Raw genomic sequence first — 56,108 nt, 5'->3', positions numbered from 1 at the left:
ATGAGGCTTGCCTGCACCGGTTCATGGAACGGCACCATCGATGCGGCCAGCCGCAATGCCGGCAGCACAGGCACCGGCCGGCCCAGCGACATCGCCAGTTCGGCCGCTGCGGCGCACGCGGCGTGGAACTCGTCGTCGAGGGCCGCGAAGATCGGCAACGCGGTCGGCCCATGCGTGAATCCGTCGCCCGCACGGCCCTGCCACCGGCCGAGCGCTTCGACGTAGCGATCAAGCGCCGTTTCGTGACGATGCTCTGCCAGGGCCTCTTTCGCGGTCTCGACGAGCTCCCGGAAGGCGGCCAGGTCCAACCCGCCGGAAGGCGCCGCGAACAGGTAGGTGTTGCCACGGCGGTGCAGGTATGAGCCGGTGCTCCGGGAGGGGATCGCGGGTTCGAGCAGCCGCCGCAACGCGCCGACGTACTTGTGGATGAGGTTGAGCGCGCTGCTGGGAACGTCGTCGCCCCAGATCAGATCGATCAACTCGTTCGGGCTGACCGGCCTGCCCACCCGGGCCAGCAGCAAGGCCAGCAGATACGCCTGCTGCCGGGGACCGGTGTCCAGCTCGACACCGTCCCGCCACACCCGTAACGGGCCGAGGACCTGCAGACGCAGACCAACGCCACCGACCGGCCGCCCCTCGTCGTGGGGCTGGACCGGATGAACTGGCAAGGCCACGCCGACCCCCGGGAACATGACAGATCGTCCGCTGACCAGCCGTCGAACGCGGAGTTGCAGCGCGCACAAATGCGTACCGGTCCGAACCCTGCCCAGAAACCCACTGAACGTCGATCCGACCAGGCACGTACCCCAGCCCGCGGGCCGCGCATGCCCCGTCAGACCTGCGTCCGGGCCTGCTCGATGTGACGGATGATGGCGTGGGCGCCGTGGGCGCCGGCGAGGGCGTACGCCTCGTCGAGGGTGGCGAGCGCGTCGGCGCGGCGGTCCTGGGCGGCGGCGATGTAGGCCAGCCCGATCATGTTGGAGGCCACGCCCGGCAGCGCCCCGATCTCGCGGCGCAGGCGGGAGGACTCCTCCAGCAGCTCGCGTGCCTCGTCCAGCCGGCCGGCCCGGTGCGCCGCGATGCCCAGGTGCCGGAGCGCCTCGGACCAGGTCGGTTTGTCGCCGGTCCGCTCCGCCAGCAGGCGGGACCGCTCCAGGAGCGGCACCGCGACCTCGTCGTCGCGCCGGATGAACTGGTGCACGCAACCGACCCAGAACAGCGCCTCGGCCTCGCCGCGGGTGTCCCCCAGCGTCCGGTACAGCTCGAGCGCCCGCTCGAACAGCCGCAGCTCGGCAGGGTCCTCGACGGGCGCCGCACCGGTGTCGGCGTCGGCGCTCTGGTACCGCGCGTGCAGGATCAGGCCGCGCGCCAGCGCCGTGTCGGCCTCGACCGCGTCCAGTCCTCGTTCGGCATCGTCGAGCCCGCCCGGGTCGCCGCCGTACACCGCCCGCGCGTAGCTGTCCCTGGCCCGTTCGATCCGTTCGTCGCCGCTCATCGCCGCCCCCGTCGCCGTCGCCCCAGTCCTTCCGGCTCCGGCAGTCTCGACCTGTTCGGCAGCGCAGTCAACGGTTCAGATACGCGACGAAGCGCCACCCCACACTTCGACCGCCCGCGGGCATGTTCGACTGGCGGCCGCCCCTCAGTTGAACACGGCCGCGGCGGAACGAACGGCGGCCCGGACTGACCGGAGGACCGTTGCGCGCGGTGGAGATCGTCGAGTTTCCTCAGCGCAACGGTTCTGGAGGGGGCATAAGCGTGCGGTTCCCGGTCACGGTGATGTTGTCCGGTTCGGCGCACGAGCTGCACGCGGAGGTGCAGCCGGACGCGCGGGTCGAGGACCTGGCCCGGGCCCTGGCGGCGCACTTCGCGACGCCCGGCGAGGTCGGGGTGGCGACGGCCGCCGGCTCTCTCGACGCCGACGAGTCGCTGGTGGATGCGGGTGTACGAGCCGGCGCCGTCCTGCACGTCACCCTCGGCACCGGTCCGGGCACGGCCGCGCCGACGACCGGGCAGACCGGCGGCCGGCGGTTGCGGGTGGTCGCCGGGCCCGACGCCGGGGTGGTGTTCGCGCTGCCCGGCACGGGCACCGTCACGATCGGGCGGACCGCCGACAACGACGTGCAGCTGACCGGCACCGGGATCAGCCGCCGGCACGCCGCGCTGCGGGTCGGGCCCGGCGGGGTCGAGGTGTCCGACACCGGCTCGTCCAACGGCACCACCCTCGACGGGGCCAGGCTCACCGCCCCCGCCCGGCTCGTCCCCGGCGCGGTGCTGCGGATCGGCCGCGACGAGCTCGTCCTTGACCTTCTCCCGGCCGACGCCCCGGCGACCGGCGCGCCGGGCGCGGCGCAGCCCCTGCCGGACGGCACGCTGCGGGTGACCCGCCCGCACCGGTTCGTGCCGGCCGCGCCGGTGGTCACGGTCGACCTGCCGCGCCGCCCCGACGAGCGCCGCGGCGGGACCGCCGCCGTCGGTATCGGCGCCGCGGGCGGGCTCGTCCTCGGCGTGGTCGCGTTCCTCGTGTGGCACAACGCGATGTTCCTGCTGTTCTCCGGCGTGAGCACCGTGACGCTGCTGGCCACCGGCGCCTGGACGTGGTGGCGCGGGCGCAGCGACAGCCGGCGGGAGCAGCAGCGGTTCCGCAGCGCCAGCGACGACCGGCAGGCCGAGCTGACCGCGCTGCTCGCCGACGAGCGGCAGCGGCTGCTGGAGCAGTCGCCGGACGTCGCCGGCACCGTCCTGCTCGCCCAGCACCACGACGCGCGGCTGTGGCAGCGCCGCCCGGCCCACGACGACTTCCTGCGGCTGCGCATCGGCGTGGCCGACCAGCCGAGCCAGATCACGGTCCGCGACCCGTCCGCCTCCCCGGACGCGCCGCCGGTGCAGCAGCCGGTGCAGCCGCAGGTGCCGGTCCTCGCCGACCTCGGCACGGCCGGCACCGTCGGGATCGCCGGCCCGCGCGCGCAGGCCCGCGCCCTGGCCCGGTGGCTGCTGCTGCAGGCGGTCGTGCAGAGCGGCCCCGCCGACCTCAGCGTCGCCGTGCTGACCAGGGCCGGCGACGCAGCCGACGACTCGGGCGCCGCCGCCTCCTGGGACTGGGTGCGGTGGCTGCCGCACGCCCGCCCCGAGACCGGCCCGCTCGCCCGCGTCGGCGTGGACACCGCGACGCTGACCCACCAGGTGGAGACCCTGGCGGCGGTCGTCGCCGCCCGGCGCCGCCCCGACGCGCAGCCGCGCCGGTTCGGGCACAACTGGCTCGTCGTCGTCGACAACCTGCCCGAGTTCGACGTGCCGGGGCTCGCCGACGTCCTCGCCCACGGCCCGGACGCCGGCGTCTTCGTCATCGCGGTGGAGCAGCTGCCGTACCGCTGCCCGATCACCGTCGACTTCACCGACGCCGCACGGGTCCGGCTGCGCCGCATGCACCAGCCGGACCTCGACGGGGTCGTCGCCGACCAGGTCAGCGCCGTCGCCGCGGAGCGGGCCGGGCGGGCGCTCGCGCCGCTGCGCGACCCGGAGACCCAGCACGCCGGCGGTGGCATGCCGGCCGAGGTGGCGCTGCTCGACCTCGCCGGCACCGCCGACCTCGACGCCCGGTGGCGGCGCCGGCCACGGCAGACCCGGGTCGCGATCGGCCGCACCGGCGACGGGCCGCTCAACGTCGACATCGCCGCGCACGGGCCGCACCTGCTTGTCGCCGGCGCGACCGGCTGGGGCAAGTCCGCGTTCCTGCAGAGCCTCATCGGCGCGCTCGCCCTCGCCAACCGCCCCGACGAGCTCGGGTTCATCCTCGTGGACTTCAAGGGCGGGGCGGCGTTCGCGGCGTTCGCCGACCTGCCGCACACCGTCGGCAGCATCAGCAACCTCGACGGCCGGCAGGTGATGCGGGCGCTGGACTCGCTCGCCGGCGAGCTCGACCGGCGGCAGCGGTACCTCGCGGCGGCCGGGGTGGAGAAGCTGGAGCTGTACCAGCAGCGCGCCGACGCCGGCACCCTGCCGCCCGGCTGCCCGCCGCGGCTGCCGCGGCTGCTGGTCGTCATCGACGAGTTCGCGATGCTCAAGGAGCAGCTGCCGGCGGAGATCCTGACCCGTCTGGTGCACGTGGCGACCGTCGGCCGGTCCCTCGGCCTGCACCTCGTCATCGGCACGCAGACGCCGCGCGGGGTGGTGCCGGCGGAGATCCGGCCCAACATCAACCTGCAGGTGGCGCTGCACCTGCCGGCCGAGCACTCCCTCGACGTCATCGGCCGGCCCGACGCCAGCACCCTGACCGGGAAGGGCCAGGCGTACCTGCGCCGCGGCGAGGACACCGACCTGGTGCTGTTCCAGTCCGCGTTCCTCGGCGGCGGCACCCGCCGCGCGCCCGGCGAACGGGTCCGGCTGATCCGCTCGCCGTGGCCGCGCCTCGGATACCCGCCGGCCGACGCCGCCCGCAGCGCCGCCCGCGACGTGGACGTGCTCGTCGACGCGGTCCGCGCGGCAGCGGCCGCCGCCGGGGTGAGCGGCCCGGAGCGGCCGTGGCTGGACGAGCTGCCGGCGGCGCTGCCCTTGTCCTCGGTGCCCCTGTCCTCGCCGTCCGGCCTGGTCTTCGGGCGGGAGGACCAGCCGGAGCTGCGCGCCCAGCCCGCCGCCGCCTGGGACCTGCAGGAGGGCACCAACCTGCTCGTCGCGGGCCGCCCCCGGTCCGGCCGGAGCACCTTCCTGCGGACCGTGGCGGCAGCGGCACTTCGTACCGGCGAAACCCACATCTATGTGATGGACTGCGGCGGCACCCTGGGCGACCTCGCGGCCCTGCCGCACTGCGGGGCGGTCGTGGACGCCGGCCAGCTGGACCGCGGCGCGCGGCTGCTGGCCCGCCTCGATGCGCTGATCCGCGAGCGGGAACGCGGCGGCGACCCCCGCACGCTGCTGCTGGTCGACGACTGGGACACGTGGCTGCAGACGTTCGGCGAGGTCGACCACGGCACCCTGTACGACGCGCTGGTCCGCATCGCCCGCAAGGGCCCGGCCGTCGGCGTGCACGTCGCGGTCGCCGGCAGCGGCGCGCTGCTGACGTCGGGCCGGTTCCGGGCGCTGACCGAGTCGTCGCGGGACCTCCTCGCGCTGCCATTCGCGCCCGGGGACCACGCGCTGCTCGGCATCCCGGCGACCGCCGTGCCCGGCGACCAGCGCCCCGGGCAGGCGATCCGGCTCACCGGCCGGCACCGCATCGTCCAGGTCGCCGTCGCCGACCCCGGTGTCGCCGCCGCCGCGGTCACCACCCGCCCGTGGCGGGTCGACGAGCTGCCGGACCAGATCAGCGTCGCCTCGGCCGCGGCCCTGCCCCGTGACTCCTCCCCGTCCCGGATCCCGGCCGGCGTCGGCGGCGCCTCCCCGCCCTGGGTCCCGGCTGGCGCCGGCGGCGCCTCCCCGTCGTGGGTCCCGGCTGGCGCCGGCGGCGCCTCCCCGTCCTGGATCCCGGCCGGCGTCGGCGGCGACGACCTGCACCTGCTCGGCGTCGACCTGACCGCCGAAGGCCCCGGCTTCTACGTCACCGGCGAGCGGCGCAGCGGGCGCAGCACCGCGCTGCTCGGCATCGCCCTGGACCTGCTGTCACGCGGCACGCAGGTCGTGGTCCTCGCGCCGGTGCGGACCTCACCGTTGCACGCGCTGTCCGGTGTACCGGGGGTCGCCGCCATCCTGGGGGTCCGGCAGCCCTCCGTCCGCCAGGCGCAGCTGGCCCTCGCCGCCGCCGGCACCGCCGGGTGCGTCGTCCTCGTCGACGACGCCGAGCACCTGCTGCGCGGCGACGCCGGCGCGGTCCTGCGCGAGTTCCTCCTCGAAACGGACCCCGCGCACCTCGGGATGGTCGTCGCGGCCGCCGTCGACGACCTGGCCGCGCCGCCGCCGGGCAGCTTCGCCGCGGAGGCCGGCCGGTCCGGCGCGGGCCTGCTGCTGGGCCCGCGCCAGCCGCGCGCCCACCTGTTCAACACCATGGTGAAGATCCCGCAGGCGTACGTGACCGCCGACCCACCCGGCCGCGGCGTGCTGATCCGCCCGCGCGGCATGGCCCCCGTGCAGGTCCCCTACGCGACCGCCGACGACGCGGCGGCGCTGGTCGCGGCCCGCCCGCGGCGGGTGCCGCAGCTGCTGGGCATCACCGACGCCCTGGCCGGCCCGGCCCCCACGACCGTCCCCCGCCTCCGGTCGATCGTGGCGGAGCTCCTCGGCGCCGGCTTCGACGCCCTGGAGCCGGCCGCGGCCACCCAGGCCCTCGATCTGGCCGGCGCCGGCTTCACCGGCTCCCCCACCGAACTCCTCGCGAAGGTCCGCCCCTTCAGCTGACTCGATCGCTGGGACGGTCGTGAACGCCCTGTCGTTGCGGCAGGCCTGATGGTTTGATCTCACTTCAGCACACTCTCGAACTGTGCGCGTAGTCGAGCTCAGGGCAACCGTCACCATCACCGCGATCAACACGCCTTAGATGTGGCCTCGGCCTCCTCCAGCAGGTGGCGTCCGTCGGGATCACCGAGGCGTAGAAGTCGCTCACTTCTTCGGGTCGGCGGCAAGCTGGACGAAGAGGGCGTAGGCGGCGTCGACCTCGGCCGGGTCCTCGCCGGCGACGAGGTCGACGAGCAGGCCACGGGTCACGGCGACGCCCAGCCGCAGCGACGCCCGGTCGGTCTCGATGCCGAGGCGTTCGCCGGCCTTCTCCGCGTCGTCGAGCCAGCTCGCGGTGAGGCCGTCCGGTCCCGGTGCGCCGCCACGGGTGGTGAGTGCGAGCACCTCGAAGAAGAGCCGCACGAACGGGCGGACCTCGGGGCTCGACACGGCCTGCCAGACGCCGGTCATCAGCTCGGCCGGGGTCGCCGCGGTCTCGGCGAGGGCGGCCATCGTGGCGCGCTGCTGCGCCTCCATCGCGCCGACGACGGCCGCGAGCAGTCCCTCCCGGGAGCCGAAGTGGTACAGCAGCATCCGGTGGCTGGTGCCGACGCCGGTCGCGATCTCCCGCAGGCTGCGGTCGGCCAGCCCGTCGCGGGCCGCGAAGTCGAGGACGCGGGCGAGCAGATCGTCACGGGACTCAGACATGTACCAGATGGTACAGTCGCCGCATGCGCTACGAGGAATTCACCCAAATTGACGCGCCGGTCGACCTGATGTGGCGCCTGACCACCGAGGTCGAGGACTGGCCGAAGTTCCTGCCGACCGTGCAGCGGCTGGAGCGGCTCGACACCGGCGAGCTGCGGGTCGGCAGCACCGCCCGGATCAAGCAGCCGGCACAGAGCAGCGCGGTCTGGACCGTGACCCGGCTCGATCCGGAGCGCGAGTTCACCTGGGAGACCAGCCGGAAGGGACTGCGCCTGACCGGCCGCCACCTGCTGGAGCCGGCCGGTTCGGGCACCCGGATGGGGCTCGTCATCGAAACCGACGGCCCGCTGTCCGGCGTCATGGCGGTGCTCGGCGGGTTGATGCGGTCGTCGCTGCGCCAGGAGGCGGCGGGCTTCACGCGCCAGGCGGCCGCCGCCCGCTGAATCCCAATTGCGTGGCGACGTCCGGGGTCCTCACCCGAAGATGGCAGCCGTGGACCGTATCGAGGTGGTCATCGCCCATCACGAACGCGCGACGCTGCGCGTCGGTGACGTGTTCCTGAAGGTCGACACCGATCAGGCACGCACCGACGTCGAGGTCGAGGCGATGACCCTGGCGCCCGTCCCGACGCCGGAGATCCTGTGGCGCAGGCCGCCCGTGCTCGCGCTCGCCGCTCTCCCGGGGGTGCCGCTCGGCCGCCTCGGCGAGCCGTCGACCGCGTCGCCGGCAGCATGGGCCGCGGCCGGCGCCACCGTACGGGCGCTGCACGACGCGCCGCTGCCGCCCTGGCCCGGCCGCCCCGTCGACGCCATCGCCGCGGACCTCGACGCCGAGTGCACCTGGCTCATCGCGAACGACGTCCTCCCCGCCACCCTCGTCACCCGCAACCGCCGGATCGCCGAGACCGCGCTCCGCCCGTGGACACCCGCGTTCACCCACGGCGACCTGCACATCTCCCACGTCTTCGTCGACGGCGACGAGGTCACCGGCGTGCTCGACTGGTCCGAGGCGAGCCGCGGCGACCCCATGCGCGACCTCGCCAGCCTGACCCTCGGCCACGAGGAGCACCTCGCCGACGTCATCGCCGGCTACGGCCCCGCCGCCGACCCCGACGCGATCCGCGCCTGGTGGTCGCTGCGCAGCCTGCTCGCCGTCCGCTGGCTGGTCGAGCACGGCTTCGACCCGTCCACCCCGGGCTGCGAGTTCGACGTGCTGCGCGCCCGCATGTGACGCCCCTGCCTTTATCCGTACGCCACGTCAAGGAGGCCGAGCGCGCCACCGACCACATCATGAGGACTCCTACCAGCGCGAAGACCCCACCGATGATCCGGACGAAGACAACCCGGTCGTGCTCGTCCATCGGATGCGCCGGGCGCTGCGTTCCTATCCCTACTGAGCGAGCCGACTCGTCGGCACGCCGGGCGAAGGCCACGGCGAGCCCTCGGTAGTTCATGGCGAGCGCGCCGGCTGTAGCGGAGGCGTCGCCGCCGTCGCGTCTGGCTAAGCCGTGCGAACCTAGCCAAGCGTGACGGCGAAGCCGTCCATCTCGTCCCACAAGAGCGCGTCCCACAGCTCGACGGCGGCACGATGGAGCCCCCGGACGATCGACCAGTCCGCGTCCGTGAACGGTCCGCTCAGGATCAGCTCGATCCGGGTGTCGCACTGCAACAGCTCGGCGGGGCTGTCGGGCTCGATGAAGTGGGCCAGGTCTGCCGCTCGCAGGCCGGTCCTGACACTGAGCAGCACAGGCACACCGGCCGGCGGCGACGTCGGTCCTGCGAACACCTCGTAGTCGACGGTGCCGACACCGTCGTGAACGTGCACGGCCACCAGGTCCGGCTCGAGCCGGGACGCGGCCTCCAGCAGGGCGGGCGCGATGCGTTGCGCGACCGGCTCGCCCGACCGGGCGAACCATCCCATGAGATACGCCATGCTCCGATCCCCCGATCCACACCGAAGCCGCCGACCTGGCGCTGATCAGGACCATAGCGGCGCACGGCTACGAGCCGACCTTCGTCGGCGACGCGGAGTTGCCCGGTTCGGGCCGAAGCTCCGGATCGCAGCCTGAGCGATGTCACGGCGGCCGTTCCCGGACGATGCGTGGCGTGCTGAGATCCTGGTTGTCGATGAGAATGTCGGCGCGCTCGTGCGGAGCGCACGCGGCGTAGTAGATGCGCTGGGCGTCCATGTAGCGGCGGTTGCCCGGGTGGTCGGGGTCGGGGTCGGCACCGTCGCGGAGTGCCATGCGCTTCGCCGTAACTGCGAAATCCACATCCAGGAACACCGACATTTCCCACGTCGTGACGAGTTCGTCCCGATGGAGGAAGAGCCCGTCGACGATGAGCACGGTGCCGGCGGCAGCGGTCCGCAGCGCCGTCACGCGTTCGGTGTCGGTGACGACGTCGTGCACGGCCGTCCGGTAGCGGCGGTCTCCGCCGGCACCGAACCCGTCCAGCACGTCGCTGCGGAACCGTGCGTAGTCGAAGGCGTGCCGCCAGAAGCCTTCCGGCGAGTCGCGACCCAGTTGGTACCGGACAGCACGCGGGTGATGAAAGTCGTCGAGCGAGACCCGGGCAATCGGACGGCCGAGCGCACGGACCGCAGCGGCCAGCTCGTCGGCGAACGTCGTCTTGCCGGACGCGTCCGGCCCGTCGATCCCGACGCGGACGCAGGCGCCACCTTCCGGCACAGGCACCAGGGCGGCCACCCGCCGGACGACCCGGCGCCGCTCAACCGAGCTGATCACCCGACGAGCATCGCAGACAGGAGCATCCTCCGGCGACCAGTACCGCCATCAGGCGACGGCGTCGAGACCGGCTTCGTAGCCGTGCGGTGCTCGGGCTATGGCTTGGGGTAGGCGTCCACCAGACGTTGTGCCTCGGCTTGGAGCTGTGCACGGGTGAGGCCGCCGCCGAACCTCGACGCTGCGACCAGGTCCAGAAACTTCACGAACTCGGCTGCACCCGGCAGAGGCTGGTCGTAGTCGGGAAGTTGTTCGCCGCGGGACGTCCATTCCCGGCAGACTCGCGTGCTTTCGTTTTCACCCCGCCGATACGCATCCCGCCAGTCGCGCTCGTCGAAATCGAACAACGGCTCGACGGGCGCGAGCGGTTCGAGGCCAAGCGCCGCGACGAGAGCGTAGATTGCGGTCTCGTCCGTCGTCGTGCCCAGCGCGTCGAGGATGCGCTCGGCCGTCGTGTCAAGCCCGGCGGCGGCTGCCCATTCGAGCAGGTTGCCGGCCAGCGCGGCCTGGTCGTCGGGTGGCACGTCGACGCCTTCCGGCAGCCGCAGCGTGCAGAACTCGTGATGGTCGTAGCCGCACCGCCCCTCTGGCAGCTGCACGCCGCGGGCAATGAGCCCTTCGACGTCGGCGTCGGCTTCGTCGGCGAAGTGCGCCGTCCACGACCGACCGTCGGGCGTCGCGGCCGCGTACTGCAGGCACGAACTTTCCGAGACCCACACCGCCAACGCCGGCGCGCCAGTGGCCTCCGCCAGCGGAGCGGGTCCCGCCCCGACGGTCGGCCACTGATGCCCGAACGGCGACAGCAGCTCCAGCAACTGCCAGCCGTCATCCCTGCGGTACGGCCACAACACCCGCGTCCCGAACGCAGACTGGACCTCGGGCAGGTGCGGCAGCAACGTGTCACTCCGTGCGATGACCAACGTGCCGTAGAAGCCCATGCTCGTCCTCACTCTGTACAGCGATGGATACCGCGACTCGTCGTCGCGCAGGTCGTCCGTGGCTACGACGCCAGTGTTCGACGCAGCCGCTTCGTTGTGGCTACGGCTCCGGGTACGTCTTCAGCAGCCGGGCCGCCTCGGCGCGCAGCTCCGCTCGGGTGAGACCGCCACCGAACATCGAGTCGGCAACCAGGTCCAGGAACCGGATGAACTCGTCGGCGCCCGCCGGTGGCCGGCCGGGCAACGGCCGGAGGCGGCCGCGCTTGCGGGCGTTCCACTCCTGGATCACCCGCACGCTGGCGTCGTCGGCGCGCTGCCAGCACTCCCACCAGTCGAGGTCGTCGAGCTCGACGGCCGGGTACACCGTGTCCACCGGCACGAGCCCGAGCGCCCGCACCAGTCCGTCCACGGCCGACTCGTAGGTGTGAGTGCCGATCGCCTCGGCGATCCGTGGCACGCTGGTGTCGAGGCCGGCATCGGCGGCCCAGCCGGCCAGGTGGTCCGCCAGGCCGGCCAGGTCGTTCGCCGGCACGTCGACGCCGGCGGGCAGCGGCACCGTGGAGTCGTCGTGGTGGTCGAAGATGCAGCCCTTGTCGCTGTCCACGACGCGGGCGAAGTGCGCCAGCCACAGCCTGCCGTCGGGGGTCGCGCCACCGTACTGCAGGCAGTAGCTCTCCTTGACCTCCACCGCCAGCACCGGCGCGCCGGTGGCGACCGCCAGCGGCACGGGCCCGCCGTGGACGGCCGGCCACTCGTGGTGCATCGGCGTCTTGAGCCCGGCCAGCTGCCACTCATCCTGGTGCCGGCCGATGAGCATGCACCGGCTGCCGAACGCCGACCGCATGCCGGGCACGTGCGGCAGCAGCGCCGCCGACCGGGCCAGCACGTAGGTGCCGTAGAAGGCCACTCAGCGCCCCGAGGCCTGGCCGAAGTTGTCCGCGGTCACCCGCGGCACGTCCCGGGCCAGCTGGGCCGCGGCCTCCTCGGCGGCGTTGTCGCGCCACGGGCCAGTGCGCTCCTCCCGCTGCAAGGCACTCGCCACTGCCAGCTTCGCGGCGATTCGCTCCAGCCGTACATGATCGACTTCAGACACCGGCCCAGCTTAGGGACGTGCTGCGCGCTGCTCAACGGGCAAACGCACATCGGCAGTTCAGCGGGCCGGCCGCCGCATGACCTCAGCACGCGGCGTGACGGACGCGGTCGAACTCGCGCTCCCCTCGCCGGTATGAGCGTGCACGAGTGGTGCAGCCTCGAGTCCGGCGCTTGAACGGCCGGCGGCCGTTGAGCCGGCAGTAGGGTCACGCCTCTTCGGTTTCGCGCAGGTGCTCGGCGAGTTCGGGAACGGTCGTGAGCACGAGGGGGTCGACGCTCGCGCGGGTCAGGTCCGCCTCCTCGTCTCCCCGCTGGCCGTCAAGGATGGCGATGACGAACGTGGCCGGGAGCGAGCTGTGGATGCCGCCCAGGCGCGCGGTCGTGGTCATCGCCTTGCAGATCCGGGCCATGGCGGCGTCATGAGCTGTCCAGAGTGAGTCCAGCGCGGTGTCGCGTTCGGCATCATTGGTGGCGGGGGTCAGGTACTCCTCGGTGAGGCGCTGGTACCACGGCCGCATCGCATCGCTCGCGGCGTCCAGGACGTCCCACCGCCACTCCGGCGGCGTGAACCGCGTCGAGTATCCGTCGTTGTGGTGCACCGCCGTCTCCGTGTTGGCGGCCAGCGCGGGCGGGAGGATCACGGTGCCGTCGGCGTAGAAGAGGTGGAACGCCGCGGCGTACAACCGCTCGCCCGGACAGGCCGCGGCCAGACCGGCGAGGGCGTGGCATCCGCTGTCGTGCCACGCCGTCTCGAAAGCCTGCCAAACCACCGCCGCACGTTACCGCGTCGGTACCAACAGCGCGAGGCACGCGGGTCATCCGTACCGGCGGACACCTGTCACGATGTCGGCGGATCCGCCGGCCTGGCTCGCTGCGGGTGGATCGTCTCGTGCCGGGCGAGCATCGCTACGTATTCGGCGATCTTCCGGGCGCGTGTCTCGGCCCGCTTGACGGTATTGACCCGGCTGATGAGGGCGAAGCGGTTGGTCTTGGTGAGCACGTCGAACATCGCCTGCGCCGCTGGGTCGGCGGCGATCGCGGCGCGCAGGTCGGCCGGCACCTCCGCTTCCGACGACGGTGCATAGGCGGCCGTCCACCGCCCGTCGGCCTTCGCGGCGTCCACCGCGGCGCGGCCTGCGGGCAGCATCAGGCCGGCGGCCTCCAGCCGGGCCACGTTGGCGACATTGCGTTGGGACCAGACGCTGCGGGGCCGGCGCGGGGTGAACCGCCTCCAGGAACTCCCTTCGTCGCGCTTGCGGGCCTGCCCGTCGATCCAGCCGAAGCACAGTGCCTCATCGACCGCGTGCTGCCAGGTCAGCGTGGTGACGGAGCCGTCCTTCCTGGTCAGAGCAAGCCACACGCCAGGGGAGGCGGCATGGTTGTCCAGCAGCCACGCGCGCAGCGCCGCGCCGTCGGCCACGATCAACTCGTCCAGTTCGGTTCCTGCCACCATCACAGGCTAGTGGAGCGATCATGCTGGGTGGCGAGGTGCTGCACGTTTGTCCTGGGTACCTGACCCGGCTCGCCTGGCGCCGTCAGCGCAGCGCCGCCACCGCAGTCTCGATCACCGTGTCGGGCGGACTGACGACGTCGGGCACGACGCCGACGCCCTCCCAGTTCGTGCCAGTGACGCTGTCGACGACGTACGCCTCGGGCAGGAACGCCACAACCGTCGGCGCCAACCGGATCGGCGTGATGTGATCGGCGGCGCCGGGCGTGGTCTCCCCCACGACGACAACCCGGCCCCGCGCCTGCAGGTGGTACGCGAGCGCTTCACCGGACGAGAACGTGCCCGGGCCGACGAGGACCGCGACCGGCTGCCGCAGACTCGTGCCAGACGGAAGAGCGGGTGTCCACCACTGACGCCGCCGGTCCGGGTACACGACCTCGCACAACTGCATCGACGAATCGCCGAGCAACCGGCCGGCGATGTGCGCCACCGTTGCCGGGTCACCGCCCCCGTTGGCACGCAGGTCGAGCAGGATCCGGGCCGAGCCCTGAGCGAGAGCGAACGCGGCGTCCAGATACGGCTGGGCAAGGCCGACGGCGTCGAGGTCATCGACACTGATCAGGCAAGTGCCGTCCGCCAGCCGCCGCACCTGCGAAACACACGCGGCCCGAGCCCGGACCACCTCCGGGTCGGGATCCGGCCAGCCCGGCGACACGGTGTCAGGCCGGCCGGTACCGCCAGGCTCGAAGGTGAGCGTCAGGTGACGGGAGACCGTCCACGCACACCGTTCGATCGCCACACAGTCCGCGCCGGTGACCGGGGTTTCCACGGCCCCAAACCGTTCGGTGAGCACAGCGACGAGCGCATCGCGGCGCACGCCGGGTGGCATCAGCCGCGACAGCCAGCCGGTGAGCCGCTCAACGAGGTCACGCACCACCAGGGCATCGGACATTTTCGAACGATAGACCAGCGGGCCCGCGCCCAGCAGCCTCAACCGCTATGCCCGCAGCGAACCGGCATCGCACCCTACACAGCTCAGATCGAGCGGTGAACGGCACCGAGAGAACACATCGACCGACGCCAGATGATCGCGCGCATCCAAACGCTCCGCGACGAACTTCAGCACCCGCATCCCCCGCGCCTCTCCCCCGGAACGCCCGGACAGCGGCAGATGTGCGCACTTCGAGGTGGCCGAACGGCGCGGATTTGGACCTGCCGAACTGGAGCGCCGGTCGACTTCTCGTCTGGACCGCGTCCTCAGCTGCAGTCGCAGTCAGGTACCGCCGAGACCTTCGGGTGCAGTCGTCGGCATGAAGGGCGCTCGATCAAGCCAGCGGCAGGACCGGACGCAGCGGTGTTTCGCCGACGAGGTAGCCGTCGTAGACGACTTCGGCCAAGGTCGGGTCCCGGTAGGCGGTGGCAAGGCTTATCCAGGACAGGAACGCCCCGGCTCCACCGCACAGCGCACCGCCACCATCGCCGCCGCAGAGTACTGCCGGGTCCGTCGTGAATTCCGCCCGGTAGGGGTCGTCGCCTATGACGAGTCCGAAGAAGTTCGGTTGTTGAATCAGTGGCACATCGCCGTACGGCTCGCCGTCAGGATAGTCGTCGCCCCATCGGAAGAGCGTGGTCGCGCCCGCACCGCAGTCGAATTCCCACTCATCCGGCGTGGGCGGACGGAGACCCCGCCAGGCCAACCGCGCCACGACCGAGTCGTGATCGTCGGTACCGTCGTGGTCAGCGGTCAGCAGTGCGTCGGCGTCGACCGAACGGACAGCGACCAGCCGGGCGGGCAGCGTCGCCCGGCGCGGCGGCGACATCGCCTCGGCCAGAAACCGATGGATCGGCCCGGCACGGAGTACAGGTCGACGGCCACGGCGAAGTCGTCGAGCTGGCGAAGGGTGGGGACGAAACGGTCGGCATCGTAGCCGAGTTGCACCGTTCCGCCTGGTACCAACGCGTATCGGATTCCGTCGCGTTCAAACAACGCCACACGACCAGGCCGGCGTTCGTAGGTGTGTGTGGTGACACTGAGAAGCTCAGCGTCAACGTCGCGAGCGATGGCATTGGCTGTACGGCTGGCGGCGTCGTCGGACAGCGCCAGCCACGCATCCACAGTCAGGTCGGCGTGGCACACAGGGGCATTATGCATGCGACCACGCCGCGCATGTACTCGCAGATCACGGGCGGGAGCGTCAGTCAGCAGCGGCAACGAGCCCGCCGACACAGGTGCAACCGATGTTGGGCGGGCGGGGCCTTGCGTCGACGTCCGCCCATCGGCTACGAGCGCGTGCTGGCCCCCGCGGTCGTAAGGAGCGTGACGGCCGGACGGGGCACCGCGCACGACGAGCGGCATAGCGGATGCGGCCGATCCTGTCTGAGGCATGATCCGTCATGTGCGTGAACTGATGGACCTGACCGGCCGGTGGTGGGACTGGCGGGTGGACCTTTGGGACTCCTCGACGTTGCGGCTCGTCGCGGACAACGACCTGACCTACCACCACAATGTCGAGGTCTCGTTCATCGATGTTGCATGGGCCGCCACCGCCGACACGTTCCACCATCCGACGTTCCGGCCGGCGACACCCGCCGAGCACGAGTTCGCTCAACAGGTCACCAACGAGGCCGGACACGAGCTCTACGCCTGGGACGCAGAGACATCCGCCGGAACCGTACCGATGATGATCGTCGCCCAGTCCGTTCGCATCGTTGAAGGCCTCGTCCGTCACGTCTGAGCGCGACAGTACCGCCCGCCTCGCAGCATGAGCGTGCTCGTGATCGAGGCCTGCGGCCGCCCAACGTTCGAAAGTATGCGATCACCGAGCGCTGTGGCCTTGGGGTTGCCCACGGATCGTAGGCGCCCGCAAGGGAGGCGATGAATCGCTCAGGATGTAGGACGTTGGTCGCGATCGTGTTGGGCTTGGGGTTACCGGCGGCGACGGGTTCTCGGTGGTACTGCACGAGCTCACCCGAAGATCAGCGGCCATCCTGTCGGTTCGGTCATGCCGACATGCTGCCGCGCGGTGCCGATCTTGCGGCGAAGGTGTGGGTGTACGCGGCGCCATGAGCGGATGCCGTCTACAGTCCGGTGGATCTGATCATCGACTGTGCCAGGGGCCGGGCATGGGCTATAGGGCACGCTGCTCGCGGTCCGCGGCGATCAGGCGTCGGTGGTGCTGCAGGACGTCGGCGCGTCTGTCCGCTCCCACGAAGGTGCTGTCCGCGGCGACGGGTGGCGTGTCTACGACCTGCCTGACAACGTGCTCGGCCGTGAGCCCGATCTTCTGCTGAGCCTGGTGGTCGCCTCGTCGTGCCCGGTGATCGCCGCGTACATCGCCGACAGCGACTACGGCCAGGTCGTCGCGGCCACCCCGTCCGGTGACCAATGGGGTGTCTGGCTTGACCGGGACACCGCATGTGCGTTCGAGCGTGACCACCATGCGATGATCGGAATGGCGCGCAAAGCTGTACGACGTCGCGCCCGCGAGACGATCGCCGCCTTCGGTTGTCCACCCCGTGAAGCGGTCCGACATGCGGTCAACTGGCCCACCGGGGCCGGGTACATCGTCCGGCCGGGCCGATCGGACAGATTCTGCGTACCGCGCGCCGTCCGGGGATCGCCGCCCGGCTCCGGCTTCCGTCAACACGGTACGTCCTCAGGGAGGACGCGTACTTCGACCTTCTCGACCGCCTGGGCGTGCCGCGTGCTCCCGTCCGCGATCCGCCCCGAGTGTGAGCCAGTTGCCGACCGATCCGCGCAACGCGCACGTCGCGGCAGATCCGGTTGCCAAGACCACCCGTCAACGGTCGCCGCGTGGGCCATTATGCGACACCTCGGCATCGGCGCGCCGGTGTGGATGACCGGTATTCGAATTTGACGGGAGGCGAACTATCGTGGCGCTGCACACGGACGTCCTGCTGGGGCGGTGACGTCTCTGGGCCGGATCGCAGCGCATCAGAGGCACCCTGACCGCACCGCCTCATGCCCTCTTACTGGATGGTCGGTGTGTGTGTGACGACTAATTGTCTGAGGCGGCTGCGTCGCTTGCAGGCAGGGAGCCGGACAGGCTCCCTGCCTGCACGACTAACAAGATTCCGGCAGCCAGGCAACCTACGTACAGCAAACCTGTCTGGTAATGCGTTAAGCCGACCGTTCGGAAGGCTGCGATCAAGTACCCCGGCAGGCAAAAGACTGGCGCCATCATCGACACGCCGTAGAGAGTGGACCGCCTCTGCCTGCTGTGCGCGCCGATTGTGTAGCCGACAAGGCCGAGCGCACCCACTGCCATGAATGCTATCGACCACTGCGGCCGTGTCTCGGTCCGAACAAGCGCAGTAGACGTGATCAGCCAAGGTACTGTTGACAACAGGATCGTTAGATGAAGCACTACCTGCTGCCATGCGTTCCGGCTATTAGCGGGCGACCCTGCTGGATCGATACCCGGAAGCTGGCGTCGAGATCCCTCTGGCTGGCGCGCTGAACTCCAGGGGTTAACGTGCGGCTTGGTCGGCGTGTTGGGATCATCGGACCGGGAGTCAACGGATTGCTGCCGGGACTGCCGCACTGTGGTGTCAACATCCCTGCTTGTCGCACCGTCCGTGGCTGCCGCCACGACGTCGGATGGTTGTTCGCGCGGTGCATCACGTCCGGTGTCGAAGAGATCGGCGTTGTCATGATGCTCGGTCGGTGCCGGCGCCGGCCTAGGTGCATCTGGCGGACGGGCCTCAGCAGAACTACTGGTAGGCGGGTCGCGGTGTGCTGTCCAAGACCGAATGTGGATCGGTGTCGTGGGTTGCCGAGAGCGTGACGCCGTCGATGGCGCAGTTGGGCCGCTGACCTGTGTCGGCGGGGCCTTCAGGCTCCCCGCTGCGACGATCAGTTCAGGTTGTTCGACAACCGTTGGCGCGATCCCCAATGACCTGAGCAGCATGGTGGCGGCGAGAGGCATGCGGCTCGCGCCACCAACCAGGTAGAGCCCTGCGATGTCGTCGTGGCCGATACCCGCGGCACGAATCACCGATCGGGTAGCCTGCACCGTTCGTTCCAGCACCGGCTGAGCGAGGCGCTCAAGTTTATCCCGGGTGAGCAGACCTTCGATCTCCAAGTGCGGCAGAAGCATGGTGGTGCTCGCCGTGCGCGATAGCAGCTCCTTGCCGTTCCGCACGTCGTCCCACAAGATGATCGCCGCGCGGCGATCGCCAGGCGAGCCCGGATTGGTGATGCGCTCCCATTGGTCGGGCTGGGTGGTTCCGTACACTGCGCCGAAGTACGCAAGCACTGCAGCGTCCACGTCTCGCCCTCCGGCGTCGCGGAGACCGTCCTTTGCCAGTACCTCGAAGGTGCCCGGAGCACATCGAACTACGGAGGCATCGAAGGTGCCTGCGCCGAAGTCGTACACCACGACGCATTGCCCAGCTGACATCTCGTTGCCTATGGTGGCGATGAAATGCGCGGCGGCGGCGACAGGTTCGGCGACGAATTGCGGCCTTGGCAGTCCGGCCAGTTCAGCGGCCTGCTTCAGCACCTCAAGTCGGTGGGAACCCCAGCCGATCGGATAGGTGAGGACCGTGGTCGCCGGCGCGCTGGCTAGTACTCGCCGTGCCTCACCATAAACTCGGCCGAGCACGGCCCCGATCAATGCTGGCACCGACACCACGCGGTCGTGTAACAGGACCTCGCCATCGTCGATGCACAGCTTGGGACTCGGCTCGAAGAACTCCGGACGAACCCGGGCAGCGTGCACCGCATCGCGGCCGGCCAGCAACACACCAGACTCGTCCAGGCATACCGACGACGTCAGCATCGGCGTCCCATCAAAGATCAACTGCATGGTCTGGCCGCCCGGCGTCTCCAGCACCGCGACGGTGCTGGAGGTACCGAAGTCGATACCGAGCCGCGCCTCCCGTGTCATGACGACACGCTAGCGCCGCCCTACGAAGGATGGGCAGGCGTACAGGGCCTACGACGCGCCAGCGTCGCCAAGATGACTTCCGCGACGCGTGAAGTCGCGGCTGATCGTCATGATCAGATGCACTGCCATCGGCATGAGCGCGTACCCGCAACCGGTCCGCGTGGAGTCGGGCTGCGTGATCGGCGTCCTTGAACTTTGCGCGTGATCGACGGCCATGCGTACGTTCAGCGGGGGTCACGCCTGCCGTCGAAGGCCTCGGCGAGGCGCTTGACGTGGGCCGCGCGCTGCTTCAGCAGCCGTCGCAGGTACGGCGCAAGCAGCACACGGGCGATCAGGAACCCCAGCGGGCCTAACGGCGCACTGACCAGCATGCGGTCGGTCATCCGGGTCCGGCCGTCACCGAGGTCATCGAAGAGGTGTTCGTGACGAAGGGCTCGGAAGGGGCCGCGGACCTGCTCGTCAGTGAAGCGGCGCGGAGGCTCGTACGCGGTGATACGGCTGGTCATGTGCCACACGCGACCGAAGTGGCGCGCCCGGAAGGTGACCTCGTCGCCGAGCTCGACCCGTCGCCGGCCCGTGCTCGTGGTGGCTGTCTCCCCGCTCGTCGCCAGGGAAGCGGCATGGACGTCCATGTCGAGTTCCAGGCCGAAGACCACCTCCGAGCTGGCCTCGATTTCCGTCACCACCTCGATCAGCGCATGCACCCCGCAAGCGTATGACGGTCCACGGCACCATCCGCCGTGGTCGTCACCACGTACCAGGACGACGATGCGTTCGGGCTGGCGATCGGCACCTCCACCAGCCGGCCCACCGCAGAGCCGGCCGCAGTTCTCGATCGTCCCGAGTTGAGCGCAATCGACGGCGTCAACGAAATTCGTTGATCACTATCTGAACGGTGGCATAAGGTGCGGCATGCTTGACAGCGAACGTTGGAACTGTGCCTACTGCTGGACCACCGTGGATCCTCAGGAGTTCGGGGAGGGTCTCTACATCGACGTTCACAACGGCGGGAAAGACGGCCAGAGCATGGCGGCGCACAGGCAGTGCTTTGTCGGGCACCTGAGTCGGCAGATGACCCTGGGGCCGCTGCTTGAGGCACCGGACCCGGTGACGACAACCGCCGATGACGGGCCACGCCAGCCGCCTCATGATTGATTGAACGGTGCCGCTGATCCGTGGCGACGTGTCGCGGCCACCGCTCGCGCCCGGATCGTTCGACGTCGTGCTGGTCCGGCACGTCCTGTGGGCAGTACAGGAGCGCGACACGACCTCCTCCGGCCGTCGGGAAGGCTCGCGCTCATCGAAGGCCGGTGGACGACAGGAGCCGGACCGTCCGCGGCAGAGGCGAGCCCGCTCCTTCGACGTCATGGCCGGGGTACCGAGCTGCGGCTGCTCGACGATGACGTGCTCTGGGCAAGACCATCACCGACGAGCGTTATCTGCTACTCAGCCGGCAAGCACGCGACCACAACGGCGGACGCGGCTTGGCATGATCGCAGCATGGCCACCTATGAAGTCGCGTTGGTGCTGCTCGTCGACGCCTCCGGGGCGGTACTTCTGCAGCATCGCGACGATCGGACCTCGGTCTCTCCGAATCAGTGGAGCTTGCCGGGCGGCCATGTCGAGCAGGGCGAGACGCCAGAACAGGCGGCGCACCGGGAGTTGCTCGAGGAGACGGGCCTGACGGCAGGAGAGCTCCGTCTGTTGTGGAGCGGTCCGCGTCCGTACGAGGCAGGCTTCCCGCACACGGTGACCGTTCACGTCTTCCACGGCACGACCGACGCCACGCAGCGGGACGTGGTTGTCGGCGAAGGACGCGCGATGGTGTTCGTCCCGCGGGAACAGCTTCTCGACCGCGACCTGGCCGTGACGACCGCTACTGTCCTGCCACTCCATCTGGGCGGCGCCGGCGAGGCCCACTGATGAGCCGGAATCGCAGGAACATCTGACCGGCGACCTCGAGCTCTCCATCGGGCCGGAACCCGAACCGCCGTACGGCGGCGGCGGTGCCCCGGCTGGGCGGCAGCAGGACGGTCACGTCGTGCAGGCCGAGCGGGCCGAACGCCTCGGCCAGGATGCGCTCGGTGATCGCCCGCCCGTGGCCCCAGTACGCCGGGCGCAGCACGAGGGCCAGGTCGGCCTCTCCGTCCTCGGGCTGCAGGCCACCCCAGCCGGCGAACGCACCGTCGACCAGCAACGCCCACGGACCGTAGCCGTGGTCGCGCCACATGGCCTCCTTGGCGGCCACCCAGGCGGTACAGTCCTCCGGGCCGAACCTGCCGACGGCGAGCGGCATGTGCCGGCGGACCCGGGGGTCGTTCATGAGGTCGATCAGGTCAGCGGGGTCCACCTCGGTCAGCCGCGCCAGGGTCACCATGCCCCCGACGCTACCGGCGCCGGCCCTATGAGCGACCGGCGATATCGTCGCAAGAAGCGCAGCCCGCGATGAGCACTGGAGTCGGGATGGTTGACCGGTACGCGACCGATCCGGCGATGCGCGCCACCACGTTCGTGGTCGTCGACTTCGAAGGCACCACCCCGACCGGAGCACCGGCCGAGCCGATCGAACTCGGCGTCGTCCTGCTCCAGCTGTCGGCTGGCCGCTGTCGCCGCCGTCCGGCCTGATGGCCGCTGCTCTTCGCCGACGAGATCGACCACCTGGTGCGCGGCTGACCCCTCCCCGGCGCCTTGCGTGAAGGCGCCGGGGCTCGGGATCAGGCGCGGTACGCGTTGCGCACGTACGTCAGGCTGAAGGTGCCCAGGCCGCTGAAGTACTGCGACACCAGGTACGCCGGGTCGGTGGCGATCACGCCGGCCTGCAGGTCGCTGCCGTCGGTCTTGTCGTCCCAGGCCCACGGGGCGTGCGCGGCGTTGCGCTGGACGTCGTCGCCGGCGAAGGCGCCGTACTCGGCGAACGGCGGGTTGCTGCCGCGGCGCTGCCACAGGCCGCCCGGGCCCAGCAGGTCCACCAGCCGGTAGCGGGCGTCGCGGTCGTTACGGTCGGTGGGGACGGTGCCGGCGGCGCGGCTCGGGTAGTAGACGACGCCGTCGCCGCCCGGGAACGAGCCCCCGGACCAGTTGTAGCAGCCGTGCCCCTTCGCCTCCTGGAAGCTGGTGGGGTGCGCGGCGCCGTCGTGGACCTGGGTGAGCAGCGGCCCGTCGACGTTCTCGCGGTTGCCGGTGTACGCACTTCCGGCGGGCACATAGGAGTAGAAGTTGTCGTGCGCGAGCGTGATCATGGCTTCGAGCACGCCGGTGCCGCCGTCCTTGCGGACCGTGAGGAGCAGGCCTTCCATGTCGTTCTCGTGCGGCAGGAACGTCTTCCAGTCGCGCGGGTGGTAGAAGGCGTACACGATGAACCAGTGCGTGCCGGTCTCGACCACCGAGTAGTAGGCGGTGCCAGCGAGGTTCTGGGCGTAGGCGTCGAGGTTGTTCCAGTTGTTGAGGGTGTTCCAGTCGCCGTCGTAGTCGACGGGCGCCAGGTAGTCGGCGCGGTACGACGACGCGGTGTCCTGGTAGTGGACCGGCGCCCAGCGGTAGGCGAGCTCGGCGTCGCTGACCGCCGCGTCCGCCACGGTGACCGGCGTGATCGCCGCCGCGCCGGCGACCAGCGCCGCCGCCGTGAACCGCCAGAACCTCATCGTCGCCTCCGTCAGGGTTGGTTGACCTTGACGGAAGTTATTCGACGGATGTGGATACTTGCGGTCGGCGACGTGGCCGGGCACCGTCGCCGCGGTGTACCAGCCGGACGTGGGTCAGGGTGACAGGGGCAGGTCCACGGTCGCGAGCTGCCCGGCGATCGGCGACTGCGCCACCCGTACGGTGAACGCGAGGCGCAGATCCCGGGCGACGTCGTGCGCCGCGCTCAGCGCGCCGACCGCCATCGGATCCATCTCGGTGACGTCGCCGAGGTCGACGAGGACCGCGGCCGCTTGACGGTGCAGCATGGTGGTGACGAGTGCCTGCCGCAGCGAGACGGAGGTGTCGGCCTCCACCCGCCCGCGGACCTGGATGGTGTGGACCGCGTCGTGGCCTTCGATGACGGAGACGGTACCCACGGTCTGCTCCGATGCGTGAGGTGGTAAATACGGCGTCCGTGTCGCTCCGCTCAACCTATGCCCAAACCGCTACGCGCCGGTAGCAACTCCGGCGACGCCCAGAACGCCGAACTGCTGGCCGCGCTGAACAAGGAGTTCCACCGCATCGTCCGCGCCTCGGGCGGCACCAACGCGACCCGCCTGCTCGTCCTGCCGACCCTGCACACGTCGGCCGACCAGGCCCGCATCGACGAGCTCACGACCACGTTCAACCAGCTGAACGACCGGAACCTCATCGCGACCGTGCACTTCTACGGCTACTGGCCGTTCAGCGTCAACGTCGCCGGCGGCACCAGGTTCGACTCGGCCGTCGAGCAGGACCTGGTCGGGCAGTTCGACCGGGTCGCCAACGCGTTCGTCGCCCGCGGCATCCCGGTGATCATCGGCGAGTACGGGCTGCTCGGCTTCGACCGGCACACCGGCACCATCGAGCAGGGCGAGAAGCTCAAGTTCTTCGAGTACCTCGGCCACTACGCCCGCACGAAGAAGCTCACCACCATGCTGTGGGACAACGGCCAGCACTTCGGCCGGACCTCGTTCACCTGGAGCGACCCGGAGCTGTTCGGGCAGATCAGGTCGAGCTGGACCACCCGCTCCGGCACCGCCTCGGCGGACTTCGTCTACGTGCCGAAGACCGGCTCGATCGCGGCGCAGACCCTGACGCTCAACCTCAACGGCACCACGTTCCAGAGCCTGCGCCAGGGCGGCACCGACCTGGTCCGCGGCACCGACTACACCGTCTCCGGCAACCAGCTCACCCTGACCGCGGCCGCGTTGACGAGACTCGTCGGTTCGCGTCCGTACGGCGTGAACACGACCCTCCAGGCGCGCTTCTCCGGCGGCGTACCCTGGCGGATCAACATCATCACGTTCGACCCGCCGGTGCTCGCCGGCGCGACCGGCGCGACCGGCACCACGGCGGCGTTCTCGCTGCCGGCCCAGTTCCGCGGCGACCAGCTCGCCACGATGGAGGCGAAGTACGCCGACGGCAGCAACGCCGGACCGCAGAACTGGACCTCGTTCAAGGAGTTCGACGTGACGTTCGCCCCGGACGCCACCGCGAACACGATCACGCTCCGCCCGGCCTTCTTCGCCGAGGTCAACGACAACGCCAGGGTCACCCTGACGTTCCACTTCTGGAGCGGCACCAAGGTCACGTACTACGTGACGAAGTCCGGCGGCACCGTCACCGGCACCACCGCCTGACCCTGTCGCCGGCGGACCGGCCCGCCGTGAACCCCACGGCGGGCCGGACCTCACAGCCCGAGCGAACTCGTTGCCCGTCCGGCGCACGCGGTGACGGCGGCGATCGCGGCGCGGACGACATCCGGCCGGGCCTTGAAGCCGAAGACGGTGAGCGCCAGCACCGGGTTTCCCTCGTTGTCGAAGACCGGCGCGGAGATCACGCGGGCCTGCGCCAGGACCTCGTCGGACAGCTCCGGGGGCTCGTAGTCGAGGGAGGCCACCAGGGCGTCGAGCTCCTCGTTGCCCACGGCGCCGGGTTCGGCGGCGAGCCGCTCCAGGGCCGCGGCGAAGCGCCGGTGCCCCTCGCTGCCGAGGCCGATGGAGAACCCGCGCTCCCGGATCCGGGCCAGGGCCCGGATCTCGGCCTCCTGCGAGTCCGGAGCGAACCGGGCCACCCACGCCTCCTGCTCCCGCTCGGGCGCCCACGCCTCGAAGATCGAGGGGCCGTGCGGCCGGAACGGCAGCCGCTGACCGACGAGCGTGGTGGGCTGCGCCGAGGGTGTCGCGGACGGCGGGTCGAGCTGGCCGACCACGACGACGCTGTCGCTGACGGGTGCGGTCACCAAACACCGCAGGCCCTGGTCGGGCAGCTCCTGCGCGATCGAACGGATGAGCTCGAAGTGGCGCAGCGGGCGGGTGAGCCGCATCTCCGGGTCGTAGGCGGTGAGGGTGAGCGGCGCGAAACTGCCGTAGCCGCTGCGGAAGAACAGCAGGGGCAGTTCGGTGCTCGCGGTGTCGAGGTGCCGCACCTCGGCAAGCGCGATCTTGTGGTCACCGGCGTCGTGCACCGCGACCGGGACGCAGTCGATCCAGGCCACCGCGCCGTCGATGATCGGGGCGCCGGACGGGGCCGCCCGCCAGGGGACGCCGTCGAACCGCTCGGCGAGCGGGGCGGTCGCGATCCGGCGGCACACGTCGGTCTGGTGGGCGGCGAGGATGTTGACGCACCAGTTGCCGGCCCGCTGCAGGTGCGGCCAGGTCTCCGAGGTGACGCTCGGATAGAACCCGACCAGCGGAGGGTTCAGCGACACCGAGGAGAAGGAGCCGACGACCATGCCGATCGGCGGGCCGTCCTCCGGCTGGGCGGTGATCACGCAGACGCCGGTGGGGTACTGCCCGAGGACGTGGCGGAACCAGGCGGGGTCGTCGGCCGAGCCGGCCGTCCGGTGGGCGGTGCTGAGCGACATCGTCGTCCTCTCCATCGGGCTCACGCGTCTGCGGGCCGCAGTTCGCGGTCCTCGCGCAGGCCGATCGCGTCCGCCCACAGGGTCGTCAGGTGGTCGATCACGCCCTCCGGGTCCAGGGGCGGGTCGGGCGGGTCGGCGACGAAGGCGTCGTAGCAGTACGCGCTCACCATGAGGCTCAGGGCGCGCGCCGTCTCCTCCGGGTCGAGGCCCGATCGGACGTGCCCGCTCTTCATCCCGCGGGCCAGGGACCGGGCGAAGGAGCGGCGGAAGTCGCCGACCCATTCCCGGCGCAGCTCGGCCAGCCGGGCATCGCTGTGGCTGGCGGTCTCCCAGAGGCTGAAGAAGTCGCGGTTCTCCCACTGCGTCGTCACGATCGCGCTGATCGCCCGGCGCAGGCCGAGGCGGCCGGTGGCCGCGTCCCAGAAGTCGGCGCCGCGGTTCAGCATGCGCAGGGCGCTCTCGCCGGCGAGCGTCGCCACGATGTCGTCGCGGTCGACGAAGTACTGGTAGACGGTCCCCAGGCTGACCCCGGACTGCTGGGCGATGTCGTTGAGGGAGATGTTCGCGTAGCCGTCGCGGGCGAAGAGCTGCTCGGCGACCTCGAGCAGCTTCTTGCGGGTGCGCATGGCGCGCGGGCCGACCGGCGTCTCCCGCCCGTCCTGGCGCCGGACCGCTCCCCGCAGGTTGGCGGCGACTCGCTCCAGGCGTCTGGTGCGCGCCGCGTCGGGCTCGTCGGACAGTTCCGGCATGCCGCCCCCTCTTCTTCGGCAGCGCTCTCTGGTGAACGCCGGAAAACCATAGCGCCATCTGTGTGGCGCACGCCACCCTGAATCTGAATAGATTCAGGAATGCTTCCGAGCCCTGCAGTACCGCCCAACGAGGCAAGATCCGGGCATTCCCACTGAACTGCACGCCACCGAACCGAGCCGAACCCGTTTCCGGCAGTCTCTTGCGCTCGGCGAGTTTCTGAGTAGATTCAGCAATCACTTGCTTGAGACCGGCGTCACACGCGCCCGGCTCCACCTTCTCTGCTCTCGATCGACACCCGCTTATGAGGGGATCCCCATGGCCCGTCCGGCGCCCATGACTTTCGGTGTGTTCATCGCCCCGTTCCACGCGAACAACGACAGCCCGACGCTCAGCCTGCGTCACGACCTGGCGCTCATCGAGCTCGCCGACCGGCTCGGATACGACGAGGCATGGGTCGGCGAACACCACTCCACCGGCGTCGAGCGCATCGCCGACCCGTTCATGGCGCTGTCGGCGGCGGCCGTCCGCACCTCGCGGATCCGGCTCGGGACGGGCGTGGTCAGCCTCCCGTACCACCACCCGCTGCTGGTCGCCGACCGCGTCGTCCTGCTGGACCACCTGAGCTACGGCCGCGCGATGCTCGGCGTCGGCCCGGGTGCGCTCATCTCCGACGCCGACATGATGGGCATCGCGCCGGTGACCCAGCGCTCCCGGATGAACGAGGCGCTGGACGTGATCATCCGGCTCCTCGACGGCGAGACCGTCACCGCGTCCACCGAATGGTTCGAGCTGCGCGAGGCCCAGCTGGCCTGGCTGCCGCTCAGTCCGGACGGCGTCCCGATCGCCGTCGCCAGCACGACCTCACCCTCGGGCGTGACCACCGCCGGCAAGCACGGCGTCGGCGTCCTGTCCCTGAGCGCCGGGTTCATCGGCGGGAAGAAGGACATGAAGGCCCAGTGGGAGATCGCCGAGCAGGCGGCCGCCGACGCCGGCACGACCATCAGCCGGGACGAGTGGCGGATGGTCGTGCGGGTCCACCTCGCCGAGGACCGCGAGCAGGCGATCCGCGACGTCGAGAAGGGACGGGCCGAGGAGCGGGAGAACTACTTCAAGCCGGTGCTGGGCCTGGAGAACGACTACACCCTCGCCGACGAGATCGCCGACGACAGCTCCATCATCGGCACGCCCGCGGACGCCATCGCGGCGATCGAGCGGATGCTCGATCAGACCGGCGGCTTCGGCGGATTCATGATCATGACGCATGACTGGGCCAGCCGGGAGAAGTCGCTGACCAGCCTCGAACTCTTCGCCCGCTTCGTCATGCCGCACTTCCAGGGCACGCTCACGGCCGCGCAGCGGTCCGCCCGTGTCGTCACCGAGAAGCGACCGTCCTACAAGCCACTGGCCCAGGCCGCGATCTCCAAGGCCTACTCCGACTCCGGCCGCGAACTGCCCGCCGGCGTGAACATCCAGAGCCTGCGCTGACCTGGTCCCGAGCTGGACACCCCCTCCAAGCCGGAGACAGCTCGGATAATCCGAAAGGACCGACATGCCCTTCCTCACACCCCGTCATGTCCTCGTCCCGTTAGCCACCCTCACGCTCGTGGCCGGCCTCGCCGCCTGCCGCGGCGCGGACACCCCGAGCACCACCGCCAGCAGCAGCGGCCCGATCAAGATCATGCAGATCGGGACCTTCGAGAGCCCGAACCTCTCGCTGAAGGACGCCAAGGCCGGTCTCGACGCGCACGTGCAGTCCATCAACGCCGCCGGCGGCATCGACGGCCGGAAGATCGAGGTGGAGTTCTGCAACGACGCGTACAACGCCAACACCGGCGCGGCCTGCGCCCGCCAGGCCGTCAGCAGCGGCGTCGTCGCCGTGGTCGGCGCGGCCAGCTCGCAGGCGCCCGCGGAACTACCCGTGCTCGAGGCCGCGGGTATCCCGTGGCTGGCCGGCGCCGGATCGGGCGGCCCCACCGAGGGCACGAGCAAGGTCTCGTACCCGATCACCGGCGGCACCCAGTCGATGCAGGTCGGCCTGGGCCGGCTGCTGGCCAACAAGGGCGGCAAGAACATCGCGGTGATCGTCGCCGACGCGGCCGCCGCCTACGCCGCCGCCGACGACATCGCCAACGGGGCGAAGGCCGGCGGAGCCCAGTCGTTCCGGATCCTGGCCCCGCTCGGCGCGCCCGACTTCAGCGCCGTCGCCTCCTCGGCGCTGGCCAAGACGCCCGACGCCATCGCCGTCGCCTCCACCGCGACCGATGCGCCGCGGATCATCCGGGCCGTCCGCCAGGCCGGGTTCAAGGGCAACATCGCGACGCTGGCGAACATCTTCAAGCCCGCCGACCAGAAGGCGCTCGGTGACCTCGCCGACAAGGTGTTCATCACGTCGTCCGCGGTGCCCGTGACCAACACCTCGATCCCGCAGGTGCAGCAGTTCCTGGCCGACATGGCCAAGTACCACCCGGAGGCCGTGACCGACAACGGCTCCCTGGGCACCTGGACCTCGATCACGTTCCTCGTCGAGATCGTGAAGCGGCTGGGCGGCAACGTCTCCGGCGCCGCGATCACCGGCCTGCTGGACAAGCTCGACAAGCCCATCGTGCTGGGCACCGTGCCTGACTACGCCGGCATCCCCAACCCGCCGGTCGTCCAGACCTACCCGCGGGTGCCCACCTTCAAGGTGTACGTGTCCGAGGCCGTGGGCGGCACGCTCAAGCAGGACGGCGACGCGATCGACCCGCTGGGCACCAAGTAGATGAACGCATCGGCGGCAGTGGCGGCCGAGGACTCCCCCGTCCTCGAGCTGCGCGGACTGAGCGCGGGGTACGACGACCTGGCTGTGGTGCGCGACGTCGACCTCAAGGTGATGCGCGGCGAGATCGTCGCGCTCCTCGGGGCCAACGGGACGGGCAAGTCGACGACGATCCTCACCGCGGCCGGCGAACTGCCGCCGATCGGGGGTGAGGTGCTGTGGCGCGGGACGGCGACGACGGCCCCGCTCCACGTGCGCGCCCGCATGGGCATGAGCTTCGTGCCCGAGGAGCGCTCGGTGCTGATGAGCATGTCCGTGCGCGACAACCTGCTGCTCGGGTCGGGGCGCATCGAACGGGCCACGGAGCTCTTCCCCGAGCTCCGACCGCTCCTCGCGACCCGGGCCGGGCTGCTGTCCGGCGGCGAGCAGCAGATGCTGTCGCTGGCCAGGGCCCTCGCGGCGAACCCGGTCGCGCTGCTGCTCGACGAGCTGTCCCTCGGCCTCGCACCGCTCGTGGTCGACCGCCTGTTCGCCGCGCTGCGGCAGGCGGCCGACCGGGACGGGGTGGCCGTGCTGCTGGTCGAGCAGCAGGCCCGCCGGGCCATGGCGGTCGCCGACCGCTGGTACCTCCTGCGGCGCGGTGCCGTCGCGGCGACGGGTAACGCCGCCGACGGCATCGCGGCCGTGGAGTCCCTCTACCTCGGTGACGCCACCGCAACCGGAACGGAGTGATCGTGGAAATCGTCCAGTTCCTCCTGCTCGGCCTGGGCATCGGCGCGATCTACAGCCTCCTCGGCCAGGGGCTGGTGCTGATCTACCGGGGCTCCGGGATCGTGAACTTCGCGCAGGGCTCGTTCGTGATGGTCGGCGGCTACGCGTACTACGAGATCCGGGTGGCGGCCGGGTGGCCGGCGATCCCGTCCGTCGTCGCCGCGACCGCGGTCGGCGTCCTGCTCGGCGTCGCCGTGCAGTTGCTGATCCTCCGGCCGATGCGCACCTCATCACCGATCGAACGGGTGATCGCGACCCTGGGCGTGCTGCTCACCCTCCAGGCCGCCGCCGTGCTGCGGTACGGGGTGGGCCCCATCAGCGTGCCCTCGTTCCTACCCACCACCGCCGTCGAGCCGCTCCCCGGCGCCACGCTCGGCGTCGACCGGCTCATCATCCTGCTGATCGGGGCGGCACTGACGGCGGCGCTGTACGCCGTCTTCCGCTGGACGTCGTTCGGTCGGGTGGCCAGCGCCATGGCCGAGAACCAGCGGGCCGTCGCGAGCCTGGGCCACTCACCGGACCGGATCGCGACCGCCAACTGGGCGCTCGCGGCCGGCATCGCGGCGCTGGCCGGCGCCCTGATCGGCCCGATCACCTACCTGCAGCCCACGCAGCTCACCCTGCTGATCGTGCCGGCCCTCGCCGCCGCGCTGCTGGCCCGGTTCGTCTCGTTCCCGATCGCCTTCGCCGGCGCGCTGGCGATCGGTGTCGTGCAGTCGCTGACGACCCGCTATGTCACGGTGACGGGCTGGGGCGACAGTGTGCCCTTCATCGTGATCGTGGCCTATCTGGTGCTGCGGGGAAGCTCGCTGCCCCTGCGCAGTCACGTGCTGGAACGCCTGCCCAGCGTCGGCGACGGCCGCATCCGGGTCGTGCCGGCGGTCCTCGTCGTCGGCGTGTTCGCCTTCCTCATCGCCTTCGTCGTCTCGCCGGTGTGGGCGCAGGCGCTGACGGTCACGATGGCGTTCGCGATCCTCACCCTGTCGGTCACCGTCGTCACCGGGTACGCCGGGCAGCTGTCGCTGGCCCAGTACGTGCTCGCCGGGTCGGGGGCCTTCGCCGCGGCGACGTTCGTCTCCCGCGCGGGCTGGGGCTTCCTGCCGGCGCTGATCGGCGCGATGGTGGCCGCGGCGCTCGTCGGCGTGCTGGTCGCGCTGCCGGCGCTGCGGACCCGGGGCATCAACCTCGCCATCGCGACGCTCGGCATGGGCATCGTGCTGTTCAGCCTGGTGCTCAGCGACTTCAAGTTCGCCGGCGGCGACACCGGCATCCCGATCGGCGAGCCGTCGATCCTCGGCTGGGACTTCGGGGCGATCAGGCATCCCTACAACTACGGGCTCGTGGCGCTCGCGGCGCTGACCCTCAGCGCCCTGGCCGTGGCCAACCTGCGCCGCGGCCGGGTCGGCCGGCGCCTGCTCGCGGTCCGGTCCAACGAACGGGCCGCGGCCGCCCTCGGCGTCAACGTGTTCGTCGGCAAGCTCTACGCCTTCGCCCTCGCGTCGGCGCTCGCCGCGCTCGCCGGTGTCCTGCTGGCCTTCCAGGGCGCCACCGTCCTCCCGGCCCAGTTCGACGTGCTCACCTCGATCACCGTCATCGGCGTCTCGGTCGTCGGCGGCATCGGCACCATCGGCGGTGCGCTGCTCGCGTCCACGCTGCTGCCCGGCGGGGTCGGCACGCAGATCCTGCACGGCGTCGACAACCTGGAGCGCTACCTGCCGCTGGTCAGCGGGCTGTTCCTGCTCTACGTCCTGCGCAGCGGCCGCAACGGCCTGTACGAGATGAACGCCCACCTCGTGCGCCGCATCGGCCGGCTCCTGCGGGTGCCTTCCTTCCCGTCCCTGCCCCGGGCCGAGCGGGAGCAGCCCGTCACGCCGGCGCACGACCGCCGTCCGTCGCGGTCGCTGCACGTGTCCGACCTGCGGGTGCAGTTCGGCGGCGTCGTGGCCGTCGACGACGTGTCGCTGGATCTCGTCCCGGGCGAGGTGCACGGCCTGATCGGCCCGAACGGCGCCGGCAAGACGACGGTCATCGACGCGCTCACCGGGTTCGTGCGACCCACCCGCGGCACGATCAGACTCGACGACAGTTCGATCGCGCCGTGGAGCGCGCGGCGCCGGGCCCGGGCCGGGGTCGCCCGGTCCTTCCAGTCCCTGGAGCTGTTCGCCGACCTGTCCGTCCGTGAGAACCTCGCGGTCGCGTGTGATGACGACAGTGCCCGCCGCTACGTCAGCGACCTCGTCGTGCCGGGCCGCATCCAGCTGACGCCGCCCGCCCTCGCGGCCATCCGGGAGTTCCGGCTCGAGGACGACCTCGACCGCAAGCCCGGCGAGCTCGCGTTCGGCAAGCGGCGGCTCGTCGCGATCGCCCGGGCGGTGGCGGCCGACCCGCGCGTGCTGCTCCTGGACGAGCCGGCGGCCGGGCTCAGCGACGAGGAGGCCCGGGAACTCGGCACGCTCATCCGGACCCTCGCCCGGGACTGGGACATGAGCATCCTGCTCGTCGAGCACAACGTCGACCTGGTGCTCAGCACGTGCGACCGGGTCACCGTGCTCGAGGCCGGCGCCGTGCTCGCCCGGGGAACGCCCCAGGACGTCGCCCGGGATCCCCGGGTCATCTCCGCCTACCTCGGTCGCGAAGCGGACGAGTCCGACGACGGGGCCCGCGTGTGAACGCCGGCCCGGTCAACGCACCAGAGCACAGCCCGCAGGAGGAGCCGATGACCACGCCAGCGACGCACGAGTCCGTGGCCGCCGAAGCGCACGCGTTCTTCGCGGCCCGGGCGCCGCGGCGCGAGCGGCGCGGCATGCTGCACGGCGTCGGGGACGACGACGTGGTCGGCGTCGGCCTCACCCAGCCGGACGACGAGGCGGCCGAGGTCGCCCGGGCCCAGCAGTGGCAGCGGGAACTGTTCGACGCGAAGCTCGCCTGGCTCGACGGTCCCACCCGCCTCGGCGGGCGCGGGCTCTCCCACGACTACGTCGAGCTGGTCGCCGGCATCGCCGCGGAGTACCAGGTGCCGTCCACGTCGACCTACATGGTGAGCCACGGCATCGTGGCACCGACCATCCTGGCGCACGGCACCGAGGAGCAGCAGCGCGCCTACCTGCCTGGGATCTGGCGCGGCGACCTGATCTGCTGCCAGCTCTTCTCCGAGCCGGAGGCCGGCTCCGACCTCGCCAGCCTGCGCACCACCGCGGTCCGCGACGGTGACGACTGGATCGTCACCGGCCAGAAGGTCTGGTCGTCCTTCGCACACGTCGCGCAGCTCGGGGAGCTGCTCGTGCGCACCGGACCGCCGGAGAGCCGGCACCGCGGCCTGAGCGTGTTCCTCATCGACATGAACTCGCCCGGGATCGATGTCCGCCCGCTGCGCCAGGTGACCGGTTCCGAGCACTTCAACGAGGTGTTCCTCGACGGTGTACGGGTGCCGGACTCCCGGCGGCTCGGACCCGTGAACGGCGGCTGGAACATCGCGATGACCACGGTCGGCAGCGAGCGCTCCGTGCTCGGCCGGGCCCACAACGGCATCATGATCGAGCCGGTGATCCGCCTGTTCGCCCTGGCCCGCTCCACCGGCGCCATCGACGATCCGGCCATCCAGGACCTGCTGGCCGAGTGCTGGGCCCGCGAGCAGGTGCTGCACGAGACCGCCACCCGGCTGCGCGACGCCGGCGGGCCCGCCCCGGGCTCCGTCGTCAAGCTCATGACGACCTCCGACATGGAGTACTACTCCGACGTCGCCGCCCGCCTCCTGGGGTACCGGATGGTCGCCGACACCGGCGCCTGGGGCACCTACTCGTGGTCGCAGCTACTGCTCAGCGCGCCGTCCCACAGGATCGCCGGTGGCAGCGACGAGATCCAACGCAACATCCTCGCCGAGCGCGTGCTCGGTCTTCCGCGCGAGGAGCGCCCGGTCCCCGAGAAGAGTGCTTGAGCATGGACGACATCGAGCAGTTGCGGCAGGTGGTCCGCGCCCACCTCGAGCGGGACCCCGGAGCCGCCCTGCGCGGCGGGGCGCTCGACCCGGCCGAGGCCCGGCGCCTCGACCGCGATCGCTGGCGCCGGCAGGCGAATGAGCTGGGCCTGCCCGGAGTCCGGATCCCCGAGGAGTACGGCGGCGCGGGCATGGGCCTGGCGGAGGAGGTCGCCGTCCACACCGAGCTCGGCCGGGCCCTCGACGACGGGCCCTTCCTGACCACCTCGCTGGTGGCCGCGGCCCTGGTGGCCCTCGCCGACGACGAGGCGAACCACGGCCGGCTCCGCCGGATCGCCGCCGGGGATCTCGTCGCGGTGCCGGTGCTGCCCATCGAGGAGAAGTTCCCGCTGGAGTACCCGCACGCGAAGGCCGGCACCGGCGGCGACTTCGAGATCCAGGGCGAGCTGCCCTGCGTGGTCGACGCCACCGCCGCCGACGCCCTGCTCGTGCTCGCCGAGCACCATGGTCATCACGCGTTCTTCTGGGTCGACGCGAGCGACCCGGGCGTCGAGGTCGTCCCGCTGGCCACGCTCGACCTGACCCGGCGGATGGGCGCGGTGCGGCTGACGGGCGCCCGGGCCGAACTGCTCGCCGAGGACGACCGGGCCCGCGCCGGGGTGGCCGCCATCCGCCAGGGCGCGATCCTCGGCATGTCGGCCGAGTGCGTCGGCGCCGCCGAACGCGCGCTGGAGATGGCGGTCGACTACGTGAAGGTGCGCACCCAGTTCGGCCGGCCGATCGGGTCGTTCCAGGCGGTCAAGCACAAGTGCGCCGACCTGCTGGTCTCGCTGGAGCGGGCGCGTTCCGCCCTGTCGGTCGCCGTGCGCTCGGTGCAGCACAACGACGCGATCGGCCGGCGGCCGGAGTCGCTGGCCGGGCTGGCCGTCGCGCGGATGTACTGCGGGCGGATCGGCGCCGAGATCACCCGCGAGGCGATCCACCTGCACGGCGGCATCGGGTTCACGTGGGAGCACCCGGCCCATCTGTACTACCGGCGCGCCGTGTCGAACCGGCAGCTGCTCGACTCCACGGGTCAGCAGCCCCGGCTGCTCACGGCGTCCGTGCTGGCGGCCCACGGCGAGGACACCCAGCTGGCCTCGTTCTACGCCGGGAAGGTCGGCCGATGATCCTGCGGGTCGAGGAGGCCGGCGTCACGCTGGTCGGCCTCGACGACCTCAGGTCGCTGAGCGCGCACATCCTCGGGGACGCCACGATCGGCGACCGGGGCCGCCTCGAGGACGGCCACATCTGGGTGCGCACGCGGACGCTGCTGGAACTGGCCGGTGAGCGGGCGAGCGATCAGCAGTGGCGCGGCGAGTTCGACGGCATGATCGATTACGCCCGCCGGCACGGGTGGGTGGACGGGGACGAGGTCCGCATGCACGTCGTCGGCGATTGAGGAGGTACCCCCGTGCAGCTTTCCGGTTTGGCGCCCGGTGACTGGGTCACCGTGCAGGCTCGCTTCACCCCGCAGGCCGCGTTTCTGGTGGCCGCGGACGGGCGGACCCGCACGTACGCCGAGGGCGAGCAGCGGATCACCCGGCTCGCCCGGGCCCTGCGGCAGCTCGGGATCGGCCGCGGCGACCGGGTGGCGCTGCTCGCCGTGGACTCCCCCGAGTACGTCGAGGTGCTGCTGGCCTGCATGAAGCTGGGCGCGACCTACGTGGCGCTCAACTTCCGGCTGTCCCCGGCGGAGATCCGCACGGTGCTGGCCGCCAGCGGCGCCCAGGTCATCTTCCACAGCGCCCGGTACCAGGAGATCGTCGACGACTGCCGGCTCCGGGACGCCATCCAGTTCGAGTCGGGGTATGAGGAGTTCCTGGCCGGCGGGCCGGACGGCGGCGAGCTCGCGGCGGTCACCACGGACGACGACATCCTGAGCATCTCGTTCACCAGCGGGACGACCGGCACCCCGAAGGGCGTGCTGCAGTCGCAGCGCATGATCAAGGCGATCACGCAGTCGGGGGTGCTCGAACTCGGCCTCCGGCCCGGCGACCTGATCTACTCCGGTGCCCCGCTCTTCCACGCCGCCGGCTTCGGGCACGTGCTCTACGGCGTCGCCCGCGGCGGAGCCTCCGTGATCATGCCGCAGTGGGACGCCGAGCTGGCGCTGTCGTGGCTCGGGTCCGGGCGCGTGCGGCACGCGACGCTCGTCCCCAGCATGATCATCCAGCTGCTCGAACACCCGAAGCTCGCCGAGGCGGACTTCTCCGGCCTGCGCTCGATCATGTACGGCGGCGCGCCGATGCCGACCTCGGTCGTGCGGCGCATGGCCGACGTCTTCGGCTGCGACCTGCACAACGGGTTCGGCGCCGGGACCGAGGCGGGCGGCCAACTGGTCCTGCGGCCCGAGGACCACCGGCGGGCCCTCGCCGGCGACGAATGGCTGCTCGGCACGATCGGCCGGCCGGCGTTCGGCTGCGACGTCCGGCTCCTGGACCCCGACGACCCCGACGGCGCCGAGATGCCGGACGGGGAGATCGGGGTCATCGCCAGCCGGGGCGACACGGTGATGAGCGGCTACCTGGACCGGCCCGACCTCACCGCCCGCGCCGTCCGCGACGGGTGGCTCATCGCCGGCGACCTGGCCTGGAAGGACCAGGAAGGCTTCCTGCACCTGGCCGGCCGGGCCGACGAGATGATCATCCGGGGCGGCGAAAACGTCTACCCCGTCGAGATCGAGGACGTGCTCGGCGGGCACGCGGCCGTGGCCGAGATCGCGGTCGTGGGCGAGCCGGACCCGCACTGGGGGCAGGTGGTGACCGCGGTCGTGGCGCTGCGCGACGGCCACGGCACGCCATCGGCGGCCGAGGTGAAGGAGCACTGCCGCGGCCGGCTGGCCAGTTACAAGGTGCCGCAGCGCATCGTCGTCGTCGCGACCTTCCCGCGCAACCCCGCCGGCAAGATCGACAAACTCCGGCTGCGTGAGCTCCTGGCGGAAGGCCAGATCTCTTGACGTCACCAGTTCACTACCTTGAGGAGCCGTCCTGATGCTCACCGGAGACCAGTACCTGGAATCCCTCCGCGACGGCCGCCGCATCTTCGTCAACGGCCACTCGGTGCCCGACGTGACCGCCGAACCGTTGCTGCAAGGGCCCGCCCAGGCCGCGGCGCTCGGCTACGACAAGCACTACCAGCCCGGCGACGACGTCCACGGCCCGTACTTCTTCATCCCCACCTCCGTCGAGGAGCTGCGCGAGACGCAGCAGCGGCAGCTGCACTGGGACTTCCCGACCATCTCCACGGCCAACGGCCTGCTCATGGTCCTCACTGCCGCCAGCCGGATGCGCGCGCAGCAGCCCCAGTACGCCGAGCGGGCCCTGGCCTACTTCGAGGAGAGCAAGCGCCGCGACATCCGGATCGTGCAGGCGATCACCGACTCGAAGGGCAACCGCGCGCTGTCCCCGGGCAAGCAGGACGACCCCGACCTCTACGTCCGCATCGTCGACCGGGGACCCGACGGCGTCGTCATCCGCGGCGCGAAGCTGCACATCTCCTCGGCCGCGGTCGCGCACGACCTCATGGTCATGCCCACCAAGCGGATGAAGCCCGGCGAGGAGGACTGGAGCGTGGCCGCCGCGGTGCCGGTCAACTCCCCCGGGGTGCGGGTCATCAACGCCTCGTTCGCGCCGCGGCCCGACCTGGACCCGGACTTCTACCCGTACAGCTCCCGGCACGTGATGACCGAGGGACTCATCGTCTTCGACGACGTCTTCGTCCCCAACGAACGCCTCTTCCTGGCGGGAGAGTTGGAGCACTCCGCGACCTTCGTCCACTCCCTGGGCCTGTGGGAGCGCCTCGGCAGCGTCGGCAGCTACGTGCGCCTCGCGGACACCCTCGTCGGGCTCGCGCACCTCGTCGCCGAGGCCAACGGCCTGCTGAAGATCGGGCACATCAAGGACAAGATCGCCGAGATGATCATCTACGCGACGCTCATCCGGGCCGGGTTCGAGGCCGCGATGACCCACGCCACCTTCACCCCCGAGGGCTGGGCCTCGCCCGACGAGCTGTTCACCAACGCCGCGAAGTACCACGCGGCCGCGCAGTTCAGCACGATGGTGCGCCACCTGCACGACATCGCGGGCGGCTCGGTGCTGACGGCTCCGTCCCTGCGCGACCTGAGCAACCCGGAGACCGAGGCCGACCTGCGCAAGTACATGCGCACGATGGACGGCGTCGACGCCGGCTACCGGATGCGCCTGTTCCACACGATCCGCGACTTCACCGCCGACGCCTACGGCGGCTGGAAGCACGTGACCGTGATCCAGGCCGGCGGGGGCCTCTACGCCCAGAAGGTCGTCGTCACCAACCACTTCGACATGGAGACGGCGAAGGCGCTCGCCCGCGAGACCGCCGGCATCACCGAATCCGGCGAGGTGCTCAGCGGCCTGCACCGGTTCGGCCCGCACGGCTACGACCCGGACGCGGCCGCGTACCCCACGGCAGCAAGCGCGTGAGGTACGAGGAGTCCACGTTCGCCTGGACCGACACGTCCGCCGCCCAGCGGCCCGAACGGCTCACGCGGCTGCGGCTGGCGACCGGCGACGGCGTCGCCACGGTGACCCTGAACCGGCCCGAGCGGCTCAACGCGATCGACCGAACGATGAACCACGAGCTCAGCGCCGTGCTCCGGTGGTGCGACACCGCCGACGAGGTCGGCGCGGTCGTGCTGACCGGCGCCGGGCGGGCGTTCTCGGCCGGCTCGGAGATGACCGGGGACGGCTTCGGCGGGGCCGCGGCGGAGGGCCCGGGCGCCGAGTGGATCGCGCCGCACCAGGTGCGCAAGCCGGTGGTCGCCGCGATCCAGGGTGCGGCGGTGGGCGCCGGGCTCACCCTGGCGATGCAGTGCGATGTGCGGTTCGTCGCCGACGACGCCGTGCTCGCGCTTCCCTTCGTGCGGCTGGGCGTGACCGCGGAGTGGATGGGCCACTGGAACCTGGTCCGCCACGTGGGCCTGGGGCGGGCGCAGGAGCTGCTGCTCACCGGCCGCCGCTTCACCGGCTCCGAGGCGGTCGAGTGGGGGCTGGCCATCTCGGCGCTGCCGGCCGATCAGGTCCTCCCGCGCGCGCTGGCCCTCGCCCGCGACATCGTCGAGCACGCCGCGCCGGTCGCGGTCGCGGCGACCAAGCGCCTGCTCTGGGAGGCGGTGGACGCCGACCCGTTCGAGCACGGCCGCAAGGAGCGGCTGGTGATGGAGGCGCTCCTCGACCGCCCCGACGCCCGCGAGGGGGTCGAGGCGTTCCTGCAGAAACGGCGTCCGGTCTGGACCGGGCGCCCGTCAACCGATCTTCCACCATGGCCCATCGAACACGGGGAGGACTCCGCGTGACCAGCATCGACCAAGAGTTCATCGGGGTTCCATCGCCGGCGCTGGGCCGGGCGGGCGCCGGCGGCCACCCGTGCCAGGGCATCTACTACACCCCGTCCGGCCGGGCGCCGCGCACGGCGTTCATCGCCGCGCACTACAACGTCGACTTCTCCGAGCACTACATGGCGACCCGCATGGCGGAGCGCGGCTACGGCTTCCTCGGCTGGAACACCCGGTTCCGCGGGGCCGAGCACCTCTTCACCCTCGACCACGCCCTGGCCGAGATCGGGGTCGGCGTGCAGCTGCTGCGCGACCGTGGCGTCGAGAAGGTCGTCCTGCTCGGCAACTCCGGCGGCGGCTCCCTGATGGCGGCATACCACTCCCAGTCGCGCGAGCCGAACATCCGCCCGCCGTACGGCCGGACCAAGGTGTTCGAGCCGGCCCTGCACCTGCCGCCCGGCGACCTGATGGTGTTCCTGGCGGCGCACCCCGGCCGGCCGGAGTGGATCACGCGGACCATGGACCCGTCGGTGGTCGACGAGAACGACCCGAACGCGGTCGACGCCGACCTCGACATGTACGACCCGCGCCACGGCGGTTCCTTCTCCCCGGAGTTCCTCGACCGCTACCGGGCCGCTCAGATCGAACGCAACCACCGGCTGACCGCGTGGTGCAAGGAGCAGCTCGACGCCGCGCGGGACAGGCCGGCCCGCGACCGGATCTTCACGATGGGCCGCACGTGGGCCGACCCCCGGTACGTCGACCCGGGCATCGACCCGTCGAACCGCCCGACGCCGCTGTGCTACTTCGGCGATCCCAGGCGGGCCAACTACGGCGTCCTCGGCGTCGGCGTGGTGAGCACGATGCGCACCTGGCTCAACATGTTCAGCCTGGCGGAGTCCGACTGCGTCGCCGCACCGCACCTGGCCCGCCTCGACCTGCCCACCCTCGTGGTGCAGCCGGACGCCGACAGCGGCGTCTTCCCCTCCGACGCGCAGGGCCTCTACGACGGGGCGGCGACGGCGGACAAGGAGTTCGTGACGCTGCCCGGGGACCACTACTTCATCGAGCCGGCGCCGGCCCGCGACACGGTGGCCGACACCCTCGCGGACTGGCTCAAGGGGCGGGCACAACCGTAGCCGTCAGTCGCCGTCCTCCTCGTCGCGCAGTGACAGCACGATCGTCGAACGCGCGGCGAGGATGTGCGCGCGCATGACCGCCTCGGCCCACCCGCCGTCGCGGACCCGGAGCGCCTCGACGAGCTCGGCGTGCTGCCGCACGCTGGTGCGCATGCGCTCCGCGTCGTAGCGCTGGAAGGTGCGGAAGATCAGCGGCGTGTCCATGATGCCGCGGACCATGCTGTCGAGCTGCGTGTGCCGGGAGGCCCGCAGGATCGCGCGGTGGAAGTCGCCGTTGAGCACGGTGAGCTCGTCGGCGGCGGCCGCACCCTTCCGGCTCAGCGCGGTCATCCGGGCCGCGATCTGCGCGATGGTGTCGAGCTCCTCGTCGGTGATGCGCTCGGCGGCCAGCCGGGCACCGTAGCTCTCGAGCATCGCGCGGACCTCGTAGTTGTCCACGAGCTCCTGCTCGGACCAGGCGACCACCCGAGCGCCCCGGTTCGGCGTGAACTCGACGAGGCCCTCCGCGTCCAGCCGGCGCAGCGCTTCGCGCACAGGCGTGCGCGACACCCCGGCCCGCAGCGCGAGCTCCTCCTCGCGCAGCCGCTGCCCGCGGGCGAACTCGCCGGACAGGATGCCGGCGCGGACGGCCTCATACGCCGTTTCGGCCGCCTTGGCCATCGGCACTCCCCGGTCACTCGTCGGCATGAATCCGGCCGAGTCTAATGCGAAAGAGCGACATATCTCTGCAGTACACCCAGACCGCCACGCCCGCTGATGGGCGCGAGATGGAGCCCGAGAAACTGCGGTGCGCCGGCCGACCACTGACACTAAGGTCGCGCCATGGAGATCCGTAATGTCATGCCGGCCGAAGAGCTGGCTGCCGAGGCGGTCGTCTCGGCGGCATTCGGCGAGCCCCGGGACGGGCGCGTTGTGCAGATGATGCGAGCTCTGCAGACCAGCGGAGCAGCTCGGGCGAGTTTGGTCGCTGTTGTCGACGAGGAGCTGGTCGGGCACGTTGGTCTCTCACGCGGCTGGGTGGACGCTCGACGCGAGCTGGTCGAGGTGGTGGTGCTCTCCCCGCTGTCGGTACGTCCCGACTTCCAAGGCCGCGGCGTCGGCACCGCGTTGGTCGCGGCGGCGCTGGAGACCGCCGGAGATCGTGGCGCGCCAGCCGTTTTCCTTGAGGGCAGCCCGGACTACTACGGACGCCGCGGGTTCAGCTCCGCCTCCGCCCTTGGGTTCGACCGGCCCTCGACGCGCATCCCGGACCCGGGGTTCCAGGTGGCGCTTCTTTCGTCGTACCAGCCGTGGATGGTCGGCCAGCTGATCTATCCCGAGGCGTTCTGGACGACTGGCACGGTCGGTCTGCGTGACCCCGAGCTGGAGCAGGTGGAAGCTCAGATCGCGTCGTGGCGTGCGGGCGAACGAGCGCCGGGCGCGGACCAGTAACTCGGGTGTGACCGTGTTCGGCGGTTCCGGTGTCCGGCAGGATGGCGACCGCCCGGTCGTAGATGCGTGGGCCCTTCACGCCCTCGCCGCAGCTGCGCCGCTTCCATGCTGGAGTAGTTAGATGGCGGACAGGCCGCCGTCGACGACGAGGGTGGTGCCGGTGACGTAGGACGACGCCGGGCTCGCCAGGAACAGCAGCGCCCCGTCGATCTCGGACTGCTCGCCGAAGCGGCCCAGCAGGCTGTGCTCGGCGACCATGGCGCGGAGATTGTCCTCACCCGTTGCCGTCATCTCGGTGGCGACGTAGCCGGGGCACAGAGCGTTGACCCTGATGCCCTTGCGGCGGGACCACTGCTGCGCGAGGTCGCGGGTCAGCCCGATCACGCCCGCCTTGCTCGCGGCGTAGGAGGCCCCCGGGAACCGCGAGGCCACGACGCCGTGGACGCTCGCCACGTTGACGATGGACGAGCCCGCCGGCATCACCCGGGCGCAGGCCTGCGCCATCCAGAACGAGCCGTTGAGGTTCACGTCGATGACCTGGCGGAACGAGTCGGGGGTGTCCTTCGAGGCCGGCACGGAGACGGCGAGGCCGGCGTTGTTGACGAGCACGTCGACGCGCCCGAACTCCGCCGTCGCCGCGTCCACCAGGGCCTGGCACTGCTCGGGCACCGCGATGTCCGCCGCTTGGACGAGCACGGTCGCGCCCTGCGCCCGCAGCTCGTCCGCGGCCGCCCGCAGCCGGTCCAGGCGCCGGGCGCCGAGCACGAGGTGGCCGCCGACGGCGGCGACCGCCCGGGCGAAGCCCAGCCCGAGCCCGGAGCTGGCGCCGGTGATGACGACCACCCGCCCGTCGAGCCGGAACGCGTCGAGAGGCCCGCTCATCGTCCTGTCCCTTTCTCGTACTGCACGGTGGCGAGCGCGAGGTCGGCGTACCGGCGGGCCATGGTGGCCTCGTCGACCGGGCCACCCGGCCGGAACCAGCCGGCGACGCCCTGGCACATCGACAGGATCGCCCGGCCGCACTCGTCCGGGTGCGGGGTGCGGAAGACGCCCTGCTCCACTCCCCCGCGGATCGCGTCCCGCAGTTCGCCCTCGAGCTCGTCGCGCTGGGCGACGTAGTGCGCCCGGTTCTCCGGGGTGAGGCTGCGCCGTTCGGAGTCGAGGAACGCCAGGTCGCGATGGTGGGCGGTGTACAGGACGATGGCCTCGACCAGCGCGCTGAGCCGGGCCGTGCAGTCGGCGCCGGCCTCGTCGAGGGCGGCCCGGGCGTGGGTGTGCACGATCCGCATCGCGTGGTCGAGCAGCTCCCGGAGCATGGCCTGCTTGTTCTCGAAGTGGTAGTAGAGCGCCGGCACGGTGACGCCCGCCCGGTTGGCTATCTTGCGGACCGACGTGCCGTCGTAGCCGTGCTCGACGATCTCGTCCAAGGCCAGCGCCAGCAGCGGGTGCAGCTCCAGTGGTGGGTACTCCCGCCAGTCGGACGCGTCGTCGCTCACTGTCATCCCCGCCTCTGTCCCGCTCGCCAAATCCGTCACGAGTGATTGCCTTCGCAGGCACTCGAAGGCTAGCTTAGCGATCGCTAACTAAGTAGACCAGACACGGAGGTCGTGGCATGGATGTCCGGGGCAAGCAGGCGCTGGTGACCGGAGGCGCGTCCGGGCTCGGCCTGGCGACGGTGGAGACCCTCGCGGCCGCGGGGGCCCGGGTGGTGGCCCTCGACCTGCCGGGCGCCGACCGCAGCCGGCTCGATGCGCTGGGGGACGCGGTCCGGTTCGCCGGCGCCGACGTGACCGACGAAGCGGCGGTGCAGTCGGCGGTCGCGCTCGCCAACGACGACGGCGGCCTCGCCGTCCTGGTCAACTGCGCGGGCATCGGCAACGCGATCCGGACCGTCGGCAAGCAAGGCCCGTTCCCGCTCGCCGACTTCGAGCGGGTCATCCGGGTGAATCTGCTCGGGACCTTCAACGTGCTGCGCCTGGCCGCCGCGGCGATGGCGGAGAACGAGGTGACCGGCGAGGAGCGCGGGGTCATCGTCAACACCGCGTCGGTGGCCGCGTTCGACGGCCAGATCGGGCAGGCCGCCTACTCTGCGTCCAAGGGCGCCATCGTCGGCATGACCCTGCCGATCGCCCGCGACCTGGCGACGCTGAAGATCCGCGTCGTCACCATCGCCCCGGGCACCTTCGAGACCCCGCTGCTGGGCCAGCTGGCGCAGGAGGTCCGCGACTCGCTGGGCGCCCAGGTGCCGCATCCGAGCCGGCTCGGCCGCCCGGCGGAGTACGCGCAGCTGGTCGCGGCGATCGTCGCCAACCCGATGCTCAACGGCGAGACCATCCGCCTCGACGGCGCCATTCGCATGGCCCCGCGCTGAGCAGTGCGCACCGACGGGGCCACCGACGGGCCCACCGACTGCCTCACCGACGGAAGGAAGAGATCATGCGTCAAGCGGTCATCGTCGACATCGTCCGGACGGCCTCCGGTAAGGGCAAGCCGGGCGGAGCGCTGTCCGGCGTGCACCCGGTCGACCTCTACGCCACCGTGCTCCGCGCCCTCGCGGAGCGCAACGACCTGGACCCGGGGCGGGTCGAGGACGTCATCACCGGCTGCGTCGGCCAGGCCGGCCAGCAGGCGATGAACATCGGCCGCAACGCGGTGCTCGCCGCGGGCTGGCCGGAGTCGGTGCCGGCCACGACCATCGACCGGCAGTGCGGGTCCAGCCAGCAGGCGATGCACTTCGCCGCGCAGGGCGTGATGGCTGGGGCGTACGACATCGTCGTCGCCGGTGGCGTGGAGTCGATGAGCCGGGTGCCGATGGGAGTCAGCACGCTGGGTCAGGACCCGCAGGGGCCCGGGGTCGCCCGGCGCTACCCGCAGGGGCTCGTCGGCCAGGGCGTCTCGGCCGAGCTCATCGCCCAGAAGTGGGGGCTCTCGCGGGAGCGGCTCGACGAGTACTCCGCCCGGTCGCACCGCCTCGCGGCCGAGACCGCGAACGCCGGCGGGTTCGACCACGAGATCGTTCCGGTGCAGGACGGCGACGCCCGGTTCGCGGCGGACGAGACGATCCGCCCGGCGACGAGCCCCGAGGGCCTGGCCGCGCTCCGGCCGTCCTTCGACGCCCCCGAGATGCGCGAGCGGTTCCCGGACCTGGACTGGCGGATCACGGCGGGCAACTCCTCGCCGCTGACCGACGGCGCCGCCGCGGCCCTGATCATGGGCGAGGACGTCGCCGCGAAGCTCGGCCTCCGCGCGCGGGCCCGCTTCCACGCGTTCGCAGTGGCCGGCGACGACCCGCTGCTGATGCTGACGGCGCCGATCCCGGCCACGCAGCAGGTGCTGGCGCGGGCCGGCCTGGGCATCGACGCGATCGACGCCTACGAGGTGAATGAGGCCTTCGCCCCGGTACCGCTGGCCTGGCTGGCCGAGCTCGGCGGTGACCCCGAGCGGCTCAACTGCCGGGGCGGCGCCATCGCGCTGGGCCATCCGCTCGGCGCCTCCGGCATCCGGCTCATGGCCACGATGCTGAACCACCTCGAGGCCACCGGCGGCCGTTACGGGCTGCAGACCATGTGCGAGGGCGGCGGCCTGGCCAACGCCACCGTCGTCGAACGCCTCTGATCGGGAAGACATGACCAAGGACCTGTGGGCGCGGCGCCCGTTCTTCACCGGCGACCACGAGGCGTTCCGCGCCACCGTCGCCGCGTTCCTCAGCCGGCACGTCACCGCGCACGTCGAGTCCTGGGACGAGGCGGGCATCATCCCGCGCGAGCCGTGGCTCGAAGCCGGCCGGCAGGGGCTGCTCGGCATCAACGCACCCGAGGAGCACGGCGGCGGCGGGGCCATCTCCGACTTCGGCTTCCGGTGCGCGATGATGGAGGAGTTCGCCAAGGTCGGCGCCGCGTCCCTCGGCTCGGGGTTCTCCGCCCACGCCGACATCGTGCTTCCGTACTTCTTCGACCTGGCCACCCCGGAGCAGGCCGCACGGTGGGTGCCGGACCTCTGCTCGGGCCGGCGCATCGGCGCCATCGCCATGACCGAGCCGGGCACCGGCTCCGACCTGCAGGGCATCCGGACGACGGCCCGGCGCGACGGCGACGGCTGGGTCCTCAACGGCGCCAAGACGTTCATCACCAACGGCATCCTGAGCGACCTCGTGATCGTGGTCGCCCGGACCGATCCGGCCCCCGACGCCGGGAGCCGCGCGTTCAGCCTGCTGGTCGTGGAGCGCGGGACGCCCGGCTTCGAACGCGGCCGCAAGCTCGCCAAGGTCGGCCTGAAGTCCCAGGACACCGCGGAGCTGTTCTTCGACAACGCGATCGTCCCCGCCGGCAACGTGCTCGGCGAGGTGGGCCGGGGACTGCACCACCTGATGAGCCACCTGCCGCTGGAGCGGCTGGGGATCGCGGTCGCCGCATGCGCCGGGGCCCGGGCGGCGCTCGGCTGGACCGTCGAACACGTCACGCAGCGGCAGGCGTTCGGCCAGCGCATCGCGTCGTTCCAGAACACCCGGTTCGCCATCGCCGAGATGCTGACCGAGCTGGAGGTGTCCCAGGCGTACGTGGACGACGCCGTGCTGCGGTTCAACCGCGGCGAGCTGAACGCGGTGGACGCGGCCAAGGCGAAATGGTGGGCGACGGAGATGCACAAGCGCCTCGTCGACCGCTGCGTCCAGCTGTTCGGCGGTTACGGATACATGCTCGAGTACCCCATCGCCCGGGCGTACGCCGACACCCGCGTCACCACCATCTACGGCGGCACCACCGAGATCATGAAACACATCATCGCGCGCGACGTTCTGGAGACCCGATGACAGACACGAAGACGACCGTCGAAACCGAACCGGCCGCGTTGTACGAGCGGGCCGGGCACATCGCCGTGATCCGGCTGAACCGGCCCGCGTCCCTGAACGCCGTCAACGCGGCGCTGTCCACCGCGGCCGGGGAGGCGCTGGAGCGGGCGGCGGCCGACCTCGAGGTGCGGGTCGTGGTCGTGACCGGCAACGGCCGGGCCTTCTGCGCCGGCGCCGACCTCAAGGAGCTGGCGGCCGGGCGGTCGATCGCCGCGCCGGAGCACCCGGAGTGGGGCTTCGCCGGCATCGTCCGGCACTGGATCGACAAGCCGCTGATCGCGGCCGTCAACGGGTTCGCCATGGGCGGCGGCACCGAGATCGCCCTCGCCTGTGACCTGGTGGTCGCGGCCGAGGACGCCCGGCTCGGCCTGCCCGAGGTCAAGCGGGGCCTGGTCGCCGCCGCGGGCGGGGTGGTGCGGCTCCAGCGGCAGATTCCGCTCAAGCGCGCGCTGCAGATGGCGCTCACCGGTGACGCCGTCGACGTGCAGGAGGCGGCCGAGTGGGGCCTGGTCAACGTGGTCGCCCGGCCCGGAGCCGCGCTCGAGGAGGCGATGGTGCTGGCCGAGCGCGTCGCCGCGAACGCACCGCTGTCGGTGCAGTACACCAAGCGGGTCATGCACCAGGTGGCCGAGTCCGGCTCGGCCTGGGACCCGGAGTGGTCGCGCCGCGAGCCGTGGGCCGTCAACGACGAGGCGGCCGCGCTCGTGTTCGGCAGCCGGGACGCCGTCGAGGGGCCGATCGCCTTCGCCGAGAAGCGGGCGCCGGTCTGGGAAGGCCGGTAGTCCGCGCGGGACCGGTGCGCCCGAGTCGAGGGCGCCCGGGTCCTGCGCGTCGTCGACGGCCCCGGCGGCCGTTCACCGCCGGACCTTCGCCCGCGAAGTACCGCGCCGCGAACGCCCCTACGCGGGATAGGCCGGAGGTCGTCGTTCCCGCAGCGCGGCCAGACCCTCCGCGTAGTCGGGCCCGTCCAGCAGCTCGCCCTGGTCGTCGAGCTCGCGGCGCATGGCCGCCTCGAGCTCGTCGGCCGCCGCCCGCCGGAGGGCGAGTTTGGCGCGCCGGAGCGCCTCGCGTGACGCGCCGGCGGTCCCGGCCGCCAATGTACGGGCGGTGTCGAGCAGGTCGGCGGCCGGGACGACGTCCGAGACCAGGCCCCACGCCAGCGCCGTCGGCGCCGGCACGCGCTCGGCGAACAGCGCCATCCGGTTCGCCCGCACCCGCCCGATCGCCGCCGGGAGCAGGTGGCTCGCTCCCCCGTCGGGCACCAGCCCGATGTTGACGAACGGCAGCTGGAACCAGCTCGTGTCGGCCGCCACGACCGCGTCGCAGGCGAGGGCGAACGAGACGCCGACGCCGACCGCCGGCCCGTTCACCGCGGCGACGACCGGGACGTCGGCGCGGATCACGGCGAGGACCGCGTCGTTGGCCGCGGCGACGATCGCGCGGCCGTCCGCGCCGCCGGTCGCCGCGCCCGCCGGGGAGACGTCCGCGCCGGCGCAGAAGGCGCGCCCTTCCCCGGTGAGCAGGATGCAGCGCACGCCGGGCCGGCCGGCCGCTTCGCGCAGCCGGCTCCCCAGCAGTCGCATGCCCGCAAGGTCGAGGGCGTTGAGCCGGTCGGGGCGGCTCAGGGTGACGGTCGCGACCGGGCCGTCGGTCGTGACCAGGACGGCGTCGTCCGTCATCGTCCCGCCGCCGACACCAGCGGGGAGAGACGGGTGGTGATGAGGTCTTCGGCCTCGGCGACGATGCGCGCGACCAGTTCGGCCACCGTCGGGATGTCGTCGATCAGCGCCTGCGACTGCCCCACGGTCCAGAGCCCTCGCTCCATGTCGCCCGTCTCGTACACCTCGCGGCCGCGGACTCCGGCGACGAGGTCGCGCACGTCGGCGAACTCACCGCCGGCCCGCAGGATCTCGACGACCTCACGGCTGACGGTGTTCGTCGCGACGCGGGCGGTGTTGTGCAGGGTCCGGAAGATCAGGGTGGTGTCGCGCTCGCTCGCCTCGACGATCTTCCGCTTGACGTTCTCGTGCACCGGCGCCTCCACGGTGCAGAGGAACCGGGTGCCCATGTTCACCGCGTCGGCCCCCAGCGCCAGCGCGGCGATCAGGCCGCGGGCGTCGGCGATCCCGCCCGATGCGACGATCGGCACGGAGACCCGGCGGGCCGCGGCCGCGATGAGCACGAGCCCGGGCACGTCGTCCTCCCCCGGATGGCCGGCGCACTCGAAGCCGTCGATGCTCACGGCGTCCACCCCGAGCGACTCGGCCTTGACCGCGTGCCGCACGCTCGTGCACTTGTGGATCACCTTGATGCCCGCGGCCTTGAAGGCGGGCATGTGCTCCGCCGGGCTGAACCCGGCCGTTTCGACGGTCCGGATCCCCGACTCGATGATCGCGGCCCGGTATTCGGCGTACGGGGGCGGCGAGATCGCCGGCAGGATCGTGAGGTTGACGCCGAACTCCTGGTCGGTCAGCTCCCGGCAGCGGGCGATCTCCTTGACGAGCGCCTCGGGCGTCGGCTGGGTGAGCGCGGTGAGGAACCCGAGCGCGCCGGCGTCCGCCACCGGGGCCACCAGCTCGGCCCGGCCGACCCATTGCATCCCGCCCTGCACGATGGGGTGCCGGACGTTGAACTCGCGGGTGAAGCGGGTCTCGATCATGCCGTTCGTCTCCTGTCGCACGCCCCGAATTCGGGCGCAAAACTTGATGTTAATATCACTTTTAGTTCTCAAAGCTCGGTGTCGGACGGGGGCAGGGCGATGCCACGCCAGTACTCCAAAGGGGCGCGCACGGCGGCCACGTTCCTCGAGGCGGCCCGCAAGGAGTTCGCGACCCGCGGTTACCTGTCGACGAAGGTCGAGGACATCGCGCGTACCGCGGGCCGGTCGTCGGCGAGCTTCTACAACTACTTCACCGACAAGGCCGACGTGCTCGCCGCCCTCGCCCAGGCCTTCCACGAGGACACCCGCGCCCAGATCGCGGTGCCGTACCAGGAGGGCCGCCCGCCCAAGGAAGCCATCCGGATGGCGATCACCATCTTCTGGGAGACCTACCGCGACCGGCTCGGCGCGCTCAGCGGCGTGTTCCAGGCGTCGATGGCGGACCCGGCCTTCCTGGAGAGCTGGCGCGACATCCGGCGGTCGGCCATCGACTTCATCGCCCACGGCGTCGAACACGCCCAGAAGGAGGGCTACTGCCCGGGCATCGACGTGCGGATGACCTCGTCCGCGCTGTCCTCGATGCTCGAGCTCTCCTGCTACGTGTGGCTGGCTCAGGGCGGTGACAACGGCGACTCCGTCGTCGACGAGGAGGCGGCGATCGACTCGCTCGCCGGCATCTGGTACCACGCCATCTACTGGCGCCCGGAGGACCAAGGCCCGGCCTGACGATCGTCGCGGCCGAGGACGCGCAGCTCGACCTCGGTGCGCGGGCCCAGCGCCGCGAGGATCGCGGCGAACCGGTCCGGGGCGAGGCCGGCCCTGATCTCGGCGACCAGGGCCCGTTCGTCCGGCACGCCGAGCTCCGCGAAGACCGCCCCGTCGACCCGGCGGCGCTCGGTCCCGGCGGCCAGGTCTCGCTGCACCACTTCCAGCGCGGCGGCACACGCCTTGAGCAGGTATCGGGAGCGCCCGCTGACCTGCGGCAGGAGCTCCGTGCGCAAGGTCTCCACGACGGCCGTCAGCAGCTCGTTGTGGTCGGGGACCGCGGCGTGCGATGGCATGTGTACTCCCGTTGTCACCGGAGCAGCCCGAGCAGGTCGTGCTCCACCTCGACCACCCGCCGGCCGACCAGCGCCAGGTCGATCGAGCGGGTCGTCCCGGACAGGTGCCGGTCGGCCTGCTGCAAGCAGCCGACCGCCCAGATCCACGTGCCCAGCACGACCGCCCACGCGAAGTCGGCGTCGGACACGTCCACGCCCGCCGACGCCCGGTACCCGTCGAGGAAGTCCTGGACGTCGCCGAAGCCGCCGACCACGCCCGGCCCGCGGAAGCGCCAGCTGCGCACCGCTATCCAGCCCAGGTCCTCGAGCGGATCGCCGCGGTGGGCCGACTCCCAGTCGAGGACCCCGACGAGGCCGTCGCCGTCGACCACGAAGTTCCCGAGCCGGAAGTCACCGTGGGTCAGGGTCGTCCGGCGGCGCGGCGGCCGGCGCTCCTGCAGCCACCCGTAGGCCAGTTCGAGCACCGGCCGGTCGGGGTCGAGCCGGTCGAGGGTCGCCCGGTATTCGACGAGCCGGTCCTCGTCCGGCAGGGCCGCGACGGCGCCCGGATCGACGGTGTGCAGCCGGCCGAGGGCGTCGCCGCACTGGCGGGCCAGCCGTGGTCCGGCGGGGCCGGTCGTCAGTACGTCGAGAATCCGCCGCGGCACCGTCTCGCCGTCGAGCCGTTGCAGGACGAGCCCGCCGGGCACGACCGCGATCACTTCGGGCGCCGCGACCCCGGCGGAGCGGGCGGCCCGGATGACGCTCGCCTCGAAGGTGGCGCCACCGCCGCGGCGCTCGCCGGGCGGATCGGCCAGGAGGATGAGTCTGCGACCCGCGGCCTCGAAGGCCCAGACCTCGCGGGACGAGCCGCCGGTCAGCCGCTCCAATCCGGTCACCGGCTCGCCGAGGGCGGCGGTGAGGGCTGTCTCGTTCATCGAGCGGCCATCCGGTCCCACGTGCCCGCCGTGAACGGGTCGCGTTTGAGCTCCACCTTGCGCACCTTGCTGGTCGGGGTCTTCGGCAGCTCGTCGAGGAACTCGATGTAGCGGGGGACCATGAACCGGGGCATCGTGGCCGCGAGGAACTCCGACAGTGCCAGGGCGTCGAGGTGCGCGTCCGGCATCGGCACGACACAGATCTTGATCTCCTCCTCCCCGTCGTCGGACGGCACGCCGATCGCGGCGCACTCGAGGACGCCGGGGTGGGCGGTGACCATCGACTCGACCTCGAACGACGAGATGTTCTCCGACCGCCGCCGCACCGCGTCCTTCACCCGGTCGACGAGGTAGTAGTTGCCTGTCTCGTCCCGGCGGAAGGCGTCTCCGGTGTGGTACCAGCCGTTGCGCCACGCCCGCGCGGTGTCCGCGGGCCGGCCCAGGTAGCCCTGGTTCATCGTCCACGGCCGGTCGGAACGCACGATCAGCTCACCGATGTGGCCGGCCGGGACCTCGGCGTCGAAGTCGTCGACGATGCGCAGCTCGTACCCGTCCCGGGCGCGGCCGCAGCTGCGGTGGTCGACGACGTCATCGCCGGTCGCGATCGGCCAGCCGGCCTCGGTCATCCCGTAGTTGGTCCGCATGCGCAGCCCGAACCGCCGCTCGAACGCGGCGTAGTCGGGCAGCAGCGGGCCGCCGGTGATGCTCTCGACCGGGTTGTCCCGGTCGTCCGGGCGGGGCGGCTGCTGCCAGAGGAAGTTCGCCATCGCGTAGAAGGCCCAGGCCCGGTTGCAGGCGTGCGCGCGGACGTCCGGCCAGAAGCGGTCGGTCTTGAAGCCGTCGCGGAAGACGAACGTCCCGCCCCAGTGCGCGACGATCTGCAGCGGCACCTTGCCACCCAGGTGGAACGCGGCGAACGGGGCGTAGAGCACGTCGCCGGGGCCGACGTCGTCGAAGGTGTCGATGCCGGTGACGAGTTGCCCCCACGGCGTGAGCACGCCCTTGGACGGCCCGGTGGTGCCGGAGGTGTAGATGATGGCGGCGGTGTCCCACGGCTTCGGATCCTCGACGCCGGCCAGCACCGCCGGGTCGTACACCAGCGGCTGCCCGATCTCCAGGACGAAGACCGCGGCGTCGGCGTCCGCGGCCTGCCGGAGCTCGTCGGCGCGGGCCTCGACCGTGACGATCAGGCGGGGCCCGGAGTCGTGCAGCACGTGCCGGAGCATGTCGCCGCGGTAGGCCGGGTTGATCGGCACCTGCACGGCGCGCAGCCACCCGCACGCGATCCACAACGCCTGTTCGTCGACGCACGTGGGCAGCAGGACCGCGACCCGGTCCGATGGCTGCACACCCTGTTCCAGCAGGAGCCCGGCGAACTGCTCGACCCGCCGCTGGAACGCGCCGTAGGTGACCCGGCCCCGCTCGACGTCGATCAGGAAGTCCTGGTCCGCCAGCTCGGTCGCCCGCCGGCGGAGCAGGCCGGGCAGCACGCGGGCCGGGTCCAGCTGCTGCGGCACGGACTCACCCACTCGCGACCTCGCTCAGGTAGCTGCGTTCCAGCTTCGACCAGTCCCTGGAGAGTTCGGCCGAGGCCCCTTCGGTGATCACCCGGCCGCGCCGCAGCACGTACGCCCGGTCGGCCACCTCCAGCGCCCGCGCCGCCTGCTGTTCGACGAGCAGGACGCCCAGCCCTTCGTCGGCGGCCCGCCGGATGGCCCGCAGCAGCCGGTCGACGACCAGGGGCGCCAGGCCGAGCGAGAGCTCGTCGGCGAGCAGCAGGGCGGGCCGTCCAGCGAGCGCCCGGGCCAGGGTCAGGATCTGCTGCTCGCCGCCGGACAGCAGGCCGGCCCGGCGGTCGAGCAGCGGGGTCAGTTCAGGGAACGCGTCGAGCGCGAGGGAGCGTGGCCCGCGGCCGAGGCGCAGGTTCTCGGCCGCGCTCAGCTGCATGAACACCGAGCGTTCCTCGGGCACGAAGGCCATGCCCTCGCGGGCTCGCCGGTGCAGCCGGGCCGAGGCCGGTCTGCCGCGCCACCGCACGGTGCCGGCCAACGGCTTCAGCTCGCCGGCCAGGGTCAGCAGCGTCGTGGTCTTGCCCGCGCCGTTGGGTCCGAGCAGCGCCACGATCTCGCCGGGCCGCACCACCAGGTCCAGGTCGCGCAGCGCGGCCAGGTCCCCGTATCCGGCGCTGAGCCCGCGGGCCTCGATGAGCGGCTCGCCGTCCGCGGCCGCCTCGGTCGCGGGCGCCGGCTCGCGCTCGATCACCTCGACCGGACCCGTCTGTGCGGCAGTCTCGTCGGCAGTGTCCTGGGTGCCGAGGTAGGCGGTGATGACGGCCGGGTCGGACCGGATCTCCGCCGGTGTCCCGGTCGCGATCACCTTGCCGAAGTTGAGGACCGAGACCTGGTCGCTCACGTCCAGCACGACGGAGACGTTGTGCTCCACGAGCAGCACCGCCATCCGCAGCTCGGTGGCGAGCCGGCGGATGAGGTGGCCGAGCTCGGCGGTCTCGGTGTCGTCCAGACCGGCGGCCGGCTCGTCGAGCAGCAGGACCGAGGCGCCGGTGGCGACCGAGCGGGCGATGGCCAGCAGCCGGCGGCGGCCGTACGGCAGCTCGTCGGGTTTGCGTTCGAGGTCGTCCTCCAGGTGGAACTCGCGGATGGCGGCGAGCGCGGCCGGCGAGTACCGGTCCCGGCCCGGATGGACGAGGTTGGACAGGAACGCGGGCCAGTCCTGGCGGTCGCCCGCGGCGAGCAGGTTCTCCCGGACCGTCATCGTCTCGAACAGTTCGAGGCTCTGGAAGGAGCGGCTGATGCCGGCCGCGGCCCGGCGCTGGGCCGGCCAGTGGCCGATGTCCTGGCCGTCGAGGGTCATCGTGGCGCCCGGGCTGTCCACGAACCCGGTCAACGCGTCGATCAGGGTCGTCTTGCCCGCCCCGTTCGGCCCGATGAGCCCGTGGACCTGTCCCGGCACGAGGTTGAGCGCCACGTCGTCGAGCGCGGTCACGCCACCGAACCGGACCGTCAGCCCGCTCACGTCCACCGGCCGCTCGACGACGCTGAACGTCGTCTCCCCCGCCAGCTCCGCGACGTCGCGCCGGCGCGCCCGGCGGCCGCTGCGCGCCGTGATCCACTTGGGGATCAGCCCGGCGGGCAGCCGCTGCGTGGCCAGACCGTTGGGCAGCTGCGGCAGCACGATGAGCAGGGTCAGGCCGAGGATCATCTGCCCGACCTCGTTGCGCGAGATGAACTGCGCGAACGCGGTGCCGGGGAAGAGCTGCGAGATCACCCCGGAGAGCAGTCCGGCCGGGGCGTACATGGCGCCGATGACGGCACCGACGAGGTAGCCGATGCCGCCGATGATCGAGAACACGACCGCGAAGATGGACTGGAAGGCGGTGTACGTCGGTATGAAGGTCACGTTCGGCTGCCGGAACGACAGCAGGACGCCGCCGGCCGCGGCCAGGGCGGCCGAGATGCCGAAGGCGAAGATCTTGGCGCGGGCCACGCTGATGCCGATGCTGGCCGCGGCGCGCTCGTTGGACCGGACGGCCACCAGGCGGCGGCCGGCCCGGCCGCGCCGGAGGTTCGCGACCATCAGGGCGGCCAGGATGAACAGCACCAGGCAGAAGATCGCGTAGCGGCTGGGCCAGAAGTACGTGTCCATGTCGATGCCGAAGATCTTCGGCGAGCCCACGTTGATGCCCGTGAACCCACCGGTGCGCTCGGTCGAGGAGAAGATCTGGTGCTCCAGCACCACGGCCAGGCACAGCGTCACCACGGCCAGGTTCATGCCCCGGGTCCGCAGCGCGGGCAGGCCGACGATGATGCCGACCGGGACCGCGCCAACCACGCCGATCAGCAGCGCGGCCCAGAACGGCACGCCGTGGTCGGCGACCAGGCGGGCGGCGATCCAGGCGCCCATACCGGCGAGCGCCATCTGCGCCAGCGACAGCTGTCCCGTGTAGCCGGTGACGACCACGAGGGACAGCACGACGAGGCCGAGCGCCAGGGTGATCTCGGTGGCGCTGAGCAGGGCCGGCGGGAACACGAAGTACAGCAGTCCGAGGGCGACGAGCCCGGTGCCGAGCAGCACCGGGGGGCGCACGATGCCGGTGCCGAGCTGGGGCGGGCGCTGGATCGCCTCACCCCGCAGCGGCAGGGAACGCCCGGAGATGACGAGGACGAGGATGATGACGATGAACGGCACCGTCTGGCCCCAGCCGTCGGCGTGCTGGCGGGTGCCGATCCAGGCCACCTCGGACTCGAGCATGCCGATCAGCAGCCCGCCGGCCATCGTCAGCGGGAAGGACTTGAAGCCGCCGAGCAGGGCGGCGGCGAGGGCCGGCACGATGAGCATCGCCAGGTTCTCCACCTGCAGCGTGCCGATGCTGACGATGAGCACGGCCGACACCACGCTGAGCGCGCAGCCCACCATCCAGTTCACGGTCGCGACGGTGTCCGGGGAGATGCCCAGCGCCGAGCTCGCCCGCCCGTTCTCGGCCACGGCCGAGGTGGCGAGGCCGAAGCGGGTGGAGCGGTACACGACCGTGAGCACGACGGCCAGCACCAGCCCGACGCCGAGGATGGCGAGCCGGTCGGTCCCGATCCGGATGCCCGGCAGCACGGTCGTCGACCCGTCCGGCAGGATCGAGGTGACGATCCGGGCCTTCCCCACGCCGAACAGGTACTGCCCCAGGCCGAAGAGGAACGCGAAGACACCCAGTGTCGCGATGAGCCGCGACACCGGCGGCGCGTCCCGCAGTG

General features: G+C 71.6%; 56 protein-coding genes (2 of these 56 running past the window's edge). 27 read left to right on the top strand and 29 right to left on the bottom strand.

The window, feature by feature from the left end:
* Window positions 1-692, bottom strand: partial view of a BTAD domain-containing putative transcriptional regulator gene (locus AB0J72_RS34410; RefSeq protein ID WP_363405983.1) — the start only. The gene continues 2,542 nt to the left of window position 1, outside the view; only the first 692 of its 3,234 coding nucleotides appear in the window; it begins with the start codon at window positions 690-692; its stop codon lies beyond the left edge, outside the window.
* Between the two features lie 140 nt (window positions 693-832).
* A complete protein-coding gene (locus tag AB0J72_RS34405; protein WP_363405980.1) occupies window positions 833-1,495 on the bottom strand; it encodes a tetratricopeptide repeat protein in 663 nt (220 codons plus the stop codon).
* A 260-nt stretch (window positions 1,496-1,755) separates the two neighbouring features.
* Between AB0J72_RS34405 and AB0J72_RS34400 the strand changes: the two genes are divergently transcribed.
* Window positions 1,756-6,324, top strand: coding sequence for an FtsK/SpoIIIE domain-containing protein (locus AB0J72_RS34400; protein ID WP_363405977.1), 4,569 nt, complete (start codon window positions 1,756-1,758; stop codon window positions 6,322-6,324).
* 201 nt (window positions 6,325-6,525) lie between these two features.
* On the opposite strand, the gene AB0J72_RS34395 is transcribed toward AB0J72_RS34400, so the two are convergent.
* Window positions 6,526-7,068: a TetR/AcrR family transcriptional regulator gene (locus AB0J72_RS34395; protein WP_363405974.1), complete on the bottom strand. Its 543-nt coding sequence runs from the start codon at window positions 7,066-7,068 to the stop codon at window positions 6,526-6,528.
* A gap of 23 nt (window positions 7,069-7,091) precedes the next feature.
* Here AB0J72_RS34395 and AB0J72_RS34390 point away from each other — a divergent pair, with 23 nt between their 5' ends.
* Window positions 7,092-7,511: an SRPBCC family protein gene (locus AB0J72_RS34390; protein ID WP_363405971.1), complete on the top strand. Its 420-nt coding sequence runs from the start codon at window positions 7,092-7,094 to the stop codon at window positions 7,509-7,511.
* A gap of 40 nt (window positions 7,512-7,551) precedes the next feature.
* Window positions 7,552-8,298: an aminoglycoside phosphotransferase family protein gene (locus AB0J72_RS34385; RefSeq protein ID WP_363405968.1), complete on the top strand. Its 747-nt coding sequence runs from the start codon at window positions 7,552-7,554 to the stop codon at window positions 8,296-8,298.
* A gap of 285 nt (window positions 8,299-8,583) precedes the next feature.
* Here the strand turns inward: AB0J72_RS34385 and AB0J72_RS34380 are convergent, their stop codons facing one another.
* From AB0J72_RS34380 to AB0J72_RS34335, 10 genes are all read right to left on the bottom strand, one after another.
* Window positions 8,584-9,000, bottom strand: coding sequence for a hypothetical protein (locus AB0J72_RS34380; protein WP_363405965.1), 417 nt, complete (start codon window positions 8,998-9,000; stop codon window positions 8,584-8,586).
* Between the two features lie 142 nt (window positions 9,001-9,142).
* A complete protein-coding gene (locus tag AB0J72_RS34375; RefSeq protein ID WP_363405962.1) occupies window positions 9,143-9,775 on the bottom strand; it encodes a uridine kinase in 633 nt (210 codons plus the stop codon).
* A 134-nt stretch (window positions 9,776-9,909) separates the two neighbouring features.
* A complete protein-coding gene (locus tag AB0J72_RS34370) occupies window positions 9,910-10,749 on the bottom strand; it encodes a hypothetical protein (RefSeq protein ID WP_363405959.1) in 840 nt (279 codons plus the stop codon).
* A gap of 100 nt (window positions 10,750-10,849) precedes the next feature.
* On the bottom strand, window positions 10,850-11,656 hold the full coding sequence (locus AB0J72_RS34365; RefSeq protein ID WP_363405956.1) for a hypothetical protein: 807 nt from the start codon (window positions 11,654-11,656) through the stop codon (window positions 10,850-10,852).
* Complete coding sequence (locus AB0J72_RS34360) at window positions 11,657-11,842, bottom strand: hypothetical protein (RefSeq protein WP_363405953.1); 186 nt, start codon at window positions 11,840-11,842, stop codon at window positions 11,657-11,659.
* Between the two features lie 205 nt (window positions 11,843-12,047).
* On the bottom strand, window positions 12,048-12,611 hold the full coding sequence (locus AB0J72_RS34355; protein ID WP_363405950.1) for a DUF4303 domain-containing protein: 564 nt from the start codon (window positions 12,609-12,611) through the stop codon (window positions 12,048-12,050).
* 68 nt (window positions 12,612-12,679) lie between these two features.
* Complete coding sequence (locus AB0J72_RS34350) at window positions 12,680-13,291, bottom strand: YdeI/OmpD-associated family protein (protein ID WP_363406051.1); 612 nt, start codon at window positions 13,289-13,291, stop codon at window positions 12,680-12,682.
* Window positions 13,292-13,376: 85 nt separating this feature from the next.
* Window positions 13,377-14,243: a S41 family peptidase gene (locus tag AB0J72_RS34345; RefSeq protein ID WP_363405947.1), complete on the bottom strand. Its 867-nt coding sequence runs from the start codon at window positions 14,241-14,243 to the stop codon at window positions 13,377-13,379.
* Between the two features lie 373 nt (window positions 14,244-14,616).
* Window positions 14,617-15,111 carry a hypothetical protein gene (locus AB0J72_RS34340; RefSeq protein ID WP_363405944.1) on the bottom strand — a complete coding sequence of 165 codons (495 nt, stop codon included), beginning with the start codon at window positions 15,109-15,111 and terminating at the stop codon, window positions 14,617-14,619.
* Window positions 15,036-15,428, bottom strand: coding sequence for a hypothetical protein (locus AB0J72_RS34335; protein ID WP_363405941.1), 393 nt, complete (start codon window positions 15,426-15,428; stop codon window positions 15,036-15,038). Before AB0J72_RS34335 ends, AB0J72_RS34340 begins: the two co-directional genes overlap by 76 nt.
* Before the next feature lie 259 nt (window positions 15,429-15,687).
* Between AB0J72_RS34335 and AB0J72_RS34330 the strand changes: the two genes are divergently transcribed.
* Entirely contained in the window at window positions 15,688-16,026 is a 339-nt protein-coding gene (locus AB0J72_RS34330; protein WP_363405938.1) for a hypothetical protein, read from the top strand.
* Between the two features lie 435 nt (window positions 16,027-16,461).
* A complete protein-coding gene (locus tag AB0J72_RS34325) occupies window positions 16,462-17,169 on the top strand; it encodes a hypothetical protein (protein ID WP_363405935.1) in 708 nt (235 codons plus the stop codon).
* Window positions 17,170-17,310: 141 nt separating this feature from the next.
* Here the strand turns inward: AB0J72_RS34325 and AB0J72_RS34320 are convergent, their stop codons facing one another.
* Together AB0J72_RS34320 and AB0J72_RS34315 are read right to left on the bottom strand one after the other, a co-directional pair.
* Complete coding sequence (locus AB0J72_RS34320; protein WP_363405932.1) at window positions 17,311-19,203, bottom strand: Hsp70 family protein; 1,893 nt, start codon at window positions 19,201-19,203, stop codon at window positions 17,311-17,313.
* Between the two features lie 224 nt (window positions 19,204-19,427).
* Window positions 19,428-19,907, bottom strand: coding sequence for an SRPBCC family protein (locus tag AB0J72_RS34315; protein ID WP_363405929.1), 480 nt, complete (start codon window positions 19,905-19,907; stop codon window positions 19,428-19,430).
* Between the two features lie 36 nt (window positions 19,908-19,943).
* Between AB0J72_RS34315 and AB0J72_RS34310 the strand changes: the two genes are divergently transcribed.
* The 3 genes from AB0J72_RS34310 (at window position 19,944) to AB0J72_RS34300 (ending at window position 21,126) form a co-directional block, all read left to right on the top strand.
* On the top strand, window positions 19,944-20,084 hold the full coding sequence (locus AB0J72_RS34310) for a hypothetical protein (RefSeq protein WP_363405926.1): 141 nt from the start codon (window positions 19,944-19,946) through the stop codon (window positions 20,082-20,084).
* A gap of 31 nt (window positions 20,085-20,115) precedes the next feature.
* Window positions 20,116-20,358, top strand: a complete 243-nt coding sequence (locus AB0J72_RS34305; protein WP_363405923.1) for a hypothetical protein — start codon at window positions 20,116-20,118, stop codon at window positions 20,356-20,358.
* A 345-nt stretch (window positions 20,359-20,703) separates the two neighbouring features.
* Complete coding sequence (locus AB0J72_RS34300; RefSeq protein ID WP_363405920.1) at window positions 20,704-21,126, top strand: NUDIX domain-containing protein; 423 nt, start codon at window positions 20,704-20,706, stop codon at window positions 21,124-21,126.
* Here AB0J72_RS34300 and AB0J72_RS34295 read toward each other — a convergent pair.
* Window positions 21,080-21,580, bottom strand: coding sequence for a GNAT family N-acetyltransferase (locus AB0J72_RS34295; RefSeq protein ID WP_363405917.1), 501 nt, complete (start codon window positions 21,578-21,580; stop codon window positions 21,080-21,082). The two genes, AB0J72_RS34300 and AB0J72_RS34295, sit on opposite strands and share 47 nt — an antisense overlap.
* A gap of 68 nt (window positions 21,581-21,648) precedes the next feature.
* Between AB0J72_RS34295 and AB0J72_RS34290 the strand changes: the two genes are divergently transcribed.
* Complete coding sequence (locus tag AB0J72_RS34290) at window positions 21,649-21,828, top strand: hypothetical protein (RefSeq protein ID WP_363405914.1); 180 nt, start codon at window positions 21,649-21,651, stop codon at window positions 21,826-21,828.
* 89 nt (window positions 21,829-21,917) lie between these two features.
* Here AB0J72_RS34290 and AB0J72_RS34285 read toward each other — a convergent pair whose 3' ends face one another.
* Both AB0J72_RS34285 and AB0J72_RS34280 read right to left on the bottom strand, forming a co-directional pair.
* Window positions 21,918-22,844 (bottom strand): hypothetical protein, encoded by a 927-nt coding sequence (locus AB0J72_RS34285; RefSeq protein WP_363405911.1) that lies wholly within the window; start codon window positions 22,842-22,844, stop codon window positions 21,918-21,920.
* Between the two features lie 114 nt (window positions 22,845-22,958).
* On the bottom strand, window positions 22,959-23,261 hold the full coding sequence (locus tag AB0J72_RS34280) for a hypothetical protein (RefSeq protein ID WP_363405908.1): 303 nt from the start codon (window positions 23,259-23,261) through the stop codon (window positions 22,959-22,961).
* Between the two features lie 57 nt (window positions 23,262-23,318).
* Between AB0J72_RS34280 and AB0J72_RS34275 the strand changes: the two genes are divergently transcribed.
* Window positions 23,319-24,506: a X2-like carbohydrate binding domain-containing protein gene (locus tag AB0J72_RS34275; RefSeq protein WP_363405905.1), complete on the top strand. Its 1,188-nt coding sequence runs from the start codon at window positions 23,319-23,321 to the stop codon at window positions 24,504-24,506.
* Window positions 24,507-24,556: 50 nt separating this feature from the next.
* Here AB0J72_RS34275 and AB0J72_RS34270 read toward each other — a convergent pair whose 3' ends face one another.
* Both AB0J72_RS34270 and AB0J72_RS34265 read right to left on the bottom strand, forming a co-directional pair.
* Complete coding sequence (locus tag AB0J72_RS34270) at window positions 24,557-25,732, bottom strand: flavin reductase (RefSeq protein WP_363405902.1); 1,176 nt, start codon at window positions 25,730-25,732, stop codon at window positions 24,557-24,559.
* 20 nt (window positions 25,733-25,752) lie between these two features.
* Window positions 25,753-26,481, bottom strand: a complete 729-nt coding sequence (locus AB0J72_RS34265) for a TetR/AcrR family transcriptional regulator (RefSeq protein ID WP_363405899.1) — start codon at window positions 26,479-26,481, stop codon at window positions 25,753-25,755.
* 334 nt (window positions 26,482-26,815) lie between these two features.
* Here AB0J72_RS34265 and AB0J72_RS34260 point away from each other — a divergent pair, with 334 nt between their 5' ends.
* From AB0J72_RS34260 to AB0J72_RS34210, 11 genes are all read left to right on the top strand, one after another.
* Window positions 26,816-27,967 carry an LLM class flavin-dependent oxidoreductase gene (locus tag AB0J72_RS34260; RefSeq protein WP_344513020.1) on the top strand — a complete coding sequence of 384 codons (1,152 nt, stop codon included), beginning with the start codon at window positions 26,816-26,818 and terminating at the stop codon, window positions 27,965-27,967.
* Between the two features lie 64 nt (window positions 27,968-28,031).
* The gene (locus AB0J72_RS34255) at window positions 28,032-29,240 is read left to right on the top strand and encodes an ABC transporter substrate-binding protein (RefSeq protein WP_363405896.1); all 1,209 of its coding nucleotides are present in this window, start codon (window positions 28,032-28,034) and stop codon (window positions 29,238-29,240) included.
* Window positions 29,241-29,969 (top strand): ATP-binding cassette domain-containing protein, encoded by a 729-nt coding sequence (locus AB0J72_RS34250; protein WP_363405893.1) that lies wholly within the window; start codon window positions 29,241-29,243, stop codon window positions 29,967-29,969.
* 2 nt (window positions 29,970-29,971) lie between these two features.
* Window positions 29,972-32,677, top strand: a complete 2,706-nt coding sequence (locus tag AB0J72_RS34245; RefSeq protein WP_363405890.1) for a branched-chain amino acid ABC transporter permease/ATP-binding protein — start codon at window positions 29,972-29,974, stop codon at window positions 32,675-32,677.
* 47 nt (window positions 32,678-32,724) lie between these two features.
* Window positions 32,725-33,942, top strand: a complete 1,218-nt coding sequence (locus tag AB0J72_RS34240) for an acyl-CoA dehydrogenase family protein (protein WP_363405887.1) — start codon at window positions 32,725-32,727, stop codon at window positions 33,940-33,942.
* 2 nt (window positions 33,943-33,944) lie between these two features.
* Window positions 33,945-35,111: an acyl-CoA dehydrogenase family protein gene (locus tag AB0J72_RS34235; protein WP_363406048.1), complete on the top strand. Its 1,167-nt coding sequence runs from the start codon at window positions 33,945-33,947 to the stop codon at window positions 35,109-35,111.
* Window positions 35,108-35,383 carry a hypothetical protein gene (locus AB0J72_RS34230; protein ID WP_363405884.1) on the top strand — a complete coding sequence of 92 codons (276 nt, stop codon included), beginning with the start codon at window positions 35,108-35,110 and terminating at the stop codon, window positions 35,381-35,383. Before AB0J72_RS34235 ends, AB0J72_RS34230 begins: the two co-directional genes overlap by 4 nt.
* Before the next feature lie 12 nt (window positions 35,384-35,395).
* A complete protein-coding gene (locus AB0J72_RS34225; RefSeq protein ID WP_363405881.1) occupies window positions 35,396-36,940 on the top strand; it encodes an AMP-binding protein in 1,545 nt (514 codons plus the stop codon).
* A gap of 34 nt (window positions 36,941-36,974) precedes the next feature.
* Entirely contained in the window at window positions 36,975-38,441 is a 1,467-nt protein-coding gene (locus tag AB0J72_RS34220; protein ID WP_363405879.1) for a 4-hydroxyphenylacetate 3-hydroxylase N-terminal domain-containing protein, read from the top strand.
* Window positions 38,438-39,313, top strand: coding sequence for an enoyl-CoA hydratase-related protein (locus AB0J72_RS34215; protein WP_363405876.1), 876 nt, complete (start codon window positions 38,438-38,440; stop codon window positions 39,311-39,313). The genes AB0J72_RS34220 and AB0J72_RS34215 overlap by 4 nt, the downstream gene beginning before the upstream one ends.
* Complete coding sequence (locus AB0J72_RS34210) at window positions 39,310-40,431, top strand: hypothetical protein (RefSeq protein WP_363405874.1); 1,122 nt, start codon at window positions 39,310-39,312, stop codon at window positions 40,429-40,431. The genes AB0J72_RS34215 and AB0J72_RS34210 overlap by 4 nt, the downstream gene beginning before the upstream one ends.
* Window positions 40,432-40,434: 3 nt before the next feature.
* Here the strand turns inward: AB0J72_RS34210 and AB0J72_RS34205 are convergent, their stop codons facing one another.
* On the bottom strand, window positions 40,435-41,091 hold the full coding sequence (locus AB0J72_RS34205) for a GntR family transcriptional regulator (RefSeq protein WP_363405871.1): 657 nt from the start codon (window positions 41,089-41,091) through the stop codon (window positions 40,435-40,437).
* Between the two features lie 162 nt (window positions 41,092-41,253).
* On the opposite strand from AB0J72_RS34205, the gene AB0J72_RS34200 reads away from it, so the two are divergent.
* Complete coding sequence (locus AB0J72_RS34200) at window positions 41,254-41,862, top strand: N-acetyltransferase (protein ID WP_363405869.1); 609 nt, start codon at window positions 41,254-41,256, stop codon at window positions 41,860-41,862.
* Window positions 41,863-41,979: 117 nt separating this feature from the next.
* On the opposite strand, the gene AB0J72_RS34195 is transcribed toward AB0J72_RS34200, so the two are convergent.
* Window positions 41,980-42,744: an SDR family oxidoreductase gene (locus AB0J72_RS34195; protein WP_363405867.1), complete on the bottom strand. Its 765-nt coding sequence runs from the start codon at window positions 42,742-42,744 to the stop codon at window positions 41,980-41,982.
* Window positions 42,741-43,364 (bottom strand): TetR/AcrR family transcriptional regulator, encoded by a 624-nt coding sequence (locus AB0J72_RS34190; protein ID WP_363405864.1) that lies wholly within the window; start codon window positions 43,362-43,364, stop codon window positions 42,741-42,743. Before AB0J72_RS34190 ends, AB0J72_RS34195 begins: the two co-directional genes overlap by 4 nt.
* A gap of 110 nt (window positions 43,365-43,474) precedes the next feature.
* On the opposite strand from AB0J72_RS34190, the gene AB0J72_RS34185 reads away from it, so the two are divergent.
* The 4 genes from AB0J72_RS34185 (at window position 43,475) to AB0J72_RS34170 (ending at window position 47,490) form a co-directional block, all read left to right on the top strand.
* Window positions 43,475-44,233: a 3-hydroxyacyl-CoA dehydrogenase gene (locus AB0J72_RS34185; RefSeq protein ID WP_363405861.1), complete on the top strand. Its 759-nt coding sequence runs from the start codon at window positions 43,475-43,477 to the stop codon at window positions 44,231-44,233.
* A 65-nt stretch (window positions 44,234-44,298) separates the two neighbouring features.
* Complete coding sequence (locus AB0J72_RS34180; RefSeq protein ID WP_363405859.1) at window positions 44,299-45,477, top strand: thiolase family protein; 1,179 nt, start codon at window positions 44,299-44,301, stop codon at window positions 45,475-45,477.
* Between the two features lie 10 nt (window positions 45,478-45,487).
* Window positions 45,488-46,669 (top strand): acyl-CoA dehydrogenase family protein, encoded by a 1,182-nt coding sequence (locus AB0J72_RS34175; RefSeq protein ID WP_363405856.1) that lies wholly within the window; start codon window positions 45,488-45,490, stop codon window positions 46,667-46,669.
* Entirely contained in the window at window positions 46,666-47,490 is an 825-nt protein-coding gene (locus AB0J72_RS34170; RefSeq protein WP_363405853.1) for a crotonase/enoyl-CoA hydratase family protein, read from the top strand. Before AB0J72_RS34175 ends, AB0J72_RS34170 begins: the two co-directional genes overlap by 4 nt.
* A 117-nt stretch (window positions 47,491-47,607) precedes the next feature.
* Here AB0J72_RS34170 and AB0J72_RS34165 read toward each other — a convergent pair whose 3' ends face one another.
* Together AB0J72_RS34165 and AB0J72_RS34160 are read right to left on the bottom strand one after the other, a co-directional pair.
* Window positions 47,608-48,387: an enoyl-CoA hydratase-related protein gene (locus AB0J72_RS34165; RefSeq protein WP_363405850.1), complete on the bottom strand. Its 780-nt coding sequence runs from the start codon at window positions 48,385-48,387 to the stop codon at window positions 47,608-47,610.
* Window positions 48,384-49,388 (bottom strand): nitronate monooxygenase, encoded by a 1,005-nt coding sequence (locus AB0J72_RS34160; protein ID WP_363405847.1) that lies wholly within the window; start codon window positions 49,386-49,388, stop codon window positions 48,384-48,386. Before AB0J72_RS34160 ends, AB0J72_RS34165 begins: the two co-directional genes overlap by 4 nt.
* A 78-nt stretch (window positions 49,389-49,466) precedes the next feature.
* Between AB0J72_RS34160 and AB0J72_RS34155 the strand changes: the two genes are divergently transcribed.
* Window positions 49,467-50,093, top strand: a complete 627-nt coding sequence (locus AB0J72_RS34155) for a TetR/AcrR family transcriptional regulator (protein ID WP_363405844.1) — start codon at window positions 49,467-49,469, stop codon at window positions 50,091-50,093.
* Here AB0J72_RS34155 and AB0J72_RS34150 read toward each other — a convergent pair.
* The 4 genes in view from AB0J72_RS34150 to AB0J72_RS34135 are tightly spaced (at most 14 nt apart) and all read right to left on the bottom strand, a layout consistent with a single transcriptional unit that may run on beyond the window.
* The gene (locus AB0J72_RS34150; protein WP_363405841.1) at window positions 50,060-50,428 is read right to left on the bottom strand and encodes a DUF6285 domain-containing protein; all 369 of its coding nucleotides are present in this window, start codon (window positions 50,426-50,428) and stop codon (window positions 50,060-50,062) included. The two genes, AB0J72_RS34155 and AB0J72_RS34150, sit on opposite strands and share 34 nt — an antisense overlap.
* A 14-nt stretch (window positions 50,429-50,442) precedes the next feature.
* The gene (locus tag AB0J72_RS34145) at window positions 50,443-51,345 is read right to left on the bottom strand and encodes a phosphotransferase family protein (RefSeq protein ID WP_363405838.1); all 903 of its coding nucleotides are present in this window, start codon (window positions 51,343-51,345) and stop codon (window positions 50,443-50,445) included.
* A complete protein-coding gene (locus AB0J72_RS34140) occupies window positions 51,342-52,862 on the bottom strand; it encodes an AMP-binding protein (RefSeq protein ID WP_363405835.1) in 1,521 nt (506 codons plus the stop codon). The genes AB0J72_RS34145 and AB0J72_RS34140 overlap by 4 nt, the downstream gene beginning before the upstream one ends.
* Before the next feature lie 4 nt (window positions 52,863-52,866).
* Window positions 52,867-56,108: the 3' portion of an ATP-binding cassette domain-containing protein gene (locus tag AB0J72_RS34135; protein WP_363405832.1), read on the bottom strand. 256 nt of this gene lie beyond the right edge of the window; 3,242 of the gene's 3,498 nt are visible here — the last part of the coding sequence; its start codon lies beyond the right edge, outside the window; its stop codon occupies window positions 52,867-52,869.

The sequence above is a fragment of the Dactylosporangium sp. NPDC049742 genome, from assembly GCF_040674675.1.
In the GTDB taxonomy this organism is placed as follows: domain Bacteria; phylum Actinomycetota; class Actinomycetes; order Mycobacteriales; family Micromonosporaceae; genus Dactylosporangium; species Dactylosporangium maewongense.
This window is presented reverse-complemented; position numbering and strand designations above follow the sequence as displayed.

Bases quoted from the DNA above. Each gene is read 5' to 3' on its own strand.
- AB0J72_RS34405 (WP_363405980.1), bottom strand. From the start codon at position 1,495: ATGAGCGGCGACGAACGGATCGAACGGGCCAGGGACAGCTACGCGCGG.
- AB0J72_RS34395 (WP_363405974.1), bottom strand. From the start codon at position 7,068: ATGTCTGAGTCCCGTGACGATCTGCTCGCCCGCGTCCTCGACTTCGCG.
- AB0J72_RS34390 (WP_363405971.1), top strand. From the start codon at position 7,092: ATGCGCTACGAGGAATTCACCCAAATTGACGCGCCGGTCGACCTGATG.
- AB0J72_RS34385 (WP_363405968.1), top strand. From the start codon at position 7,552: ATGGCAGCCGTGGACCGTATCGAGGTGGTCATCGCCCATCACGAACGC.
- AB0J72_RS34380 (WP_363405965.1), bottom strand. From the start codon at position 9,000: ATGGCGTATCTCATGGGATGGTTCGCCCGGTCGGGCGAGCCGGTCGCG.
- AB0J72_RS34370 (WP_363405959.1), bottom strand. From the start codon at position 10,749: ATGGGCTTCTACGGCACGTTGGTCATCGCACGGAGTGACACGTTGCTG.
- AB0J72_RS34345 (WP_363405947.1), bottom strand. From the start codon at position 14,243: ATGTCCGATGCCCTGGTGGTGCGTGACCTCGTTGAGCGGCTCACCGGC.
- AB0J72_RS34340 (WP_363405944.1), bottom strand. From the start codon at position 15,111: ATGTCGCCGCCGCGCCGGGCGACGCTGCCCGCCCGGCTGGTCGCTGTC.
- AB0J72_RS34320 (WP_363405932.1), bottom strand. From the start codon at position 19,203: ATGACACGGGAGGCGCGGCTCGGTATCGACTTCGGTACCTCCAGCACC.
- AB0J72_RS34305 (WP_363405923.1), top strand. From the start codon at position 20,116: ATGCTTGACAGCGAACGTTGGAACTGTGCCTACTGCTGGACCACCGTG.
- AB0J72_RS34300 (WP_363405920.1), top strand. From the start codon at position 20,704: ATGGCCACCTATGAAGTCGCGTTGGTGCTGCTCGTCGACGCCTCCGGG.
- AB0J72_RS34295 (WP_363405917.1), bottom strand. From the start codon at position 21,580: ATGGTGACCCTGGCGCGGCTGACCGAGGTGGACCCCGCTGACCTGATC.
- AB0J72_RS34290 (WP_363405914.1), top strand. From the start codon at position 21,649: ATGAGCACTGGAGTCGGGATGGTTGACCGGTACGCGACCGATCCGGCG.
- AB0J72_RS34285 (WP_363405911.1), bottom strand. From the start codon at position 22,844: ATGAGGTTCTGGCGGTTCACGGCGGCGGCGCTGGTCGCCGGCGCGGCG.
- AB0J72_RS34275 (WP_363405905.1), top strand. From the start codon at position 23,319: ATGCCCAAACCGCTACGCGCCGGTAGCAACTCCGGCGACGCCCAGAAC.
- AB0J72_RS34270 (WP_363405902.1), bottom strand. From the start codon at position 25,732: ATGTCGCTCAGCACCGCCCACCGGACGGCCGGCTCGGCCGACGACCCC.
- AB0J72_RS34265 (WP_363405899.1), bottom strand. From the start codon at position 26,481: ATGCCGGAACTGTCCGACGAGCCCGACGCGGCGCGCACCAGACGCCTG.
- AB0J72_RS34260 (WP_344513020.1), top strand. From the start codon at position 26,816: ATGACTTTCGGTGTGTTCATCGCCCCGTTCCACGCGAACAACGACAGC.
- AB0J72_RS34255 (WP_363405896.1), top strand. From the start codon at position 28,032: ATGCCCTTCCTCACACCCCGTCATGTCCTCGTCCCGTTAGCCACCCTC.
- AB0J72_RS34250 (WP_363405893.1), top strand. From the start codon at position 29,241: ATGAACGCATCGGCGGCAGTGGCGGCCGAGGACTCCCCCGTCCTCGAG.
- AB0J72_RS34240 (WP_363405887.1), top strand. From the start codon at position 32,725: ATGACCACGCCAGCGACGCACGAGTCCGTGGCCGCCGAAGCGCACGCG.
- AB0J72_RS34235 (WP_363406048.1), top strand. From the start codon at position 33,945: ATGGACGACATCGAGCAGTTGCGGCAGGTGGTCCGCGCCCACCTCGAG.
- AB0J72_RS34230 (WP_363405884.1), top strand. From the start codon at position 35,108: ATGATCCTGCGGGTCGAGGAGGCCGGCGTCACGCTGGTCGGCCTCGAC.
- AB0J72_RS34220 (WP_363405879.1), top strand. From the start codon at position 36,975: ATGCTCACCGGAGACCAGTACCTGGAATCCCTCCGCGACGGCCGCCGC.
- AB0J72_RS34205 (WP_363405871.1), bottom strand. From the start codon at position 41,091: ATGGCCAAGGCGGCCGAAACGGCGTATGAGGCCGTCCGCGCCGGCATC.
- AB0J72_RS34200 (WP_363405869.1), top strand. From the start codon at position 41,254: ATGGAGATCCGTAATGTCATGCCGGCCGAAGAGCTGGCTGCCGAGGCG.
- AB0J72_RS34195 (WP_363405867.1), bottom strand. From the start codon at position 42,744: ATGAGCGGGCCTCTCGACGCGTTCCGGCTCGACGGGCGGGTGGTCGTC.
- AB0J72_RS34190 (WP_363405864.1), bottom strand. From the start codon at position 43,364: ATGACAGTGAGCGACGACGCGTCCGACTGGCGGGAGTACCCACCACTG.
- AB0J72_RS34185 (WP_363405861.1), top strand. From the start codon at position 43,475: ATGGATGTCCGGGGCAAGCAGGCGCTGGTGACCGGAGGCGCGTCCGGG.
- AB0J72_RS34180 (WP_363405859.1), top strand. From the start codon at position 44,299: ATGCGTCAAGCGGTCATCGTCGACATCGTCCGGACGGCCTCCGGTAAG.
- AB0J72_RS34175 (WP_363405856.1), top strand. From the start codon at position 45,488: ATGACCAAGGACCTGTGGGCGCGGCGCCCGTTCTTCACCGGCGACCAC.
- AB0J72_RS34170 (WP_363405853.1), top strand. From the start codon at position 46,666: ATGACAGACACGAAGACGACCGTCGAAACCGAACCGGCCGCGTTGTAC.
- AB0J72_RS34165 (WP_363405850.1), bottom strand. From the start codon at position 48,387: ATGACGGACGACGCCGTCCTGGTCACGACCGACGGCCCGGTCGCGACC.
- AB0J72_RS34155 (WP_363405844.1), top strand. From the start codon at position 49,467: ATGCCACGCCAGTACTCCAAAGGGGCGCGCACGGCGGCCACGTTCCTC.
- AB0J72_RS34150 (WP_363405841.1), bottom strand. From the start codon at position 50,428: ATGCCATCGCACGCCGCGGTCCCCGACCACAACGAGCTGCTGACGGCC.
- AB0J72_RS34145 (WP_363405838.1), bottom strand. From the start codon at position 51,345: ATGAACGAGACAGCCCTCACCGCCGCCCTCGGCGAGCCGGTGACCGGA.